This window comes from Faecalibacterium sp. Marseille-P9312 (genome assembly GCF_902497445.1).
Lineage (GTDB): Bacteria > Bacillota > Clostridia > Oscillospirales > Ruminococcaceae > Faecalibacterium > Faecalibacterium longum.
In genome coordinates this window covers 114,277-171,947 of the sequence record NZ_CABVEW010000002.1, presented here as the reverse complement: position 1 = coordinate 171,947, position 57,671 = coordinate 114,277, and the positions used below count along the sequence as shown (strand labels likewise).

The window sequence follows — 57,671 nt, the reverse complement described above, 5'->3', positions numbered from 1 at the left end:
TACTCAGGGTGATGATCACGTATCGGCTGACGATCTGCAAGGTCTTTTCCCGCGTGCTGATCTCCATTTGACTGTTTCCTTTCGCCGTCCGCGCGGCACTCTCTTCTCACACGAAGGGCCGTTTCTCTGCCCATTCCCTGTGTTATTGTAACACTGCCCACCGCGCCGTTCAAGAGGAAAAAGTTTTTCGCACAAAAACCGCCCGCTTCGTTTTCCACAAAGCGGGCGGCAGATGTTGAATTTATGGAAGTGCTTACAGCTTCTTGCCGGTCAGCATCTCGTAGGCTTCCTCATACTTGGCGATGGTCTTGTCGATGACGTCCTGCGGCAGGTCGTAATCACTGTCGGGGTTGGCCAGCAGCCAGTTGCGGACGAACTGCTTATCAAAAGAGGGCTGACCGTGGCCGGCCTCGTAGCCCTCCAGCGGCCAGAAGCGGGAGGAATCGGGGGTCAGCATCTCGTCACCGAGGATGACGTTGCCCTCCTCATCCAGACCAAACTCAAACTTGGTGTCGGCGATGATGATGCCGCGGGAGAGGGCATACTCAGCGCACTTCTTATACAGAGCAATGGTGTAGTCGCGCAGCTTGGTGGCGTACTCCTCGCCCTTGCCGGGGAACAGCTTTTCCAGCACGTCGATGCTCTGCTCGTAGGAGATGTTCTCGTCGTGGTCGCCGATCTCAGCCTTGGTGGAGGGGGTGTAGATGGGCTCGGGCAGCTTCTCGGACTCCTTCAGGCCCTCGGGCAGCTGGATGCCGCAGACCTTGCCGGTCTTCTGATAGCTGGCCCAGCCGCTTCCGGTGATGTAGCCGCGGACGATGCACTCGACGGGCAGCATGGTCAGCTTGCGGCACATCATGCTGCGGCCCTCGTACTGGGGCTGCTGGAAGAACTCGGGCATCTCCTTCACGTCCACGCTCAGCATATGGTTGGGCAGCAGGTCGCGGGTGTAGTCGAACCAGAACTTGCTCATCTGGGTCAGCACCTTGCCCTTGTTGGTGACTTTATTCTTTAAGATAACATCGAATGCAGAGATGCGGTCGGTGGCGACCATGATGAGGCTGTCGCCGTTGTCGTAGATCTCGCGGACCTTGCCTTCCTTGATGGGCTTGAACTCAGTCATAGCAAAACTCTCCATTTCCCTTATTCCGTAGGTATCTTTCAGCGTAGGAACAACCTCTCAGTCTCGCTATCGCTCGACAGCTCCCCTAGCGAGGGGAGCCTCTGGCGAAGAGATAAAGCTTTACGGAATGCCAAAGCCTCCCCTCGTTAGGAGCAACAACGACGACCGCCGCCAGTGGCGGAAACAGGGAGTCGCTGTTGGGGCCGCGGCCAGCAAGACGCAAGCAAAGTGCTGCGGATGCTGGGTGCCGCAACCCGGGCAGTGGCACGCCGTAGGCGTGACGGAGAGGTTTCACCGTTTACACTATAATCTTATCACAGGAATTGTCCGTTGGGAAGAAACAGATGGGAGAGAAATGGGCCGATTTTTGGTTTTTTCTCGTGAAAAGTGCTAAAATCCAGCTTAAATTTTCGTCGTTTTGACGGTAAAAGTCGTACTTTCGCCCCATTTTCGCCTGCCTTGCTGACCGAAACGCCGTCATTGACGAAATTTGTGAAAACGTGTATCATGGGTAACAGCATCGCATTTTTCAACTTTTGTCTTTTAAGGAGGTCCATGCCATGCGCCCTCTCATCATCGCCCATCGCGGCGCGTCCCATCTGGCCCCCGAAAACACGCTGACCGCGTTCCGTCTAGCAAAGACGCTGGGTGCGGACGGCTTCGAGTGTGACGTTCAAATCACCAGGGACCGTCATCTCGTGGTGGCCCACGACTACCTCACCGACCTCAAGACCGGCGTCCACGGCAACATCCCGGATATGGACTTCGACGACCTGCGCCAGCTGGATTTCGGAAAATGGAAAAGCCCGGAGTTCACGGGCGAAAAGATCCCCACCCTCGAAGAGGTTCTGGAAGCCGCGCAGGACTTCAGGATGATACATATTGAGTTAAAGCCCTACTTGGACCGGGACGAAGAGATCGTGGACCGGGTCATCGACGCCGTCCTTGACGCCGGGCTGGAAGAAAAGGCCGTGCTCACCTCCTTCGAGTACGGCACCCTCCGCCGGGTGAAGGAGCGGATGCCCCAGATGGCCACCTGCGCCATGACCCTCAGCCCCGAATCCCAGCTCATCCAGCCGGCCACCTTCTGGGAGAAACTGGGCCTCAAGAAGACCGACCCTCTCGTGGAGAAGCTTTCCAGCCCCCAGGCCCTCAGCGAAGCGGCCGCTCTGCTGGAAGACCCCAGCAGTCTGGACGAAGAGAACAGCGTCCTCATCTACTACTTAAAAGACCGTCTCGATTTTCTCTACTCCATCTTCCCCGGCATGAACCTGGCCGAAATTCTGCAGCAGTATTATTATCAGACGGATTTTGTGAACTATGTGGCCCAGTTCGGCTTCCCGGTGGATTACGTCGGGCCGGAGTACCACGCCTTTTTCCGGGACAAAGACCTTATCCCCAACGCCCACGCCCACGGCTTCAAGGTCGCGCCCTGGCCGGTGGGCGCGGACAGCCGGGACGACCTGCGCCAGCTGTTCCGGCTGGACCCGGAGCTTGTGGTCACGAATAAGCCCGAGGTGGCCGTTTCCATCCTCACCGGGCTGGGCCAGTGGGACGAATCATCCAAAGAGGGTTGACAGCCCTCTTTTTTTGGAGCATAATAGTCCTGTATCGAACAGTTTTATGTGAAACAGTTCGGCGTTCGAACATTCACAGCAAAAGCCAAACCAGAAGGATGATACTATGAACCAAGCCTTTGAACCCGCCTGCACCCCCATCGCGCCGCCGTGGGAGGCGCCGCAGGTCATCCCGGCCCAGCTGCGCCGGGTGAACAACCTTATTTTCCGCAAGATAGGCCAGATTGCCCGCACCAATGGCGTGGAGGCCGTGACCCCCATGCACGGCTGGATCATGGAGTATCTTTACCGGCACTCCGAGACCCCAGTGTTCCAGCGGGACATCGAGCGGGAGTTCTCCATCACTCGTTCCACTGTCACCAACATCCTGCAGCTCATGGAACGCAAAGGCTACATCACCCGCCAAAGCGTGGAGCAGGACGCCCGCCTCAAGCAGCTGGTCCTCACCGAAAAAGGCCGCCAGTTCCACGAGGACACCATGCGGGCCTTCCACCAGACCGATGAATATGTGGCCGGTCTGCTCACCGAAGAAGAAAACACCGAGCTGCTGCGGCTGCTGAATAAACTGTATCTGGGACTAAAGTGAAACAAATATGAACTTTTTCCGAAACTTTGGAAAAAGCATTGACTTTAATATTGTTTTGTATAAAATTGTTCCGTACCAAACAATTTATCAAAGGAGGCTCAAAGTATGATAAAGAAGCTTGCTTCCCATCTGGGCGAATACAAACGCGCCGCTATCCTGACGCCGATGTTTTCCGCACTGGAAGCAGTCATGGACATCCTGCTGCCCACCATCATGGCGTTCATCATCGACCTTGGCATTGAAAAGGGCGATATGAACGCCATCGTCAAATACGGCCTGCTCACCTTCGCAGTAGCGGCCATCGCCCTGCTGCTGGGCATTCTGGCCGGCAAGTACGCCGCCGAGGCGTCCACCGGCTTTGCCGGCAACCTGCGCGATGCGATGTATGAGAATATCCAGCATTACTCCTTCTCCAACATCGACAAATTCTCCACCGCCGGCCTCGTCACCCGTATGACCACCGACGTGACCAACCTGCAGAACGCTTTCCAGATGATGGAGCGTATGTGTGTGCGCGCCCCGGTCCATCTGGTGTTCGCACTCATCATGGCGTTCAGCATCGGCGGCCCTCTGACCCTCATCTTCGTGGTGGCCATCGCCTTCCTGCTGGCCGTGCTGGCAAGCATCATGGTCCCCACCTTCAAAATTTTTGACCGTGTTTTCAAGAATTACGACAACCTGAACTCCTCTGTACAGGAGAACGTCTCCGCTATCCGCGTGGTCAAGAGCTTCGTCCGCGAGGGCTTCGAGAACGAGAAGTACACCAAAGCCTGCGAGGGTCTGTATCAGCAGTTCGTCAACGCAGAGAGCCGTCTGAGCTTCAACAACCCCGCCATGCTGACGGCTATTTACGGCTGCAACATTGCCCTGAGCTGGTTCGGCGCAAAGTACATCCTGCACGGCGCGCTGACCACCGGCCAGCTGAATGCTCTGTTCGGCTACATCATGAACATCCTGATGGCTCTGATGATGCTGAGCATGGCTTTCGTCATGATCTCCATGTCCGCCGCTTCCGCAAAGCGTATCGTGGAAGTCCTGGACGAGAAGACCGACCTGCCCCCCGCCAAGGCTCCCGTGCAGGAGGTCAAGGACGGCAGCATCCGCTTCGACCACGTCACCTTCAAGTACAAGCACGGCTCCGGCCAGCCTGTCCTGAACGACATCACCTTTGACATCAAGCCCGGCGAGACACTGGGCATCATCGGCGGCACCGGCAGCGCAAAGTCCAGTCTGGTGCAGCTCATCCCCCGCCTGTACGACGCCGAGACCGGCACCCTCAGCGTGGGCGGCGTGGATGTCCGGGATTACGATCTCGACGTCCTCCGCCACGAGGTCTCCATGGTGCTCCAGAAGAACGTCCTGTTCTCCGGCACCATCCTCGACAACCTCCGCTGGGGCAATGAGAACGCCAGCGAGGAAGAGTGCATCCGTGTGGCGAAGCTGGCCTGCGCCGATGAGTTCATCGAGCGCTTCCCGGACAAGTACAACACCTGGATCGAGCAGGGCGGCTCCAACGTGTCCGGCGGCCAGAAACAGCGTCTGACCATCGCCCGCGCCCTGCTGCGCAAGCCGAAGGTCCTCATCCTCGACGACTCCACCAGTGCCGTGGATACCGCCACCGACGCAAAGATCCGGAAGGCGTTCCGTGAGGAGATCCCCGGCACCACCAAGATCATCATCGCACAGCGCATTTCCTCGGTGCAGGATGCCGACCGCATCCTCGTGCTGGACAACGGCCAGATCAACGGCCTCGGCACCCACGAGGAACTGCTGAAGAACAACGCGATCTATCAGGAAGTCTACAGCAGCCAGACTCAGGGCGGCGGCGACTTCGACAAGCAGGGAGGTGAGCAGTAAATGGCAGAACAGAAAGCAAAAGTCGTCCATGGCCCCGGCCCCCGCGGCATGGGAGGCCCGCGTCCGAAGGTCAAGAACCCGGGCAAGCTGCTCAAGCGCATCATGGCAGAGGTGTTCCAGCACTATCTGCCTCACTGCATCCTCGTGCTCATCTGCATCGTGGTCAGTGCGCTGGCCAATGTGCAGGCAAGCCTGTTCCTGCAGACCCTTATCGACGACTATATCATCCCCATGACCCAGCAGCAGGACCCCAGCTTTGCACCGCTGGCCGGGGCGCTGGTGCGCGTCGGCTGCATCTATGTGGTGGGCATCCTCGCCGCCTGGCTCAACGCCCGCATCATGGTCAACGTCACCCAGGGTACCCTGCGCAACCTGCGCATCCAGCTCTTTACCCACATGGAGAGCCTGCCCATCCGCTACTTTGACACCCATCCGCACGGCGACATCATGTCCGTCTACACCAACGACGTGGATACCCTCCGCCAGATGCTCAGCCAGAGCATCCCGCAGCTGGTGTCCAGCGCCATCACCATCGTTTCCGTCTTTGCCAGCATGTGCATGCTGAGCTGGCAGCTCACCATCGTCACCATGCTGATGGTGGCCCTGATGCTCTTCTGCTCCAAGAAGATCACCCAGCAGAGCGGCAAGTACTTCATCGCACAGCAGCGCGACCTCGGCAAGGTGAACGGCTACATCGAAGAGATGATGGAGGGCCAGAAGGTCGTTAAAGTCTTCACCCACGAGCAGAAGGCCCTCGAGGGCTTCCGCGAGCTGAATGACAAGCTCAAGGACAGCGCCAAGCAGGCCAACAGCTTCGCCAACATCATGATGCCCGTCAACGCTCAGCTGGGCAACATCAGCTACGCCATCTGCGCTCTAGTGGGCGCAGCCATGGCCGTCACCGGCATGGGCGGCGTCACGCTGGGTACTGTCATGGCGTTCCTGTCCCTGAACAAGAGCTTCAATATGCCCATCAGCCAGGTGTCCATGCAGGCCAACAGCATCATCATGGCACTGGCTGGTGCAGAGCGCATCTTCAAGATGATGGATGAGCCCAGCGAGACCGATGAGGGCTATGTCACCCTCATCAACGCCAAGTACGACAAGGACGACAACCTCGTGGAGGCCAACGAGCGCACCGGCATCTGGGCCTGGAAGCACCCCCACCACGACGGCACCACCACCTACCACAAGCTGGAAGGCGACATCACCTTTACGGACGTCGATTTCGGCTATGTGCCGGGCAAGACCGTCCTGCACGACATCAACCTCTATGGCCGTCCGGGCCAGAAGATCGCCTTCGTCGGCTCCACCGGTGCCGGCAAGACCACCATCACCAACCTTATCAACCGCTTCTACGACATCCAGGACGGCAAGATCCGGTACGACGGCATCAACATCCACAAGATCAAGAAAGCCGACCTCCGCCGCTCTCTGGGCATCGTGCTGCAGGATACCCACCTATTCACCGGCACGGTCATGGAGAACATCCGCTATGGCCGTCTGGAGGCCACCGACGAGGAGTGCATCGCCGCAGCCCGTCTGGCCAACGCCGACGGCTTCATCAAGCGCCTGCCCGAGGGCTACAACACCATGCTGACCGGCGATGGCGCGAACCTGTCGCAGGGCCAGCGCCAGCTGCTGGCCATCGCCCGCGCAGCCGTCGCCGACCCGCCGGTGCTCATCCTCGATGAGGCTACTTCCTCCATCGACACCCGCACCGAGGCTCTGGTGCAGCGCGGCATGGACGGCCTGATGTACGGCCGCACCAGCTTCGTCATCGCCCACCGCCTCTCCACTGTCCGCAACGCAGACTGCATCGTGGTCCTGGAGCAGGGCCGCATCATCGAGCGCGGCAGCCACGACGAGCTTATCGCCAAGAAGGGCAAGTATTACCAGCTCTATACCGGCAATCTGGCCGAGAACTAAGCGTACTACCATAAAAGCCGCCGTGCAGCTTTTCACAGCTGTACAGCGGCTTTTTCTTGTGCTTTGTCGAATTTTATGATATTCTTTAGGTGTCGGCCTTCCGACTCCATTCAAATTGGGGAAGGGGGTGAATGCACATATGAATACTCTGTCCACTTTTATTCTGTCCGTCGCAGCAAATGTAGTTGCTCACTGCATCTGCAAGTGGCTTGACGAGCAGTTCAAGGCCGGTAAGCACTAACCCCTAGTAAGCAAAACGCCCCGCGGTATTCGCAGTACCGTGGGGCGTTTTGCTGCTCATTGGTGAAAGCCATATGAACTTGCTATCCACTTTTACAGTTTTATTATATGTCCTCTCTGCAAAAAAGTCAAGCGCTTCGCAATTTTATCGATCCAAATCGTGCTTCTTACAGAACTTCCTGCTCACCCAGTACATCCCGGCCCAGATGGCGATGGCGAGGATGAGATACACCGGATTTTTCAGCGAGCTGAGCAGCGACTGGCCGAAGAGAGCCATCATGGCCACCATAACGGACTTGCCCGCCAGAAGGGTGAGCAGATAGCGCTTCTCGTCAAAATCCGAGATGCCGAAGGCCAGATGCAGGAACGACGTGGGCGTAAAGGGCAGGACGGCCAGCATGAAGAGGCTGGCCGTGTCCACATGGCTGACCCACTGCTGGGCCTTTTTCAGCTGTTCGGAGCGAGAGGCCAGCTTCCAGAAAAAGCGCTTGACCACCCGCCGCCAGAATAAAAACACCACCGTGCCGCCTGCGGCCACACCGAGCCAGCTGTAGACGAAGCCAAGAAATCCGCCGTGGGCCGCGACGTTGAGGGCCACGATGGCGATGAGGGGCAGCGGCGGAAAAATGGATTCCACCATCGCCAGCAGGATAGGGACCAACGGCCCCAGCCCTTCAAAGCCCTCTAACAATGCCTCCCAGAATTCCAGCGTACCCAGCTGGTGGAGCCAGTCGATGAGCATCGTTTCCATCGTGCTCGTACCATCCCTTTCGTTTCTGCCTGAAGTTCCCTCTTAGTATATCCAGCATCTATGACCGGGATATGAACAAAATCTGAGCATTTTTGCCTTTTTCTTCCTGTCTCTCCTTACAATACGAAACAGCGTTGTTCTTTCCTGCACGATATTTTATTCTTCTGCCTCAGAAGATGTGCCGGGCGGCCTCTGCTTCGGCGGCCTGCCGTTCGGCCTTGAGGCGCTGACGCTCCAGATACTGGGCTTTCTGCTTTTTCCAGCGGACCAGACTTGCATCGTCCGGCATCTGGACGCAGCGGGCGAAGGCCCAGTGCAGGCCGTCCCGGCGCGACATCCGGTATTTCTGGAACACGCCCCGGCCTGCCTCGCCGCCCCGGCCCTTACAGACGGGACACTGGGACAGCGTGTACCAGCCGCTGCTCCCTTTTTTCAGCCAGACGTCATCCGGCTGCAGGGCCGTGCCGCAGACCGGGCAGGCCATCGTGCCGATGACGGGGTCCAGCTTCCACATAGACTGGTCCAGATAGCCCCGGAAGACCTTGAAATCCCGGTAGTCGCCCGGCGTGGGACAAAGGCTCTGGCGCAGGGTGTCCTCCTCGCTGGGGTAAGCGGCCAGTCCGGCCCGCAGGTCGAGCATACGGCAGAGGTCGGCGGTGTAGAGGGTGTCGGACAGAGCGTCGTGGAAGGGGCGTTCCAACGGGATGCCCATCCGGGTGACGACATTTTCCAGCTTCATCCCCTCGCCTTCCTTGCGGGGGTACTCCCGCAGAAAGAGCTGCTGCAGGTCGTACCAGACCGTCGGGCGGCTCTCGTCGAGATTGCAGAGGAAAAGGTTCTGCTTGAGCACCGGCACGTCATCCATGCCCCACTCGGCGAACTCGGCGTCCGGGCCGCACCACTTCATAAAGCGGCGGAGGCCCTGGATGATGGGTTCGCCCTTGTCGAGGTCCTCCTGCGTCAGACCGGTGACTTTGGCGATGTGGTGCTGCAGGCAGCGGAAGATGCGGGGACGCAGGTGGATGGAGAAGGTATCCAGCACGTTGGCGTCCTCGTCGATCTTGACAGCACCGATCTCAATGATCTCCCCCCGGAGCGTCTGCTGGACGCCGTGATAATTAAAGATAAACGGCTGATAGCCGATGTTCCACTCCAAATCGAATAAAACTAAGTTGCGCGGCATTTGCGTCTGGTATCCTTTCAAAAAATGAACTTCTCAATGGCCTCCGCCACGCCGTCGTGGTTGTTGTCGGCGACGGTCACATAGTCCGCCGCCTCCTTGACGGGGGGCTCTGCATTCTGCATGGCCACGCCCACGCCGGCAAAGCGTATCATAGAGCAGTCATTGAGGCCGTCGCCGCAGGCCATGAGGTTGTCGCGGGTCAGACCCCTGCTTTCCAGCAGACTGCCAAGGCTCACGTCCTTGGCGACCCCCAGCGGCACAGCCTCGATGAAGAAGGGGCTGGACGGGTAGAGGTCGATCTCGCCCGCAAACCGTTTCCGGCCTGCCTCCAGCACCTCGCCGCGGCGGGCGGGGTCGAGGGTAATGAGCATCTTGCAGACGGGATAATCCACATAGGCGGCGAGGTCCTCCACCTTCTGCATAGGCAGCTTGCAGGTAAAGCACTCCTTCAGCGCCCACTCGTCCTCGGGGCTTTCGGTGACTACGCCCTGCTTATTATAGGTAATGATGACCACGCCCTGCTCCCTGGCGAAGGCACAGAGCCGCGGCACATACTTTGCATCCAGCTGCTTGCGGTAGAGCGTCTCGCCGGTGGCACAGTCGATGATGGCACCGCCGTTATACGAGAGGATGCAGCCGCCCTTTTTATCCAGTCCCAGCTCCTTTGCCAGCGGCATGATGCCTGCCGTGGGACGGCCCGAGGCCAGCACGATGGTCACACCTTTGGCAGCAGCGGCATCCAGCGCTGCTCGGGTGGCGGGGGTGACGACCTTCTGGTCATTGGTCAGGGTGCCGTCGAGGTCGAGCGCCAGCACACGAATATCTTTCTTTTCCATATCCAGCCTCACTTATTTTTACAGGCCGGAACGTCCCGGCCCTGTCGATTTTATCGCATACTTTTTTATTGTACAATGAATGCACCTCTCAGCGCAAGACTCTTTGTTATATTTCTTCGGCACTTTGGGGTTTGTTCGAAAACACAAACTGTAGTTTGTGGCAAAAAACACGTAAAGATAGACATTTCTAACTACTTATCGTAAAATGTTAGCAGATATTAACATCGTCAAAATCCCTTGAAATCTCCAAAAACCGCGTTATAATAACGGCAGAAACACTGATCCCATGCCCTTTGGGGTACATGAGGGAATAAAAAGGAAGGTATACTACTATGGTCGATATTAAGAAGATCGCTCTGTTCGCTGCCGGCACCCTGTTCGGTTCCGCTGGTTTCAAGCTGCTGTCCAGCAGCGATGCCAAGAAGGTCTACACCCAGACCACCGCTGCTGTCCTGCGCATGAAGGACTCCACCATGGAGACCGTCAGCAAGGTCCAGGAGCAGGCCGGTGACATCCTCGAGGATGCAAAGGCCATCAACGAGGCCCGCGCTGCCAAGGCTGAGGCTGAGGTCATCGAGGACGCTGCTGAGGCAGAGACCACCGAGACCAACGAGTAATTTTGCAGTCTCTGAGCCGCCTGCGGGCGGCTCTTTTTATGGTTATTTTTTGCAATACGCAGAGGATATTCTGATATGAAATGTACTATTCTTCATGAGAGCCGCGGCCGTCTGCGGGTGCACGTCTGCAATGTGCGGATGACCCTTCACCGGGCCGATGTGCTGGAAGCCTATCTGAACCACCACGACGCCGTGAGCAAGGCCAAGGTCTACGAGCGGACGGGCGATGTGGTGGTGTATTACACCGGCTCCCGCAAGGATGCCGTCGCCGCCCTGAGCACCTACCGTTTCGATGACCCCGAACTGGACGCACTGGTCACCAGCGCCGACAGCCGCCGCATCAATCAGGAATATCAGGAAAAGATGTATAACCTCTTGGCAGGCCGGGTGCTGCGCGAGCTGTTCCTGCCCGCCCCGCTCAACGCCGCCTACACCGTGTTCCGCTCCATCAAGTTCCTCTGGAAGGGTGTGTGCTGCCTGTGGCGCCGCAAACTGGAAGTTGAGGTGCTGGATGCTTTGAGCATCGGCGTCTCCATCCTGCGGGGCGATTTCGCCACCGCAGGCTCCGTCATGTTCCTGCTCAACGTCGGCTCCCTGCTGGAGGAGTGGACCCGCAAGAAGAGCCTCGACGACCTGGCCCGCAGCATGGCCCTGAATGTCGATAAGGTCTGGGTCCGCGCACAGGGTACCGAAGTGCTCATGCCGCTGACCAAGGTCCACCCGGGCGACGAGATCGTCGTCCGCTCCGGCAACATGATCCCGCTGGACGGCACCGTCATCGAGGGCGAAGCCATGGTCAACCAGGCCGCACTCACCGGCGAGTCCATGCCGGTGCGCAAGACCATCGGTGCCACCGTCTACGCCGGCACTGTGGTGGAAGAGGGCGAGTGCGTCCTGACCACCAGAGCCGAGGGCGGCGCGAACCGCTACGACAAGATCGTGGCCATGATCGAGGAGTCCGAGAAGCTGAAGTCCAGCACCGAGAACCGTGCGCTGGCTCTGGCCGACCGTCTGGTTCCCTGGTGCCTCGGTGCTACCGTCGTCACCTACGCCCTGACCCGGAACGCCACCCGCGCCATCTCCTGCCTGATGGTCGATTTCTCCTGCGCCCTCAAGCTCTCGATGCCGCTGGCCGTTCTTTCTGCCATGCGCGAGTGCGGCGCAAGCCATATCACCGTCAAGGGCGGCAAGTACCTCGAGACCCTGTCCAAGGCTGACACCATCGTCTTCGACAAGACCGGCACCCTGACCCGCGCTACCCCCAAGGTGGTCAAGGTCGTCCCCTTCTCCGGCTGCAGCGAGAGCGAAGTTTTGCAGCTGGCCGCCTGCCTCGAGGAGCACTTTCCCCACTCGATGGCCAACGCCGTCGTCCGGGAGGCCAGAGAGCGCGGCATCTCCCACGAGGAGATGCACTCCGAGGTGGAGTATATCGTGGCCCACGGCATCGCCAGCCGCGTCAGCGGTGAGCGGGTCGTCATCGGCAGCCACCACTTCGTCTTTGAGGACGAGCACTGCACCATCCCCGAGGACGAGCGCGAGAAGTTCGATAACCTCGAGCCGGAGTATTCTCACCTCTATCTGGCCGCTTCGGGCCGTCTGGCCGGCGTCATCTGCATCGCCGACCCGCTGCGTCCGGAAGCTTCCCGCGTGCTGCGCGCTCTGCGCGGCCTCGGCATCACCAACACCGTCATGATGACCGGTGACAGCGAGCGCACCGCCGCCGCCATCGCAAGGCAGGTAGGCGTGGACCAGTTCTTCGCCGAAGTCCTGCCCGAGGACAAGGCTGCTTTCGTCCAGAAGGCCAAGAGCGAGGGCCACACCGTCGTGATGATCGGCGACGGCATCAACGACTCCCCCGCCCTCTCTGCCGCTGACGTCGGCATCGCCATCAACTCCGGCGCTGCCATCGCCCGCGAGATCGCAGACGTGACCATCAAGGCCGACAGCCTCGAGGAGCTGGTCGTCCTCAAGACCATCGCCAACTCCCTGCAGCGCCGTGTCAGCGCCAACTACCGCTTCGTGCTGACCTTCAACTCTGCCCTCATCGCGCTGGGGGCAATGGGCATCCTGCAGCCTGCGTCCTCTGCCATGCTGCACAACCTCTCCACCATCGGCATCAGCCTCAAGAGCATGACCAACCTCATCCCCGAGGAAAAGGCTCAGAAGGCTCTGGCGGAAAAGAACTAAATCCCATCAGATACAAAAATACCGGCTGTGCATTCAACACAGCCGGTATTTTTATGTTCAGATATTACTCAAGGCCGATCTGCTGGGCGTACTCTTCCAGCAGCTCCCGCTCGAGGAAGGGGGTCTTGACGCCCTCGCGGTCACGGTAAGTCTCATGGCCCTTGCCGATGACGGCGATGAGGTCGCCCTCCTGTGCGTGGTCAACAGCATAATGCAGGGCGTCGAGGCGGTCGGGGATCTCCACGAACTTTGCATCGGGGTTGCCCTTGTTCATGCCCACGCGGATGTCGGCGATGATGTCTTCCACCTTCTCAAAGCGGTTGTTGTCCTCCGTGAGGATGGAGAAATCGGCCATCCTGGCACAAATTTCGCCCATGCCGTAGCGGCGCAGCTTGGAGCGGTTGCCGCCGCAGCCGAACACCACCACGAGGCGGTGGGGGTCGTAGGCCCGCAGGGTGGTGAGCAGGCTCTCGGTGGAGACTTCGTTGTGGGCGTAGTCCAGCAGGATGGTGAACTTCTTGCTGATGGGGACCAGCTCCACGCGGCCCTTGACCACACAGCGGTTCAAACCTTCGTGGATGGCCTCATCGGGCAGGCCCAGCACCTTGCCCACAGTGAGAGCGGCCAGCGCATTGTAGACGCTGAACTCGCCGGGCATATTCACCTTGACGTCCATATCATCCTTGCCGGAGACATGGAACTGGACGCCGAGGAAGTCATGGGTGCGGAGCAGCTGATAAGTACCGGCGCGGTAGTCGGCCTTCTCGCTGCAGCCGTAGGTCACCAGCTTGCAGGTGTGGCCTTCCAGCAGGGCCTCGGTGTTCTCGTCGTCGATGTTCACGACGCCGGTGGTGCAGCGCTTGAAAAGCTGACCCTTCCAGCTGCGGTATTCTTCAAAGGTCTTGTGCTCGCCGGGGCCGATGTGGTCGGGCGAGAGGTTGGTGAAGACGCCGATGTCGTAATGGATGCCCGCCACGCGGTCCATCATGAGGCCCTGACTGGACACCTCCATCAGCGCCGTATCGCAGCCGGCGTCCAGAAACTCCCGGAACGTCTTCTGCAGCTCATAGCTCTCAGGGGTGGTGTTGGCCGTCTCCTGATGGTGGCCGAGGAAGTAGATGCCGTTGGTGCCGATCATGCCCACTTTGCGGCCTGCGGCTTCCAGCACGCTCTTTATCATGTGGGTGGTGGTGGTCTTGCCCTTGGTGCCGGTGACGCCGATCATGGTCATCCGGCGGGAGGGGTTGCCGAACAGGTTGCCGCTCATGAGCGCCAGCGCATAGCGGCTGCTCTCCACCTTCAGCACGACAGCACCGGGGACGGTGGAAAGGTCGATGTCATGCTGGACCACCAGCGCCGTCACGCCGTCGGCCACGCACTGGGCGGCGTAGTCGTGGCTGTCCCGCTGGGTACCCACGATGCAGACGAAAAGCCGGCCCGGGGCCGCCTTGCGGCTGTCGTAGATGATGTCCTCGATGTCAAGTTCAAGGCTGCCCTGCACCAGCGTATAGGACACGCCCTCCAACAGTTGTTCCAGTTTCATGGTTCAAATGCTCCTTATTGCTGTTCTGCCGCTGCGGCAGTGGGGTCTTCGGCGGGCGCGGCTTCCGCGCCCTCAGTATCGGGTTCGGTGCCGGAGGCTTCCTCCGGCTGGCTCTCGGCTTCTGTCTCCGCCGGGGCGGCAGGCTCTTCCGGGGCCGTCCAGCCCGAGGGCAGGGTCGGCTCGCCCTGTGCAAAGCGGAATTTGCGGCTGGAAGAGGCACTCAGGTGGCTCAGATCCAGCATACCGGTGTCGGTGGGCGAGCAGCCCTTGCCGTCCTCGTTGAGCAGGACATACTTTGCCAGCCGGAGTTTGTAGTCCAGCTCATTCAGGGTACCCAGAAGCACGCTGATGCGGCCCTGATACAAAAACGCCATCTGCTCCGGGTCCTCGAACTCGATGCGGGTGACATCCGCCCCCAGCTCACTGCTGTCCAGTGCGGTCAGCAGAGTGTTCAGGGACTCGAGCCGCTTATCCGTGGGCGGTCCGGCCTCGCTGGATGCGGCGCTGTCAGACGCCGCGCTGCCCGAAGACGGGCCGGACGGTCCTGTCTCAAATTCCAGCTGTGTACCCGGCGTCGTGGATACCGGCTCGCCGCCGCAGAGGATGATAAGGTCCGGCTGGGCCGAATCCTGATCCAGTATCTTCAGCCCTGCAGAAAGGCTCAGCCAGCCGCCGGACGTCTGCATGGCGTAGACGGCAGTGGCCGCGTTGGTCCGCACCACTACGGTGTTAGGGTAATCCCGCTCCACCTGGATATTTTCCAGCAGCGGGAACTGCTTTTCCAGCGCAGCGGCCTTTTCGGCGGGGTCAAAGCTGAAGATGTTCTCTTCCGCGTGGACGCCCAGCGCCTGCAGGATCTCAGCGCTGGAATAGCCGCCCACCTCCTGCACCACCTCTCCATCGACCGCCACCTCTAAGGTGTTTATCTTGAAGAGCATGGTCACGGTGAGGTAGACGCCCACCCCGATGACGCAGAGCAGCAGCGCCAGCGCCGTCAGGCGGCGGATGGCCCTGCGGCGGCGGACAGCGGCCCGGGTCAGACGGCGCTTTTTTCTGCCCTCCCGCCGGGCCGGGCTGCGGAGGTTCGCCTCCGTGGGGCGGTAGCGCCCGCCGCTCTGGGGCCTCCGGGCGCTCTGGACGTTCTGGGGCCGCTGGCCATTGCGGGGGCGGCTCCCATTTGTGGGGTAGGCGGTCGTGTTCTGACGGGGCCGCTGGCTTCTCTGCTGGCCCTGACGGCGGCTCTGGTTCTGGTTATTGGGCCGTCGCGCCGTCTGCTGGGGAAACCGGATGCTGTTGTCCGCATATCCCGAGCTGTGGTTTTCGAACGTCACATTGCCGCCCGAGAAGTCCAGCGTCTGCTCCTGATAGCCCTGCGTCCGGCGGCGGTCCTGATTCGAGGGACGCCGGTCCTGCGTCCAGTCGTAGGCTTTGCGGGGCTTTCCCTGCCGTCGGGCGCTGTTCTGCTGGATCGAACTGCTGGGGCGTCGGCTCTTGTTCCGATCCTGCTGCATGGTGCGGCGTCGCCTCCTTTCCGTCTGATTATTTTATCACAAGAGTGCTGCCGAATCAATCACGGCGTCTTGACCAGTTTCATCAGGGCGTCGGCGATGCGGTCGAGGCTGTCGTCCACCGAAAGGGTGCGGGCGTTCCTGCCCATGGCAGCCAGCCTGCCCGGCTCGGCCAGCAGGCCGGAGACGGTCGAGACCAGCTTCTCGCCGGTCAGATCCTTTTCCTCGATGACCACAGCGGCACCGGCCTTCTGCAGCTCCATGGCGTTGTAATACTGGTGGTTCTCCGCCACATTGGGGCTGGGGATGAGGATGGCGGCGCGGCCCTCGGCTTCCAGTTCGGCCAGCGTCAGCGCACCGGCACGGCTGATGACGAGGTCGGCAGCGGCCAGCAGCTCGGGCATATTGTTGATATATTCCTTCACCACGAGGCTCTCGCCGGGGGCAAAGCCTTTTTCCTTTTCGAGATTTTGAAACAGCTCCACGCCGTACTGTCCGGTGGCGTGGATGTGGAGCACAGGCTTGTGCTCCTTCTGCTCCCATGCGCAGAGGTCGGCCACCACCTCATTGACGCGGCGGGCACCGAGGCTTCCGCCGAAGGAGAGGATGACGGTGCGGTCACCGGCACCCAGCTGGGCGCGGATGGCGTCCCGCTCCCCTGCCTTCTCGAACACTTCAGGCCGCACCGGGTTGCCCACGACCTGCGTCTTTTCGGGCGCACCCAGCTTTTCCACAGCGGCAGGCACGGCGGCGAACACGATGTCCACGTCCGGGGCCAGCAGCTTGTTGGTCACGCCGGGGAAAGCGTTCTGCTCGTGGATGGCGGTCTTGATGCCCTTCTTGGCGGCGCAGCGCACCACCGGGCCGGAGACATAGCCGCCGCAGCCGATGACGAGGTCGGGCTGCACTTCCTTCATCATGGCCCGGGCTTTCGGGCCGGAGAGGGCCAGATTCCAGAGGGTGATGATGTTCCGCTTGATGTTGTTCAGGGAGAGCCTGCGCTGGAAACCGGTGATCTCGATGTGGTGGAAGGGGTAGCCCGCCTGGGTCACGAGGCGGTATTCCATCCCCTCCTTCCGGCCTGCAAAGTGTATCTCGGCGGACGGGTCGGCCTTTTTGATGGCTCCCGCGATGGCCAGAGCCGGGTTGATATGTCCGGCAGTGCCGCCGGCTGCGATCAGTATACGCATGGTGATCTCCTCCTTATCTGGATGTGCTCAATATCCCACGTTGGGGTCGAGCCGGATGGTGTTGTCGGACTTTTCTTTTTCCCGCTGTTCCCGCTGGGCGCGGAGATTCTCCCGCTCGAGGCGGGCGCGCTCGCCGCCCCGGCCGATGTTTATCATCACGCCCATCTCGGCCAGCAGCAGGATGAGGCTGGTGCCGCCGGAGGAGAAGAAGGGCAGCGAGATGCCGGTGTTGGGCAGGGTGTTGGTGACGACCGCGATGTTGCAGAACACCTGCCACGCAATTTGGGCCATGATGCCGATGCCCACCAGTGTGCAGTAGCGGTTCTCGGCGTGGAAGGCCAGCCACAGCCCCTGCACGAGGAAGAGCACGAAGAGCAGGATGACGATGACGGCACCCACGAAGCCCAGCTCCTCGCACACGACGCTGAAGATGAAGTCGTTGGTGCTCTCGGGGAGCCAGAGCTGTTTTTCGATGCTGTTGCCGAGGCCGAGGCCGGTGACACCGCCGGAGCCGATGGCGTAGAGGCTCTGCAGGGTCTGGTCGGTCATCTTGCTCAGGTCGTGGGTCCAGCCGTCCAGACGGCTCTGTAAGTACGGGATGGAGTCGATGTGCTCCAGCACGGTGCGGAGCAGCAGCACAGCGGACGCGCCGCCCGCCCAGGTGATGATGCCGCCGCTGCCGCCCAACAGCAGGATGGTGCCGCAGATGGCCGTCGTCAGGACGATGCCGGACATATGGGGCTCAAGCATGAGCAGAAACACCACAGGGATGAGGGGCAGCAGCGGGACGATGAGCTCCCGCACGATGCGCTGATAGAGCCACTGGCCTGCCGGGACGCGCCGCCCGGAGGCGGGGTCCAGCTTTTCCAGATGGGGCGCTTTCGCGGCCAGATGGGCCGTGAGCAGGATCATCTCGAACTTTGCGATCTCCGATACCTGAATGGTAAAGCCGATGCTCAGCCAGCGGCGGCAGCCGTTGAGGGGCGCACTGAACAGCACTGCGATGAGCATCACGATGCAGACGACATAGCCCGGCCCGACCATCCTGCGCAGAAAGCGGTGGTCGATGCGGGAGAAGAGCAGCATGACCGCGAGGCCCAGACCCAGGCAGAACACCTGCGACTTGATGTAGTAGAAGCTGTCGCCCATCCGCAGGTAGCCCGTGGTGTAGCTGGCACTGAACAGCATGATGAGTCCGAACACGATGATGACTGCCAGCGTCGCCAGCCAGTTGATGAGCACCTGCGGCCAGGGGCCGGGGCTCGACAAGATGGCAAAGGACTCAGACTTTTTTCTCCGGATGGTCGCCATCCGCATTCCCTCCTTATCGGGTCCCGGCTCAGCTGGCCCGCGCTGCCTGCAAGGTCAGCGCAAGGCCCAGCATCGCCAGGACTCCAAAAATATAAAAGATATTCACCGGGTCAAAGCCCCGCTTTTCCAGCCAGCGGTGGAGCGGCGCGGTGCCGAACAGCTGCCGCCGCCCGCCGGAGGCTTTCCAGACGATGATCTGCAGAGCCACCATGCCGCCCTCCAGCCAGTAGGGCAGGGCCAGCGGGAGCGTCAGCCCGGGCCAGCCGACGCTCAGCGGCACACAGCCCAGCGCACCGGCTAGAAACTGGCACCCCACCGCACCGGGGCGGAGCTTTGCGGGGTAGAAATTCCAGAGCAGGAAGGCCATCAATGCCCCGGCCAGCGCCGCCGGGAGGACCCCCAGCGGGAACCAGCCCAGGAGGGTCATGGCCGTCATGAGGCCCAGCATGGCGATGAAGGCGCAGCCGCAGACCGTGCCGTCCATGCCGTCGGCGGTGCGGGCGCTCTCGGCCAGCGCCACTAAAATCGCCAGCCAGACCACCGGGGCCAGCGGCCCGAGGGTGCAGTAGCCGACGCCCGGCAGGGCCAGCCCGTCGGGCAGGCAGTGGTTCAGTCCCAGCAGGGCCAGCACCAGCGTGCCGGAGGCTGCTTCCAGCGCCAGCCGCACCGGGCGGCGCAGCCCCAGCGGCGACCGATGCCGCAGCCGGACCAGATCGTCCGCCAGGCCCACGGCCCCGAAGCAGAGCGCCCCGAACAGGGCGATGAGCAGCCGGGTGGTCAGCAGGCTCTCGGTCCCCAGCAGCTCCGGCTGGGCGACACAGGCCGCTGTCCAGCCGACGCCCACCGCCGCCAGCGTCCCCACCATCAGGCAGAGCCCGCCCATCGTGGGCGGCTCATTTTCCTCCTGCTGGACGCGGAACGCCCGCAGCAGCGGCGTCATCAAATTCCCGAGCGCCGCCGTGAGGACGAACCCCAGCGTTGAGGCGACGATCAAGGCAAAACGAATCATAATAACGATACTCCAAGTGTTTTACTTTGTGCAGACGGGATAAAACAGGGCCAGCGCCTTTTCCAGCGCCATGCCCCGGCTGGCCTTCACCAGCAGAGCGTCGCCCGGGGCCATCCGGGCCAGCAGAGCGTCTGCGGCTCGGCTGTAATCCTCGGCGTGGACGACGTCGGCGAGGCCCGCGTCCTTTGCAGCCTTTGCCGTCCGTGCGGCCTCGGGGCCGTAGGTGACAAGGGCGGTCAGCCCGGCCTCTGCGGCCTGACGGCCCAGCTCTTCATGGGCGGGCGCGCTCATCCCGCCCAGTTCCAGCATATCGCCCAGCAGAGCGAAGCGGCGCTTGCAGGGGTACTCTTTGAACATCGCCAGCGCGGCCTTCATGCTGTCGGGGTTGGCGTTGTAGCAGTCCTCGATGACGTCCATGCTGCCTGCGTGGACCACCTTCTGGCGCATACCGGTCTGCTCGAAATCGGCCAGACCCGCGATGACGCCCTCGGGCGCGAGGCCCAGACGGGTGGCGGCGGCGTAAGCGGCCAGCGCGTTCGCCACGTTGTGGCGGCCCATCGCAGGAATCGTCACCTCATAGCGGCCTGCATTTTTATCGCAGAGGGTGAAGGCCATGCCGTCGCCCTCCTGCCGGACATCGAGGGCGCAGACGTCGACGTTCTCGTCGCCGAGGCTGAACCACACGGGCCGGACATGGGTGGGCAGAGCGGCTTTGCGCAGGAAGGGGTCGTCGCCGTTGAGCACGAGGGGCGAACCCTCGGCAAGGCCGGCGCAGATCTCCAGCTTCGCCTTGCAGATGTTCTCCTGACTGCCCAGATTGCCGATGTGGGACACGCCGATGCAGGTGATGATGCCCACATCGGGGCGGGCGCACTTTGCCAGACGCTCGATCTCCCCGGCGTGGCTCATGCCCATCTCGACGACAGCGTACTCCGTATCCCTGCCGATGCGGAAGATGGTGCGGGGCAGGCCCAGCTCATTGTTCTGGTTGCCCTCGGTCTTGATGGTATTGCCAAAGCCCGCGATGGCGGCGTAGGTCATCTGCTTGGTGGTGGTCTTTCCCACGCTGCCGGTGACGCCCACCACCTTCGGGTGGAACTGGCTGCGGTAGTTCGCGCCCATGACCATCATGGCGTGGTAGCTGTCGGGGCTGATAACCCGCCGTTCAGCCGGGACGCCCTCCATCGGGTGGTTGAGGACGACATAGGCCGCGCCCTCTTCCAGCGCCCTGGCCGCGAAATCGTGGCCGTCGAAGCGCTCACCGGGGAAAGCCACAAAGATGCAGCCGGGGCAGACCTCGCGGCTGTCGGTGGTCACGAGGCCGATGGGCTGGCTGTCGGCGAAGCCCTCGGGGGCAAGGCCCTTCAAAAGCAGGTCTGCTGCGATTTTTTCCATAATAAATCTCCTTATCCGCAAGTGATGGTGACGACGGTGCCTTTCTGGACGCTGGAGCCGGCGGCCTCGCTCTGGCTCTGCACGGTACCGGCGCTGTCGCCCGCCACCTGACAGTTCAGGCCGGCGGCGGTCAGCATCTGGCGGGCAAAGTCGGCACTCTTACCGCTGACGTCCGGCACTTCCGTGTGGCTGCCGGAATAGGTATCGGTGTAAAGATAGATGGTGGTGCCGCTGGCCACCGCTGCGCCCGCGTGGGGGTACTGGTAGGTGACGACGGCGGCGGTCTGGTCGCTCTCGCTCTCCACGAGCTGATGCTTGAGGCCCTTGGTATTCAGGGAGACCTGCGCATTGCTCCACTCCTTGCCCACGAGGTTCGGCACCTTGACGGTGTTCTGGCTGCGGTCGATGCCGTCGGTGGCAATGCCCAGATAGGGGGCTATCTCACTGATGATGTTGCCGACCACAGGCGCAGCCAGGATGGACGAATAGTCGGTGCTGGCGTTGTTGGGGTCGTCCAGCATGACGTAGACCAGAATTTCGGGGTCGTTGGCGGGCAGGACGGCGGCAAAGGAGGCGACCTTCTTGTAGTCGCCGTCGGCGCGGCGCTCCATGTTCAGCTGCTCGGACGTACCGGACTTGCCGCCGATGCGGTAGCCCGCGACGTAGGCGTTGGAGCCGCCGCCGGTGGTGGTGCCGTCGCCGACCTCGTATTCCATGATCTGGCGGATGGTCTCGCTGGCGCTCTTGCTGATGACCTGGCGGCGGACGTTCGCGCCGATCTCCTCGACGACATTGCCGTTCTGGTCGGTTATCTTATCCACCACATGAGGGGTGACGAGGTAGCCGCCGTTGACGGCTGCCGAGACGGCGGTGCAGACCTGCAGCGGGGTCACAGCCATTGCCTGACCGAAGGCGGAAGACGAAAGCTCGACCTCGCCCAGCTGGCTCTTGGTGTAATACTTCATCATGCCCGTCTCGTTGGGCAGGTCCACGCCGGTGCGCTCGGTGAAGCCGAACGCGTCGAAGTAGTCGTAGAAGACGCTGGGACCCAGCCGCTGACCCAGCTGGATGAAGTAGATGTTGCAGCTGTTCCGGAGGGCCTCGGCGAGGTTCTGGACGCCGTGGGACTTCTTACCGGCGCAGTGATACGTCTCTTTCGCCACGCCGTAGGCACCGGAGCAGTTGAAGGTGGTGTAATAGGTGGCCTTGCCCGAGTCCACACCCATGGCAGCCGTGATGACCTTGAAGACGCTTCCGGGGTAGTACAGCTCGGTGATGGTCTTGTTCTTCCACTGGATGTCGCGGTAGGTTCCGGTGTAGTCGGGGTCCTCTTCCGGTATCTTCTTGCCCTGCTCGTCCCGGAGATAGCTGCCATTGGCGTCTTTCTTGTAGATGGTGTAGATCTCCGGCTCGGCGTTCACCTGCTCATTCAGATAGGCCAGATTCTCGCTGAAATCCAGCGGAGCGTTGGGGTCGAAGTCAGGCTTCGAGGCCATGGCAAGGATGGCACCGGTCTTGACGTTCATGACGATGGCCGCGCCGCGGTTCTCGACCGTGTTGGCGTAGATGGCCTCGTTGAGGTAGCGCTCCACGACCTCCTGCACATTGACGTCCAGCGACAGCACCAGATTGGAGCCGTCCTTGGCGGCGTAAGTGGTGGCGTTGGCGTCGGCGATGGCGTTGCCGTAGGCATTGCGGAGGGTGATGGTGCGGCCATTGACGCCCGCGAGGGTGTCATTGTAGGATTTTTCGAGGCCGTAGAAGCCCTCGCCGTCGCCGTTGCAGAAGCCCAGCACCGATGCGGCGAACGCGCCGTAGGGGTAGTCGCGCTGGAAGCTCTTGGACGAAGAGACGGAGACACGGCCCTTCTTGATGACGGTGCCGTCTTCCAGAGTCTTGGCCTTGGCGTGGTCTTTATTATATTCGCTGATGTATTTCTCGATGGAGAGCTTGACGGCATTGTTCACCTTGGTGGCCAGCACCTGATAGGACGAGCCGTTCTTGGCCAGCGCGTCGTGGACGGTCTGGTACTGGGTCTGATATTCCGCCGAGGAGGTATCTACGCTGTCCAGACTCTCGCCGTCGCCGGAGAGCAGCCGCAGGGTGAGCTGGCGGCTCACATCGGCCAGCGTCGTCTCGTCCACGGTCTTGACAGCCTCACCCGTCTCCTCGACGGTCTGGCTGGTGAAGAGGGCCGTGCTGTAGCTGGGGTCGGCCCAGATGGTCCATACTACGCTGGTGGACGCCAGCGTGATGCCGGAGGCGTCGTAGATCTCGCCGCGGGTGGCCTGGATGGTGCTGTCCAGCAGCTGCTGCTGGGCCGCATACTGGCGGAAGGTCGCGCCCTGTTTTATCTGGATGTTATACAGGCTGTGGGTGACGATGCCCGCAGCCGCCACTACAAAAAATACCGCCGCGCCGAAGCTGAAATGCCGCAGCCGCGCACTGAGGCGCTCGTGCGGGTCGCTGCGGCGGAGGCGGTAGTAGATGCTCTTATGCTGGTCGTTGGAGGGCTTGTTTTGCATGGTATTCTCCTGCAGAAACCAGAAAAGCGTGCGCTGCCGCACGCTTTTCTGTCTGTTTGCTTATTTTACGCTGCGGACGGAGGCCAGAATGGTCATGGCACCGTCGTGCAGGAAATCCGTCCACTGGTGGACAGCCGACTCCCTGCGCACCAGCACACTGTCGCTGTCGAGGCGGATGTAGGTGAGCTGGCTCTGGTCCATCTTCATGAGGCCCAGCCGCCCGGCCACTTCTTCCACGCTGGTGATGTTGGTCTTGCTGTTGAGGACACTGTTATAGTAGGTGTACTGGCTCTGCTCGCTCACGAGTTCCGCTTTGGCCTTCTGGATCTGGTCGTTGACCTCCACCAGCTGGGCCTCGCTCCACAGCAGGCTTACCGCAAAGCCTGCCAGCAGCGCCATCGAGATCAGTTGAAGTGCGTGCTGCATGGCCGCCTGGAACGGGCTGAGACGGCGTTTGCCGCCCTTTTCCACCCGCAGTGCGACCTTGCGCTGAGTCTGAGGCGCTTTTCTGCGACGCACCTCAGACGACATATCATAAGCTGGCTGACCCATAGTTGATCTCCTCCTCTTACATTGAGCGGCATCTTATCCGGCTCAGAGTTTCTCCAAAACGCGCAGATGGGCAGAACGGCTGCGCCGGTTCTCCTCCAGTTCCTGCTTGTCGGCCTCGATGGGCTTCCGGGTAATGAGCTTTGCCTTCGCCTTGCCGCCGCAGACGCAGACCGGGAACTCCGGCGGGCAGGTGCAGGCGGTGGACCAGCGGCGGAACTTATTTTTCACCAGCCGGTCCTCCAGCGAATGGAAGGTGATCACACACAGCCTTCCGCCCGGGGCAAGGTGGTCGAAGATGGTATCCAGACCTTCCTCCAGAGCGTCCAGCTCGTGGTTGACCGCGATACGCAGCGCCTGAAAGGTGCGCCGCGAAGGATTCTTGTTCTTGCGCCGCTCCGCAGGCGGCATGGCGCCGGCCACGATGTCGGCCAGCTGCAAAGTCGTCTCGATGGGGGCTGTCTCGCGGGCCTCCACGATGTGGCCGGCGATCTGCCACGCATAGGGCTCTTCGCCGTAGTCCCGCAGGATGCGGGAGAGCTCTTCCCGGCTGGCGGTGTTCACGAGGTCTGCCGCCGTCTCCCCCTGCTGGCTCATCCGCATGTCCAGCGGGGCGTCTGCCCGGTACGAAAAGCCCCGGGCCGCGTCGTCCAGCTGGTGGCTGGAAACGCCGAGGTCCAGCAGCGCACCGTTTATCTTCTCGATGCCGAGGCTCTCGAGGGCTTGTCCGGCATAGCGGAAGTTTATCTGCCCCCCCGTGGCGGGGAGCCCGGCCAGCCGCGCCCTGGCGGTCTGCCCCGCGTCGGGGTCCTGGTCGAGGGAGACGAGCCGCCCGCCTTTTGCGCCGTCCAGCCGGAGGGCGATCGGGCGGGAGTGTCCCGCGCCGCCCGCCGTGCCGTCGAGATAGGTGCCTGCCGGGTCGATGTTCAGTCCGTCGAGGCACTCGTTCAGAAGCACGGGGATATGCTCAAACGAGGCCGGGTCGAACTGTGCCAAATCTTCTGTCTGAGTCATCGCGCCCAGCCTCCTTTCGTTTCGTGTTCCGAGCCGTCCGATACGCCGGACATCTCCCGGGGAGTTTGTCCCGTTTTCTGCTCTGTCAAGATACCTGACGACTCTATTTTATTTTAGCAAATCGAAACGCCGAATGCAAGTTTTTTCCTGCGCTTTTTTCCTACAAAATGTTACAAAAAAAGCCCCTGCGAATCGTCATTTTTACTCGCAGGGGACTGGATTCAGGTCAGGAGCGGCTCATCACACGCCGCGGCGGGGGTTCTGGCGCAGGTTCGCGCGGACATTTTTCACCTGGGCGGCGTTCTCAGACATCGTCTCCTCGGTGGTTTTCAGCATATTATCGCAGTAATCCGTGACCGTCTGGCGGACGGTGCGGGCCTCGGTCTGGGCAGCGGAGACGATCTCGGACGCACGCTGCTGGGCGGCGCGGACGATCTCGGCCTCGCTCACGAGGATGCGGGCGCGCTCTTCTGCCTTCTTGACGATGGCCTGTGCCTGCGCGTTGGCCGACTCGATGAGCTGGGCGCGGTCGCCGACGATGGACTGGGCCTGACGCAGCTCCACGGGGAGGTTTGCGCGGATGTCATCGAGATAGTCCCGAATTTGTTCCACATCCACGATGCGTTTGCCGCCCGAAAGGGGCATTCCGGTGCTCTCTTCCAGCAGGTCTTCGATGGTATCCAAAAGCTCGTTGACGTTCATCACGCTTCTCCTTCTTCCTCTGCGGCGTCTGCCATGGGTCTCACATATTTCCAGAGCAGGACTTTGCCGTACTTATACTGCTTCTTCAGCTGTAAACCGCCCACTTCGGCGGGGAGGACGAGTTTCGTCTCGCTCTCGCAGATGACGATGCCGCCGGGGGCGACGCACTTGTCCACGATGGGGAGGATATTTTCCAGCGTGCCGTTGTGGAAAGGCGGGTCCAGCAGCACCAGATCGAACTGTTCCCGGCAGGCCGAGAGGAAGCGGGCTGCTTCGCCGATATTGACGCGGCTGCGGTCAAAGACGCCGCAGTTCTTGCAGTTCTTCATGACGATGTTCACGGCCTCACGGTTCTCGTCCAGAAACACGCACCGGGCAGCGCCCCGGCTCAGCGCCTCAATGCCCAGCTGGCCGCTGCCTGCGTACAGGTCCAGCACACGGGCTCCGGGCAGGTCGAACTGGACGATGCTGAACATCGCCTCCTTCACCTGATCGAGGGTGGGGCGGGTAATATCCGTGCCGGGCAGCGCTTCCAGCCGTCTGCCGCGGGCTTCTCCTGCAATGACTCGCATGGTTTTGGCCTCCTTCGGGTCTTTCCTGTTATCGTAACTTCATATTATCGTCATACCGCCGGTCTTTGTCAAGGGCAGCGTCATGATTCGTTGCGTTACGGTCATGAATGTGCTAAAATCATACCAGAACGCCGCTTTTTCGGGCGTACAAAAGGAGAGTATTTATCATGAAAGTCCTGCTCATCAACGGCAGCCCCCACGAGAAGGGCTGCACCTATACCGCACTGAGCCTCATCGCCGGGGAGCTGAATGCCGCCGGCATCGAGACGGAGATCCTGAACGTCGGCACAAAGCCCGTGGGCGGCTGCATCGGCTGCGGCGGCTGTGCTGCCGGCAAGGGCTGCGTCTTCGGCGGCGTGGTCAACGAGGCCATCGAGAAAGCCAAGACTGCCGACGCCTTTGTCTTCGGCACGCCGGTGCATTACGCTTCCGCCTCCGGCAACATGACCAGCTTCATGGACCGTCTCGCCTACGCGGGCGGCAGGTATCTGGCCTACAAGCCCGCCGCCATCTGCTGCTCGGCCCGCCGCGCCGGCACCACATCCACCCTTGACCAGCTGGTGAAGTACCCTGAGTTCTTCCATATGCCTCTGGTGAGCGGCTCCTACTGGCCCATGGTCCACGGCTCGAACCCCGAGCAGGTGCTGCAGGACGCCGAGGGCTGCGCCGTCATGCAGGAGCTGGGCCGCAACATGGCCTGGCTGCTCCGGTGCATCGAGGCCGGCAAAGCCGCGGGCATCCAGCACCCGGAGAATCCCCGCAGACCCATGACCAACTTTATCCGCTGAGCTTTTTCAAAGAAGGGCCGCGTTCCCGGCGGGAACGCGGCCCCTTCTTTTTGAAATTTTATTCAGAAACCGATAAAATCCGGCCCGGATTCTTTTTTCGTTCATAACTTTGTGGTAGCATAGGAACTAAAGTATTTTGCCACGGAGAACATTTGCCATGGAACACTACGATTGGAACGACGGCTGGCTCTTCACCCCGGTCTTTGACCCCGCCATCGTGCGGCCGGAATGCCCGGAGCTGACCCTTGAGCCGGTGCGCCTGCCCCACACGGTCAAGACCCTGCCCTACAATTACTGCAACGAGAACGACTACCAGAAGCTTTCGGGCTACCGGCGGGAGTTTTTTGCGCCCAAAGAATGGGAGGGCCGCACCGTCCTGCTCACCTTCGGAGCCGTGGCCCATGACGCCACGGTGTTCTGCAACGGGCGGCGGGTGTTCCACCACAGCTGCGGCTACACCGCATTTACCGTCGATCTGACCAGTGCTCTCCATCTGGGCCAGAAGAACGTGGTGGCTGTCCGCTGCGACAGCCGCGAAGATTTGAACATCCCGCCCTTCGGCGGGCAGATGGACTTTCTGACCTACGGCGGCATCTGCCGCGCCGTCTGCCTCGACGTGAAAGAGCCCGCCTACCTGCGGGACATCTTCATCGAGACGAAGGCCGAGGGCGATTTCCGCACCTACACGGCCACCGTGGGCGAGACGGTGGGCTGCACGTTACAGGCCGAGATCCGCAGCCCCTCGGGCAGCCGGGCGTTCTACACCGGCGAGCTGTCGCTGCCCATCACCGGCGCACTGAACAGCGTCCATCCGTGGAGCATCGAGCACCCCACCCTCTACACCCTGACCGTCCGGCTCATCCGTCCCGGCACCGGCGGCCTGCCCGACCGGGTGCTGGACGAGAAAAGCTGCCGGTTCGGCTTCCGCACTCTGCAGTTCGTGGCAGGCGGGCTCTACCTCAACGGCCAGCGGGTGGAGCTGCGGGGCCTCAACCGCCGCCAGAGCTACGCCTATCAGGGCTATGCCATGCCCGACAGCATCCAGCGTCTGGACGCTCAGCTCCTGAAAAAGCAGCTGGGCTGCAACGCCGTGCGCCTCACCACGCCCCCCAGCCCCGCCTTCCTCGATGCCTGCGACGAGCTGGGCCTTTTGGTCTTTGTGGAGATGCCCGGCTGGCAGCACGTCGGCGACGACATCTGGAAAGCACAGGCTCTGCAGAACTGCCGCGAGATGGTCTGCCAGTGCCGCAGCCACCCCAGCATCTTTTTGTGGGGTGTGCGGGTCAGCGGCAGCGCCGACGACGAGAGCTTTTATAAGCGCACCAACGAGACGGTCCGCCGCCTCGACCCCACCCGCCCCACGGCTGGCACCCGCAGCACCCGCCGCAGCCAGCTTCTGGAAGATGTATACGCCTACACCGACTACTCCTACCACGGGCGCGGCGTCGGGTGCGAGGCCCGCACCGCCGTCACCCCCGACACCCGGAAAGGCTATCTCATCAGCGAGTTCGAGGGCGCCCAGTTCCCGGCCAAGTCCTTCGACGACGAGCCCCACCGCCTGGCGCAGGCCCTGCGCTACGCCGCCGTCCTCAACGACACCATCGCTCAACAGGGCGTGGCGGGCAGCTTCGGCTGGTGCATGACCGACTACAACACCCACCGCGAATTCGGCAGCGGCGACCGCATCAGCTATCAGGGTGTGATGGATATGTTCCGCAGCCCGAAGCTTTCTGCCGCCGTCTACGCCAGCCAGAAGACGCCCCGCTCCCCCTCCGACATCGTGCTCGAAGTCTCATCCAGCATGGCGCTGGGCGACCATCCGGGCGGCTTTGCGGGGGCGTGCTGGGCGTTCACCAACGCCGAAAGCCTGCGGCTCTACCGGGACAACGACTTCGTAGCCGAGTTTACCCCCGACCGCCGGGGCCGCTTTGCGGCTCTGCCCCACCCGCCCATCGAGATACACGATTTCGTGGGCCTGCTGCTGGAGAAATACGAGGGCATCGACCGCACTGCCGCGCCGCAGGTGGCCGCCATCCTCAACGAGATGCGCCGGGACGCCATGGAGCTTTCGCCCCTGTCCCGGGCGCGGATGTACTCGCTGCGCCTGAGCTGGAACGAGCTGGTGCAACTTTACTACAAATATATCGGCGTGCTGGGCAGCCCCGCTGCCGTTTACCGCTTCGAGGCCGTGTGGCATGGCCGGGCCGTCCGCACCGTCGTGAAGGAGCCGGTGCAGAGCGTCCGGCTGGAATGCACCGTCCACAATCCCATCCTGACCGACGGTCCCACCTGGGACTGTGCCGCCGTGAGCCTGCGGGCCATCGACCAGAACGGCAACCTCCTGCCCTATTGTGGTGAGGCCGTTCAGCTGAGCGTAGAGGGGCCGCTGCGCATCCTCGGCCCCAGCGTCGTCCCTCTGCGGGGCGGCATGGCAGGCACCTATCTCGCCACCACCGGCGAGGCCGGCCCGGCCAAGCTCCACTGCCGGATGGAGGGTGCCCTGGACACCGAAGTTTTCCTCACCATCCGCTGCCGGGAGGAGTGAGCGGCCCTTAAATGCCGTCTCTTTACGATAGGTTTGCACTCTGTTCAAAATTTTCTCATGGTTGCATGGTATCCTGAAAGCAGAAAAACACAGAAGGGCGGCGCACCCGCCCCTCTTTTATGAGGAAGGACGTTTATGAAAGAAAAGATACGCCAGTTCATGATAGGCCGCTACGGCACCGATGGTCTGAACCAGTTTTTGAACATCGCCTCTCTCGTGCTGATCCTGGTCTATATCCTCACCCGTCTGCCGCTGCTGCTGTACGTCGGCGTGGTGCTGCTGGGCTTGTGCTACTACCGGATGTTCAGCCGCAACATCTCCAAGCGCACCGAAGAAAACTATAAATACTACGCCGTGAAGGACCGCATCCGCAATAAGTTCAGCGGCCTGAAGGACCAGTGGGACAACCGCAGACTCTACCACTATTACCGCTGCCCCCAGTGCCGCCAGAAGCTGCGCGTTCCCCGGGGCCGGGGCCGCATCCAGATCTCCTGCCCCCGCTGCGGCACCCAGTTCATCAAGAAGAGCTAACGTATGTTTGGATATGTCATCCCGAATCAGGCCGCGCTGGACGACGAGGCCAAGGCCCGCTACCGCACGGCCTACTGCGGCCTCTGCCGCCGCATCGGTGCGCTCCACGGCCTGCGGGGCCGTCTGACGCTGAGTTACGATCTGACGTTTCTGGATCTGCTGCTTTCCAGCCTCTACGAGGGTGAGAGCGAGTGCGTCACCGGCAGCGGCCACTGCCCCATCCACCCCATCCGGAAGATAAATTGGCGGCACAGCGGCCCCACCGACTACTGCGCCGATCTGAGCGTGGCGCTCCACTACTACAACGCCGCCGATAAATGGAACGACGACCACAGCCTGCTGGGCCTCGGCTTCGAAAAGCTGCTGGACTCCCCTGCTCAGACCGCCGCACAGCGCTGGCCCCGACAGTGCAGCGCCATCCGCACCTGCCTCGACCGGCTGGCTCAGCTGGAAGCCGAGGGAAGCGAAGACCTCGACGCTGTGTCGGGCTGCTTCGGCGAATTGATGGCCGAGCTGTTCGACTACAAGCAGGACCACTGGTCGCCGGAGCTGCGGAGCATCGGCTTCCATCTGGGCAAATTCATCTACCTGCTGGACGCCTACGATGACCTGGCACGGGACGAGAAAAAGGGCGCATACAATCCGCTGCGCACCCTCAGCCGTCAGCCCGGCTACGAGGAAGAGATGCGGGAAATTTTTGAGCTGCTGTTGGCCCGGTGCGCCAGAAGCTTCGAGCGTCTGCCCTGCGTGGAGGACGCGGACCTTCTGCGGAACATCCTGTATTCCGGCGTGTGGCTCAAATACAACTGCAAACAGGCCAAAGAGACCCCAAAAAAGTAACCAATTCCGCCCAAAAGGCGGATTTTGTCTTGATTTTGCAGGCACTGTCCTGTAGACTGTAATATTGTATGGAACAAAAAGGCCGCGCATGGCCTGAGAGACGTGAGGAAGTAGACCCATGAGAGATCCCTATGAGGTGCTGGGCATCCAGCGCGGCGCAACCGACGACGAGATAAAGAAAGCCTACCGTGCCAAGTGCAAGCGCTGGCACCCTGACCTGAACCCCAACGACCCCACCGCCGAAGAGCACTTCAAAGAGGTGCAGGCAGCTTACGACGCCATCACCAAGGGCGACACCGGCCCCCAGATGGGCGGACAGCCCGGCGGCGGTTACGGCTACGGCCAGCAAGGTTATTATCAGGGCGGCTACCAGCAGGGATACGACCAGGGCTACAGCCAGAACGGCTGGCAGCAGGGCGATTTCGGCTTCGGGTTCGACCCGTTTGGTTTCGGATTCGGTTTTGGCGGCTATCAGCAGCAGAGCGGGGCCAGCTACTCCGGCTCTGACAGCCCCGAGATGCAGGCGGCGCGCAACTTTGTAGCCAATGGCCGCTACGCTGAGGCCCGCCGGGTGCTGGACGGCATGAACAGCCGCTCGGCACGGTGGTACTACCTCTCCTCGCTGGCCAATCAGGGCCTCGGCAACAGCATCGACGCGCTGCAGGACGCCCGCCGCGCCGTTCAGCTGGACCCCAATAACACCGAGTACCAGATGCACCTGCGCCGGATGCAGAATCCCGGCCAGACCTACCGCACCCAGACCACCTACGCCCAGCCCGGCGGGCTGATGCGCTGGTGCTGGAGCATGATTTTGCTCAATCTGCTCTGCAACTGCTGCTGTGGCAGCGGCTGGGGCTGGCGGTTCCGGATGTAAATAAGACAGAAAAAAACCTCCCGTGCTGACGCACAGGAGGGTTTTCTTTTGATGTTAATTGATAACGATAGTCCGTGTGATCTTCTCGCAGGAATAGTTGCCGGAGACTGTTGCCGTCTGGGTGTAGATACCCGGCTGCGTCGGGAACTCCGTGGACTTGCTGCTGAACAGGCCCTTCTTTTTATAAGTACAGGTGACCTTAGCATTATCGACCACCACGCCGTCCGACTCCAGCAGAGCGCCGACATTGTGTGCCTCAGCCTCGGCCAGCGTCATCCCGGCGGGCAGGTCTTCGGCCCAGTAGAGGCGGACGCCCTCGGTCTTGGGCTTTATCTTGAACATGGCCACACCGGCGGTGTTCAGATCGCCGGATTCCAGCGCCACGGCACCCGCGATATAGCTGCCCGAATCCACGGGCTGCTCATCCAGATAGATGCGGCTGAACGCACCCTCGGGAAGGTAGCGGCGGATGAGCTCGAGAGAGAGCTTCAGGCCCATGGACATATCTTTCAGGGTGGGGATATAGAATTTCAGGGTATCCATCACCTTGACGACCTCATCGGCCACGCCCAGCAGCACACTGACGTCGTTGCCGTCGATGAGCTGTTTGACATAGGCGTAGACATTGAACTCTTCTACCTGGTCAGGGGTCTTGGACATCTTGCGGGGCAGGGGTATCATCTTGAGCAGGGTGCGGAGCTTATCGGAGAGCACGAGGGTGACGTAGCCCTTGGCTTCGCCCTTGATGCCCAGCACCACGCCGATATACTGCGCGTCCGCCGGGCGGGTGACTACCGACAGCTCGAACGGGGAGCCATAGACCAGCTTGCCGGTAGCCTGCAGACGGATGGAGACGACTTCATTCGTCTCTTCCAGCCGGGTCTGAGAGGCGCGGGGCAATTCGGTCTCTGCCGAGGCGGCCAGCACCGGGGTCATCATGCTCAGCATGAGGGCTGCTGTGAGAAGCAGCGAAAGCAATCTTTTGGCCTTCATATGGACAAACCTCCTGTATTCATCATCTTCAGCCGGGCGGGCCGCACAGGCTGACACTCCGGCTGATATAATTTTACCGCAAATCCCTGCTGTGGTCAATGACGGGATTCAAGCGTATCCGCTCGCAAAAAGACCGCCGCCCCGGCAGGGCAGCGGCCTCAGAAAATTTTATCGCAGCATCACAGGATACGCACCCGGATGACGGCAGGGATGGCCGAGAGCTTCGCGGCCAGTGCATCATTCACGGCACCGGTGGCGTCCAGCATGGTGTAGGCCATGTTCTTCTTGCTCTTGTTCACCATGTTCTCGATGTTCAGGCCCGCCTCCGTGGTCAGGGCGGTGATCTGGCTGATCATGCCCGGCTCGTTCTTGTGGATGATGCAGATGCGCTTGCCGCCGGCGCGGGGCTGATGCACCTCGGGCATATTCACCGAGTGGGTGATGTTGCCGTTCTTGAGGTAGTCGCTGATCTCCTGTGCGGCCATGACCGCGCAGTTGTCCTCGGCCTCCGGGGTGGAAGCGCCCAGATGAGGCGTGCAGATGACACCCGGACGGCCCAGCAGAGCTTCCGTGGGGAAGTCGGTCATATAGCTGGACACTTTGCCGGTGTCAAGGGCTTCCAGCAGGGCGTCGGTGTTCACCAGCTCACCGCGGGCGTAGTTCAGCAGCTTGACACCGTCCTTGCAGAGGGCCAGCGTCTGGGCATTGATGGTGTCCTTGGTGGTGGGCAGATACGGCACATGGACGGTGATGTAGTCGCAGAGGGGCAGCATATCATTCAGGTTGACGCAGTGACGGACCTGACTGCTCAGGTTCCACGCAGCATCAATGGAGATATAGGGGTCATAGCCGTAGACCTCCATCCCCAGCTCGATGGCGCAGTTGGCGACGCGGGAACCGATAGCGCCCAGGCCGATGACGCCGAGGGTCTTGCCCTTGATCTCGTTGCCCACGAACTGCTTTTTGCCCTTCTCCACGCTCTTTGCCATGGCGGGGTCACCGGCAAGACCCTGAGTCCACTGGGCGGCAGCAGCCACATTGCGGCTGCCCGCGATGAGCATACCGATGACCAGTTCCGCCACAGCGTTGGCGTTGGCACCGGGCGTGTTGAACACCACGATACCCTGCTCACTGCACCGGTCAAGAGGAATATTGTTGACACCGGCACCGGCGCGGGCAATGGCCAGCAGGTTGTCATTGAAGGTAGTGTTCAGCAGGTCGGCGCTGCGGACAAGGATGCCGTCGGGGGCGTCGGCGTCCACCGAGACGTCGAACAGGTTTTTGTTCAGCTTTGCCAGACCCACCGGGCTGATGGCGTTGAGTGTTTTTATCGTATACATAGGTGTGATCTCCTTTTGGAACGGGCTTGCCCTCTCCGTCTTTGCTTCGCAAATCCACCTCTCCCAAAGGGAGAGGCAAAAGCCTGACGGTCAGGTTCAGGCTCTCCCTTTGGGAGAGCTGTCACCGAAGGTGACTGAGAGGGCAAGGACGGTATAAATTACGCATTCTCTTTGCGGAACTTCTCCATGAAGTCTACCAGCTTGTCGATGCCCTCGGCCGGCATTGCGTTGTAGATGGAGGCGCGCATACCGCCCACGAGGCGGTGGCCCTTCAGGTTGACGAAACCGGCGTCTGCGGCCTCGGCGCAGAACTTCTTGTCGAGGTCGGGGTCAGGGCTGGTGAAGGTGACGTTCATGGTGCTGCGGTAGCGGTGCTCCACAGGATTATTGAAGAAGTCCTGACCATCGAGGTAGTCGTACAGGACCTTGGCCTTGGCCTCGTTGATCTTCTGCATATTGGCAAGGCCGCCGATGTCGTTTTCCAGATACTTGAGCACCAGACCGGTCATGTAGATGCACCAGCAGGGCGGCGTATTGTACATGCTGTCCTTGGCCAGCAGGGTGGTGTAGTTCATCATGGTAGGTACATTGTCGGCGGCGTGACCCAGCAGGTCGTCCCGGACGATGGCGATGGCCATGCCGGCGGGGGCGACGTTCTTCTGGACGCCGAAATAGATGCAGCCGTACTTGGTGACGTCCACGGGCTTGGAGAGGATCATGGAGCTCATATCCGCCACCAGCGGCACACCCTCCACCTGAGGCACCTCGACATACTGGGTGCCGAAGATGGTGTTGTTCTGGCAGATGTGGATGTAGCTTGCATCCTTGTCGTAGTCGATGGCGTTCACGTCCGGGATGTAGGTGAAGTTCTTATCCTTGCTGGACGCGACGATCCTGGCCTCACCGAACTTTGCGGCTTCCTTTGCGGCCAGGTTGGAGAAGTTGCCGGTGACGATGTAGTCGGCCTTGCCGGTGGTCATGAAGTTCAGCGGCACCATGGCGAACTGCTGGGTCGCGCCGCCCTGGAAGAAGCCGACCTTATAATGATCGGGAATGTTCATCACCCGGCGCAGGGTGGCTTCGGTGTCGGTGATGATGGCGTCGAACCACTTGCTGCGGTGGCTCATCTCCATCACGCTCTGGCCGCTGCCGCCGTATTCGAGCAGCTCTGCCTGAGCCTGCCTGAGCACCTTTTCGGGCAACATGCTGGGACCTGCGCTGAAATTATAAACTCGTGCCATGACGGATTCTCTCCTTTTCCTCTATCTGACGGCCCGTTCGGGCGTTGTGCTCTGGATTTGTCCGTAGTATAATGGTTTTTGGGGGTGCAAAACAAGAGCATCTTTGCACAAAGTTGAGCCGTCAAAGCCCGGGCGGGCGTACTAAGCGCACAAATGTCCCCGTGCAGAGGACATTTTCAGAGACATTTGTAAAATAGCTCGTGGAGAACCGCATGGCTGCTGGGTTTTCTGCTCTTGTCCTTTCTCCTGATTTTTGGTACAATCGCAGTATCTAAGACAAATGTAAAATCAAGTTTTTTACTCAAAAAGGAGAGATGGCCCCCATGTATGGCATTCCGGACAGGCTGAAAGCCCTTTCGGCGGCGGAGGAACAGGTGCTTCTGGCCCTGTGGGACTGCAAACCGCCCGTGTCGCGGCGGGACATCGGTGCGCGTCTGGCCGAAAAAGGCTGGGCCGCCGCCACCGTGCTGAACTTTTTATACCGGCTAGAAGAGAAGGGCTGGGTCACCTGCACCAAGGAGCAGAACCACAACCTCTACGCCCCCACCGTCACCCGCCGGGCCTACGGCGTCTACACCATGCGCCAGCGGCTGGACACCGTCTTTGGCGGCGACCTCGCGCAGGCTGTGCGGGCGCTGGTGAGCGAGAGCGGCTGCTCCCAGAGCGAGCTGGAACAGGCCATCGCCGTGCTGAACGAAAAGCACGCAGAAGCGGAAGAATATGACCTGTATGACCCGTACGGCTGAGCATCCGCCTTTATAACACAAAAAGCTCCCTATTACGGGAGCTTTCGCGTTGCATTCTGTTAAATATTATGATAAGATAGCAGATGAAAAGGCGCTGCACATACGGCAGGCGGTTGGCTCCACTTCCGAAAGGAGGTGAGAGATATGCCCATTACTTTGACGTTCCATATTTTTGGACTGGTCTTTACCATCAGAGTGAAAAGCGAAAACCGCCACCCCGGCAGGTGACGGTTTTCTTGATAAACCTTAGTCACTAAAAGGGCCAACCGCTTGTCGCAGTGCCTTTTCTATTTGTAGTATAGTGATTTTTTACTGCTTTGTCAAGCATTCGGAGGATATAGGTATGGATTGCAAACTTCGCGCCAAAAACTGCGGCGGCTGCCCGATGCTGGCCACCGAATACGCCGCACAGCTCAAAAAGAAAGAGGCCGACGTCCGCGCCCTGCTGGGCAAATACGGCCCTGTCGCCCCCATCCGGGGGATGGAAACGCCCTACCACTACCGCAACAAGGTCATTTCCACCTTTGCCCCCGCCGCCGGTGGAAAACTCACCTCCGGCATCTACGCGGCCCGCACCCACAAGGTGCTGCCGGTGGAGAGCTGTCTTTTGCAGGATGAAGTGCTGGATAAGGTGATGCTGGCCGTCCGCGCCGCCGCCAACGCCTGCCGCTACCAGCCCTTCCACGAGGACAAAGGCACCGGCCTGCTCCGCCACTGCCTGCTCCGCCGGGGCGTCGCCACCGGTCAGGTGATGGTGGTGCTGGTCACGGCCCAGCCCGTGCTGCCCGGCGCGAAGAACTTCGTAAAAGCCCTGCTGGCCGAGGCCGAAAAGCGGGGCGTCCCCGTCACCACCGTCGTACAGAACTACAATCCCCGCCGCACCAGCGTCGTTTTGGGCGAGGACGAAAAAGTCCTCTACGGCAAGGGCTTCATCCTCGACACCCTCTGCGGCAAGACCTACGCCCTCAGCCCCCGCAGCTTTTATCAGGTGAACCCCGTCCAGACCGCCGTGCTCTACGGGCTGGCCGTCGATGCCGCCCACCTCACCGGCAAAGAAGTCGTCCTCGACGCCTACTGCGGCATCGGCACCATCGGCCTGACGGCCTCTGACAAGGCCCGGCAGGTGGTGGGCGTGGAAGTGAACCGGGACGCCGTCCGGGACGCCATCGGCAACGCAAAGCACAACGGCGTGAAGACCGCCCGCTTCTTTGCCGCTGACGCCACCGCATGGATCCGGGAAGCCGCCGACGCGGGCCAGAAGGCCGACGTCGTCTTCATGGACCCGCCCCGGGAGGGTTCGACGCCCGCCTTCCTCGAGAGCGTGGCCCGCATGGCCCCCAAGCGCATCGTCTACGTCAGCTGCAACCCCGAGACGATGGCCCGCGACCTCGCTCTCCTGACCCAGCAAGGCTACCGCGCCGAGGGCTTCACGCCAGTGGATATGTTCCCCCACAGCACACATTGCGAGGTGGTCGGGTCGCTGGTTCGTGTAAAATATAGCAGTTTGCGTTTTTAATGCACAAGCAACATCCGCAAACTGCATATCGCAAATATGCTATTTTGATAGGCACTATTTTTGAAAATTGCGATAAAAGCAGCACCATCCGGGAAGCCGTCAAGCTGCTGTCCAGCAAGGGCATCGTGGAGGCCCAGCAGGCGGACAAAGAAGCTGCCCCCGCCCATGACCCAAACCCAAAAAGCAGCAAGGCCCCGGAGCGATATGCTCCGGGGCCTGCTGTCATTTTTTATGGAAAAAAATCATGCTTTTCCGGGGTGCTGCGGGTTCACAGCATCTGCAGTGACTACGATGAAGCGCACCGTTGTCTGCTTTCCGTGAATGGTCAGAGTACCAAGTGCAGTGCCTATGTAGCGGATGTTTCCGGGTTCTTTGCCTGTCAGCTTATCTGCATTCGCAGCTTTTTGGCTCAGGATATTATTCATCACATTATGAGCCTGTCCGGTTGTTCCGATCTCATCGGCAATAACTGCTCCGCACCAAACAAAGCGGCTTGTTTCATTTTTGCCGCCCTCATTGAGCCCAAGAATCTTCATGACTGGCCCAGAAAATTTATTGCCCCCATCCCCCTTTGTGTTCCACTCCGCCTCGGACAACGCAGCGATAGCTTTTGCCATCGCTTGTTCATCCGTCCGGGGCTTAAAGGTGTAATCCTTGGTCAGTCCGGCTGCAACTGAACTCTTGACGATGTCATTCAGAGCATCCGCAATGTTCTTGTCATTCACAGCGTTGCCGCCGCAGGCGGTGAGAAGGGTCAGGGCCATTGCACCGGTCAGCACAACGGCCAGCAGTTTTTTCAGCATTTTCATTTGTCTGGTTCCTCCATATAATAAGCCTTTGTTCGCCATGCCCTGCTATGGCTAAGGGCTGGTTTGATTTTATTTTACCCCCCCCCCTATATATTTGTCAAGGGGACGTTCAATTTTTGTAAACTGCCACAAATCAACGGCCCAAAATTTAAGAATGCTGCACAAACAAGGCCCCCGGCCGGGAGCATTCTTGGCTCCGGGCCGGGGGCAGGAGGTACGATTTTGTCGGTTCAAAGCCCGAACAGGGCCAGCAGGCGGTGCCACAGTCGGACGAAGAAGCTGCCCCCACCCATGACCCAAACCTGAAAAACAGCAAGGCCCCGGAGCGATATGCTCCAGGGCCTGCTGTCATTTTTTATGGAAAAAAATCATGCTTTCCGGGGCGCTGCGGCGCTTATTATTTCTTCTCAACCGGTGCAGTGACTACGATGATGCGCACCGTTGTCTGCTTTCCGTAAATGGTCAGAGTATCAAGTGCAGTGCCTATGTAGCGGATGTCTGCGGGTTCGCCCTCCAGCTTATCTGCATTCACAGCGTCTTTGCTCAGGATATTATTCATCACATTATAAGCCTGTCCGGTTACTCCGATCTCATCGGCAAAAACTGCTCCATACCAGACAAAGCAGCTTTCTTCATTTGCCTCATTGAGCCCAAGAATCTCTATGACTTTCTCAGACAATTTACCCCCCGTTATGTTCCAATCCTTCTCGGACAACGCAGCGAGTTTTTGGGCCAGCTCCCGCTCTGCAGCCCGGGGCGTAAAGGTAACGTTCGTACCCTTAGCCTTAGCCATGTCGTTCATGGCATCCGCAATGTCCTTCTCGGTCACAGCGTTGCTGCCGCAGGCGGTGAGAAGGGTCAGGGCCATTGCACCGGTCAGCACAACGGCCAGCAGTTTTTTCAGCATCTTCATTTGTTTGGTTCCTCCATAAAGTAAACGGTGTTTTCCCTGCCTTGACAGGCAGCAGGGTTTATTTTGTTTCATTCTACCCCCCCCCCCCCTATATATTTGTCAAGGGGACGTTTAATTTTTGTAAATTGCCACAAATAATCGACCGCTGTTTTGAGTATGCTGCACAAACAAAGCCCCCGGCCGGGAGCGTTCTGGGCTCCGAGGCCGGGGGCGGGAGGTACGATTTTGTCGGTTCAGAGCCCGAACAGGGCCAGCAGGCGGTGCCACAGGCGGAGGAAGAAGTTCCCCTCCGAGGCGTTATCTGCCGTCGTCTCCACCGGAGCCGTTTCGGCGGGCGTCTCGGCGGTCTTGTAGAGGAACTTCACCCGGCTGGACGCACCCTCGGGTACACCGGCAAAGCTGGTGTAGTCGGCGAGGCGGCTGGTCATCTCTTCCACCACGGTCTGCAGGGCGTGGAGCTGGTCGGCGTCCAGCGCACCGGTGAGCTGAGAGATGCCCTCGTCGTTGAACTGCACGAGGCCGCCGTTGAGCTGGTCGGTGCCGTTCCGGAGCTGGAGCACACCGTCATACAGGGCGGATGCGCCGCCGGCCAGCTGAGCGCTTCCGGCCTTGGCGGCGTGTGCGCCGTCAGCGGCCGCAGCCACGCCGTCGGCGTACTGGCCGACGCTGGACACGAAGAACTGTATCTGGCCCAGATTTTCTTTCAGGGCGCGGACGCTGGCCATATCCTCGCTGTTGGCGGTCTGATAGACCAGCTCGTCGTGGATCTTCTGCTGGGCGTCGCTGTCGGTGAGCTTTTTCAGCCAGCCCATGATGAAATCGGGCGAGAAGCTCTGCATCAGGCGCAGGGCGGCCTCAAGGTCGTGGTCGGTCCTGGTGGCCGCGAGGTAGAGCGCGATGTCCAGCTGGCTGGCCTTGAACTGCGGAGCCTGCTCCCAGATGGTGCGCACCATCTTTCTGCGGCCTGCCGCCAGCGTCTTGTCTCCCAGCGAGAGGATGTCGTCAATAACGGCTTCATAGGTATCCCACGTCATGGGGGTGTCGATGAGGCCGTTCTCCATGAGGGTCTGGCTGGCGGAGTCCAGCACGCCGTCGGCCACCTGCTGTGCGCCGGAAGTCAGGGCGGCGTTGTTGGACGTCAGGGTGTCCAGCCCTTCCGTCAGCTGTCCGAGGCCGCTGTCCAGCTGGTTGGCCCCATCCAGCAGAGCCAGCGAACCGGCGGCAAGCTGTGCCGCACCCGCTTTCAGCTGCGATGCACCGTCCAGCAGCTGGTTCATGGCATCATTCAGCGCCGCGATGCCGTTGGTCAAATCGTTGAGGCTGTCGAGGTCGAAGACTTCATCCCCCTGCCCCAGTGCCTCGGCGCTCGCCGCGCAGGCCAGCAGGATCTGAGGTGCCGTCAGCGACTCCACGTCGGCCTCCACGGTCACGCTGTCCTGTAAGTACTCAGCCACGCCGTTCACCTGCTCGGGAAGCAGGCCCTCGAGGGAATCCTTCACGCCCGGCAGGGTGACGAAGGCCGCCACGCTGCTCTTGGCCGCACTTTCCAGCAGGCCGTTCACGGCGTTGACGTTGCTGGCGTCATCGCCCAGCACGACGCCCACCGCCGTGACCAGCGGGGTGACGATGGTGCGCTCTTTGCCGTTCACGGTCACTTTGCCGGTCTCATGGTTGGTCAGGTCGATGGTGAGCACGAGGTGGCCGCTCCGGCCCAGAAGCTCGCTGAGCGGGGCGGTCCTGCCGTCCAGCGTGTAGGTCACTTTGGCAGAGATGGGCAGCTGACGGTCCGTGTCGCCCTTATAGTAAACATCGGTGTCGTCGGTGTTCCAGACGAGGGTATCACCGTTCCGGGTGTACTCGGCAAAGCTCTCGGTGTTCACGATATTTTTCAGGGTGGACTTGTCCTCCACACCGGCGAGGCCGTCGGCATTGTAAAGATGTTCGCTGACGGTGGTCTTGGTGACAGAGCCGTCCGCTGCCATGACGGCATACACCGTCTCATCTTTTGAGAAGGGGGCCTTGGTCGCCGCAAAGGCGGGCTGACAGAGGCTGACCGTCAGGGTCAGGGCAAGCGCCGCAGAGCCAGCGCGGCGCAGAAAATTCTGAGTTTTTCTCATAGCATTCACTCCTTTGCAGCGTTGGGGGCGTTGAGCCAGTGGTAGGTGGTGCGGCAGATGAGGCCGTCCAGCAGCATCAGGCCGGCGGGCAGCACCAGCAGGATGACCACCATACTGATGAGCGCACCCCGGGAGATGAGCATACAGATGCTTTCCAGCAGCTCCACCTTGCTGATGGCCGCGACGCCGAAGGTGGCCGCGAAGAAGGTCAGGCCGCTTGTCAGGATGCTCTGGCTGCAGTGCTCGAGGGCCTGCTGTGCCGCCGCCTTGGGCGAGCGGAGGGCCAGCCGCTCTTCGCGGTAGCGGGTGGTCATGAGGATGGAGTAGTCCACCGTCGCGCCCAGCTGGATGGTGCCGATGACGATGCTGGCGATGAAGGGCAGCGAGTCGTCGATAAAGTACGGGATGCCCATGTTGATGGCGATGGCTGCTTCGATGCTGGCCACCAGCAGAATCGGCACCGACAGGCTGCGGAAGGACAGCGCGATGATGACCAGCACCGCCGCGATGGACCAGATGTTGACATTTTTGAAGTCTTCGTCGGCGATCTCCACGAGGTCTTTCATCATGGCACCCTCGCCGGTGACGAGGCCCTCGGGGTCTGCCTCTTTGACGAGGCGGACCAGCTCGTCCACCTGCGCGTTCAGCGCGTCGCTGCCCGATTTATAACGGCCATGGGGGAGGATGAGTTTGTAACCGCCGTTCTGGACGATGTTCATCAGCTCGTCGGGCAGAAGTTCCGTCTCAAAGCCCGGGCCGGTGATGGAATCGAGGCTCACCACCTGAGTGATGCCGTCCACCTCCTTTATCTCATCGCAGAGGGCGGACACCTGGGAGGCGGTCAGCTCCTCCCGCACGAGGATGAAGTGGTTGGTCATCATGCCGAAGTCTTCGCCCAGCTTGTTCGTACCCACGATGCCGGGCATATCCTGCGGAAGAGCGGCAAAAATGTTGTAGTAAATATCGGTCTTGCTCTGGGCCAGCCCGAAGGGGATCATCAGCAGGATGAACACCACCACGACGGGCATCGGGTGTTTGGAGACAAAATGGCTCAGGTGGGTGAGCTTGGGCATAAAGGTGCGGTGGCGGTATTTTTCCACCCACTTATCGAAGAAGAGAATGAGCGAGGGCAGGATGACGATGGTGCAAATGACGCCCAGCGCCACGCCCTTTGCCATGACGATGCCGAGGTCTGCGCCCAGCGTCAGCTGCATGGCGCAGAGGGCCAGAAAGCCCGCAATGGTCGTCAGGCTGGACGCCGTGATGGAGCTCATGGTCTTACAGATGGCGTTCTCCATGGCCTCTTCGTTGGAGGCACAGAGCTCCTTTTCCTCGTCGTAGCGGTGGAGCAGGAAGATGGAGAAATCCATCGTCACGCCCAGCTGCAAGACCGCCGCCAGCGACACGGTGATAAAGCAGACCTGACCGAGAAAAATATTCGTGCCAAAGTTATAGACCAGCGGGAAGAGCAGCCCCAGCATGAACAAAAACGGCGTGAGCCAGCTTTCCAGCGAGAGAAACAGCACCAGCAGACAGCCGCCCACGGCGCAGAGCACATACCAGGGCATCTCGCCCATGACCAGCTCTTTGGTGTCGCTCAGGATGACGCTGATGCCGCCGAAGAAGCAATTCTTCCGGAGGATCTTCTTGATCTGGGCCACGGCCTGCATCGTCTCCTCGCTGACGCTGGAGCCGCCCAACTGGACGATGAGGATGGTGGAGTCGTTCTTGCCGAACATAAACTGCTGGACATCCGCCGGCAGCATCTCCGTCGGCACTGCCGGGTCCAGCACGTCGCTGAGCCAGAAGGTGTTCAGCACGTCCGGCACCTCGTCGATCTCGGCCTTCATGGCCAACAGCTCGTTGGTGGGCATCCCCTCCACGGTGATCATGTTGGTGGAGGCCAGATGGTAATCCGTTTCCAGCAGCAGCTGGCCCACGCGGGAGTCCAGCTCCTGGGGCAGGTAAGAAAGGATGTCGTAGTTGATGGGCGTGGCGATGGCTCCCACTGCCGCCGGGATGAGCAGCAGGACCGCCGCGATGAGGATGAGCCTGCGCATCTTCACGATGGCCCTCGCTAATTTTTTCATTCATTTCCTCCCATTTTATCGTTCCGAAGAAAAACAACTTTTCTCGTTTTTCCGACACACCTTATTATAGTACACTCACCCGGGGTGTCAAGAGACAGCTCTGCCGACGTTCTACCTCTCCCTTTGCAAAACAAAAAGCGGGGCGCACAGGTGGTCAAGTCTGTGTGTCCCGCATTTTGTACTTTTTTGCACAGAGCGCCGTACCAGAGCGCCCCGCGCTGCGCGCAGGGAAAGCGGAGCAAACCATAAGCCGCTTTCTCTATAATTAGGAGAATGGAATGGAGGAACCGAATCGCCTCAAAGAGAGTTGCAGGCATCCCTTTGCAGTGAATCGGAGGAGCTTTGGTTAGATTTAACTAACCTCGCCGTGACAACAGGATACCATAGTTTGTCATGACTGTCAAGCCTGTTTTTTAAATTTTCAAAAAATTTTTCTCCGGCGGCCTCCATGAGCATTTTTCATAACAAAAACCGCCATCTCTTGTAGAAAATCCACAGGTTCCCTCTTGCTTTTTCTGAGAATCACTGTTATTATATTGTCAGACCGTTGCAGTCGGACTCGATTGCCTGTCTGCAGCGGCTCATAAACAGCGCAGGGGTTGCCATCCAAATACCTCTGCGCCCTGTACCACCCTGTCTTTCAGAAACCGCAATCGGCGGCTTTTTTAAGACGGAACAGTTAGACTGCTCTAACTAATTATTGCAACGCAGATCGGTTAGAGCGTCAGGAACGGAGCAAGGAGGTTCCAATGATCGATTTTGAACAGTGGGAAGGCTTTGAAGGCCGCATCTGGAAAGAGGAAGTCAACGTCCGCGACTTTATCCAGAAGAACTACACCCCTTATGACGGCGACGAGTCTTTCCTGGCTGGCCCCACCGAGGCCACCGATAAGCTCTGGGGCGCACTGCAGAAGCTGCAGAAGGCCGAGCGTGCCAAGGGCGGCGTGCTGGATATGGAGACCGAGGTCGTCAGCGGTCTGACCGCATACGGCCCCGGCTACATCGACGAGAGCCTGAAAGAGTTTGAGCAGATCGTCGGCCTGCAGACCGACAAGCCCCTGAAGCGTGCATTCATGCCCTACGGCGGCATCAAGATGGCGGAGCAGGCCTGCACTACCTACGGCTACCAGCCCTCTGAAGAGCTGCACAAGATCTTCACCGACTACACCCGCACCCACAATCAGGCTGTGTTCGATGCCTATACCCCCGAGATGAAGACCGCCCGCCACACCCACATCATCACCGGCCTGCCCGACACCTATGGCCGTGGCCGTATCGTCGGCGACTACCGCCGTGTGGCACTGTACGGCATCGACGCCCTCATCAAGTTCAAGCAGGAAGACTTCGCCAACTGCGGCGACGGCACCATGACCGATGACGTCATCCGCCTGCGCGAGGAGATCGCACGCCAGATCAGCGCCCTGAAGGGCATGAAGAAGATGGCCGAGGCTTACGGCTGCGACATCTCTCAGCCCGCCAAGACCGCCAAGGAAGCCTGCCAGTGGCTGTACTTCGGCTATCTGGCCGCCATCAAGACCCAGAACGGCGCCGCTATGAGCGTGGGCCGCATCTCCACCTTCCTCGATATTTATATCCAGCGCGATCTGGACAAGGGCATCCTGACCGAGAGCGAGGCTCAGGAGCTCATCGACCACATGGTCATGAAGTTCCGCATGGTCAAGTTCGCCCGCATCCCCAGCTACAACCAGCTGTTCTCCGGCGACCCCGTCTGGGCAACGCTGGAAGTGGGCGGCATCGGCATGGACGGCCGCAGCATGGTCACCAAGAACTGCTACCGCTTCCTGCACACCCTCGAGAACATGGGCCCTGCACCGGAGCCGAACCTGACCGTTCTGTACTCCTCCGCTCTGCCTGAGAACTTCAAGAAGTACGCCGCCAAGGTGTCCATCAACACCAGCTCCGTCCAGTACGAGAACGACGACGTCATGAAGCCCGTCTGGGGCGACGATTACTCCATCTGCTGCTGCGTGTCTGCTACCCAGACCGGCAAGGAGATGCAGTTCTTCGGCGCACGTGCCAACCTGGCAAAGTGCCTGCTCTACGCCATCAACGGCGGTGTGGATGAGAAGAGCCACGAGCAGTGCGGCCCCAACTACGCCCCCATCACCGGCGAGTACCTGAACTACGACGAAGTGCTGCCCAAGTACGTCCAGATGCTGGACTGGCTGGCCGGCCTGTACGTCAACGTGCTGAACCTCATCCAGTATATGCATGACAAGTACTACTACGAAGAGGCTGAGATGGCCCTCATCGACACCGATGTCCGCCGCACCTTCGCCACCGGTATCGCCGGCTTCTCCCACGTCATCGACTCCCTGAGCGCCATCAAGTACGCCAAGGTCAAGGTCGTGCGCGACGAGATGGGTCTTGCCACCGGCTTCGAGGTCGAGGGCGACTTCCCGAAGTACGGCAACGACGACGACCGCGCCGACGAGATCGGTGTCTGGCTGCTGCGCACCTTCCTTGAGATGATCAAGAAGCGCCACACCTACCGCAACTCCGAGGCTACCACCTCCATCCTGACCATCACCTCCAACGTGGTCTACGGCAAGTACACCGGCGCTCTGCCCGATGGCCGTGCCGCCTTCACCCCGTTCGCACCCGGTGCCAACCCCAGCTACGGCGCAGAGCAGAACGGCCTGCTGGCCTCTCTGAACTCCGTGGCCAAGCTGCCCTACCACTGGGCTCTGGACGGCATCTCCAACACCCAGACCATCAACCCCGATGCTCTGGGCCACAGCGAGGGCGAGCGCATTGAGAATCTGGTGCAGGTCATGGACGGCTACTTCGACCAGGGCGCACACCACCTGAACGTCAATGTCTTCGGCAAGGAGAAGCTCATCGACGCTATGGAGCACCCCGAGAAGGAGGAGTACGCAAACTTCACCATCCGTGTCTCCGGCTACGCCGTCAAGTTCATCGACCTGACCCGCGAGCAGCAGATGGACGTCATCTCCCGTACCTGCCATGCAGCTCTGTAACCCCATCGGATACGTCCACTCGCTGGAGACTTTCGGCTCTGTGGACGGCCCCGGCGTCCGCTTCGTCGTCTTTTTGCAGGGGTGCGCCCTGCGGTGCAAATACTGCCACAACCCGGAGACATGGGCTGAGGGCGGCGAGGAATGGACGGTGGACAAGCTCTTCCAGCGGGTGTGGCGCTACCGCAACTACTGGGGCAAAAAGGGCGGCATCACGGTCAGCGGCGGTGAGCCGCTGCGTCAGATGGAGTTCCTGACGGCGTTCTTCGAGCTGGCGCACTCCAAGGGCGTGCATACGGCTCTGGACACCGCCGGTCAGCCCTTCCGCCCCGACGATGCGGCTTATCTGGCCGATTTTGACCGGCTGATGAAGTCCACCAGTCTCGTCATCCTCGATTTGAAGGAGATCGACCCGGAGAAGCACCGCAGGCTCACCGGCAGGGACAACGCGAACATCCTTGCGATGGCGCGCCACATCTCCGACCTCGGCGTACCGCTCTGGATACGCCATGTCCTCGTCCCCGGCCTGACGGACGACGAAGACGGCCTGCGGAAGACCGCAGAGTTCATCTCGTCCCTCAAGACGGTGCAGCGGGTAGAGGTACTGCCCTACCACACGCTGGGCCTCTTCAAGTGGCAGAAGCTCGGCATCCCTTATCCCCTGCCCGATGCTGTCCCGCCCACGGCGGAACAGGTCAAGCGGGCCGAGGAGCTGCTGGAAGTCAGCAAATATACAGGCTGACAAAATCAGCTCATATAAAACAAAGAGGCGTGACCTTGCGGTCACGCCTCTTTTACTTTTTGTAATTTAACCGCCCAGATATGCACTGCGGACACGCTCGTTGGTCAGCAGCTCAGCACCGGTGCCATCCATGACCACGCGGCCCGTCTCGAGGACGTAGGCGCGGTCTGCCACGGAAAGGGCCATCTGTGCGTTCTGCTCGACCAGCAGGATGGTCATGCCCTCTTTGTGGATGTTCTGGATGATGTCGAAGATCTCCTGCACCAGCAGGGGCGACAGACCCATGGAGGGCTCGTCCAGCATCAGCATGGAGGCGTTGCTCATCAGAGCACGGCCCATGGCCAGCATCTGCTGCTCGCCGCCGGACATGGTGCCGGCCAGCTGCTTGCGGCGCTCCTTCAGGCGGGGGAAGAGCTCAAAGACCTTCTCCTTGTTGGGAGCGATGGTGGAAGCAGGCTGGGTATAAGCGCCCATGTCCAGATTCTCCTCCACGGTCATGTGCAGGAAGACATGACGGCCTTCCGGCACCTGTGCCAGACCGGCCTCGACGATTTTATGAGCGCGGACGCCCTTGATGCTCTTGCCCTTGTAGAGGACGTCGCCGGTCTTCGGGTGGAGCAGGCCGGAGATGGTCTTCAGGGTGGTGGACTTACCGGCACCGTTGGCACCGATGAGGGTGACGATCTCGCCCTCGTTCACCTCGAAGGAGACATCCTTGACTGCGTGGATGTTGCCATAAAAGACGTTGATATTATCAACTTTCAGCAAAGTCTGTGCCATCGTTCAGCCCTCCTTCTTGCCCAGGTAGGCTTCGATGACCTGGGGATTGTTGCGGATCTCGTCCGGCGTACCCTTGGCGATGATGCGGCCAAAGTTCAGCACGGCGATGCCCTCGCAGATGCCCATGACAAGGCTCATATCGTGCTCGATGAGCAGGACGGCAATGTTGAACTCGTCGCGGATGCGGCGGATGGTCTCCGTCAGCTCTGCGGTCTCGGAGGGGTTCATGCCGGCGGCCGGCTCGTCCAGAAGCAGCAGCTTCGGGCTGGTAGCCAGCGCGCGCATGATCTCCAGACGGCGCTGCGCGCCGTAGGGCAGACTGCCGGCCTGTGCATCGGCGAGGTCGGCCATGTGGAAGATGTCCAGCAGCTCGAAGGCACGTTCGGTGCAGCGCTTCTCTTCCTTCCAGTAGTTGGGCAGGCGGATGAGAGAGGAGCCCAGATTGTACTTCATGGACTCGTGGAGGCCCACCTTGATGTTGTCGATGACGGACAGGTCCTTGAACAGGCGGATATTCTGGAACGTACGAGCCACGCCCATCCGGTTGACCTGATAGGTCTTTTTGCCGGCGGTGGGCATCCCATCGATGAGGATGGAGCCGCGGGTGGGCTGGTAGACGTTGGTCAGCAGGTTGAAGACGGTGGTCTTACCGGCGCCGTTGGGGCCGATGAGGCCGGTGATCTCGTTGCGGCCGATCATCAGGTTGAAGCCGTCCACGGCGGTCAGGCCGCCGAAGTCGATGCCCAGTTCACGGACGTCGAGGATGGGCTTTTTATCCTTGTCGCGGTCGGTCAGGAAGCCGCCGGAAGGGACGCTGTTTAACTTCGTCTGGAACTCACTCATGGTCTGCGCCCTCCTTGTCAGCATTCTTCTTGTGGAACAGCTCGCCGTTCATGACCTTTTCCACGATGCGGCTCATGGAGAAATCGTAGCTGCCCAGCAGTCCGCCCGGACGGAAGATCATCATCAGGACGAGCACCAGCGAGTAGATGACCATGCGGTAGCTGTCGAAGCTACGGGTGGCCTCGGGCAGGATGGTCAGGACGGTAGCGGAGAGGATGGAGCCCAGCATGGAGCCCATGCCGCCCAGAACCACCATGACCAGGATCTCGATGGACTTCATGAAGCCGAAGGTGGAGGGGTTCAGAACGCCGATGTAGCAGGCGTACAGACCACCGGCCAGACCGGCAAAGGCAGCGGAGAAAGCGAAGGCCATGACCTTATAATACGTAGTCTGGATGCCGCAGCTCTCGGCAGCGATCTCGTTGTCACGGATGGCGAGGACGGCGCGGCCATGGCGGCTCTTCATCATGGCATGGATGAGGAAGCAGGTGATGACCACACAGAGGAAGACATTGGCGAAGTTGGAGTACTTGGGGATGTTCTTGAGGCCCTTGGAGCCGTAGAACAGGCTGTAGCCCAGCACATCGTCGATGTTGTTCAGGGTGATGCGGATGATCTCGCCGAAGCCCAGGGTCAGGATGGCCAGATAGTCACCGGTCAGACGGAGGGCCGGGACGCCGATGAGGACGCCAAACAGGCCGGCCATCACAGCGCCCAGTGCAAGGCCGATGGCAAAGGAAACGCCATCGGGCAGAGGGCTGTACTTGGTGAAGAGGGCGCAGGTGTAAGCACCCACGGCCATGAAACCGGCGTGGCCCAGCGGCAGCTGGCCCAGATAGCCGGTGGCCACGTTCAGGGACACGGCCAGGATGATGTTGATGCCCACGGTCATGAGCACCTTGTTCTGGTAAGTGGAGAGCATGTTGCCGGTCATGTAGGAAAGGGCCAGGAACAGCAGCACCACCAGCACGGCGTTCATGAGGTAGCGCACGGGCATTTTGAGCGTTTTGCGATTCTTGTTCATCTTCATGCCCTCCTTACACCTTTTCCTGCACCTTGCGGCCAAGGAAGCCCGTGGGCTTGAACAGCAGCACGATGATGAGGATGGCGAACGTGACGGCGTCCTTCCAGGCAGACAGGCCGATGGCGGAGACGAAGCACTCGCACAGGCCGATGACGATGCCGCCGACCATTGCGCCCGGGATGGAGCCGATGCCGCCCAGAACGGCGGCGACGAAGGCTTTCAGGCCCAGCATGGAGCCCATGGTGGGGGTTGCCTGCGGGTAGGAGCAGCAGTACAGCACCGAGCCGATGCCGGCCAGTGCAGAGCCGACCGCGAAGGTAAAGGAGATGGTGCTGTTGACATTGATGCCCATCAGGCGGGCAGCGTCCATATCCTCAGAGACGGCGCGCATGGCCTTGCCAAGCTTGGTCTTCTGGACGAGGAAGGTCAGCACCAGCATGGACAGCACGGTGACCACCAGCGTGATGACAGAGGTCAGGCCCAGAGGCACCTTGCCCAGATAGAAGGTCTTGTTGTCGTAGTAAGACGGGATGACCTTTGCGCCCGAGCCCATGACCAGCTCAGCCGTGTACTCGAGGAAGAACGACACGCCGATGGCCGTGATGAGCAGAGAGATACGGGGTGCGCTGCGCAGCGGGGTGTAGGCGATCTTTTCGATGACCACGCCCAGCAGCGTACAGGTGAGGATGGTGGCACAGACCGCCGTGACCGGGCCGAGGCCCAGCTGGTTCATGACGAACCAGGACATGTACGCGCCCACCATGATGACGTCGCCGTGGGCAAAGTTCAGCAGCAGGATGATGCCGTACACCATGCTGTAGCCCAGTGCGATCAGTGCATAGATGCTGCCAAGGGACAGGCCATTGATCAGCTGGCTGAAAAACACTGTCATGGATGGATACTTCCTTTCTTTCCGGCGCTGTTGCACGCCTTATGTGGGGATACACTTTTTTACCAAAAAGGCGGAGAGCACCGGGGCAATACTGTTCCGGCGTTCTCCGCAGTCGGGTCAATTTACGATCATTCGGATCTCAGCGGCGCTTCCATCACCGGTCGATGGAAGAAAGCTGGGATCAGAACATTTCCTTCAGCACCGGCTTGCCGTCCACATAGGTCAGGATAGCAGTCTGCTTGACGGGGTCGTGATGCTCGTCGAAGGTGAAGGTGCCGGTGATGCCGTCGATGGTGCCGGAGGCAATGGCATCGATGACAGCCTGCTTGTAATCGTCGGTGCCAGCCTCGAGACCGGCATCCTCAGCAGCCTGCAGGCCGTAGACGATGGTCTTTGCTGCATCGTAGCCCAGAGGAGAGAAGCCGTTGGGGTACTCCTCACCGTACTCTGCCTTGTAGGCATCCTCAAACTCGGAGTTGGAGCCCTTTGCGTAGTTCGCGCAGAAGTAAGTGTCCTTCAGCTGATCGTTGGTGGCGTAGCCTTCCAGACCATCCCAGCCGTCGCCGCCCAGGAACGGAACGGTCAGGCCGACGCTCTCAGCCTGAGACAGGATCTGGCCCACTTCCTCGTAGTAGTTGGGGCAGAAGACGGTCTCGGGGTCCTTGCCGAGGATGGTGGTCAGCTGAGTCTTGAAGTCCACGTCGCCCTCAGAGTAGCTCTCCTGATCGACGATGGTGCCGCCCAGAGACTCGAACTCGTTGACGAAGTTCTCTGCCAGGCCCTCGTTGTAGTCAGCACCCTTCTTGAAGATGACGGCTGCCTTGGTGTAGCCCAGCTTCTGGTATGCGTAGTCAGCCATCTTGATGCCCTGGAACGGGTCGGTGAAGGTGGCGCGGAAGACGTTTGCGTTCACGGTGTCGGTCTCGGCATCGTAGGTGACAGCCTCAGCGGTAGCGGAAGCGGTGACCATGGGCATATTGTAGTCTGCGCTCTCAGCAACGACTGCCAGAGTCGGGGTGGTGGTAACGTCGCCGATCAGAGCGGTCATGCCCTCGTCCACCATCTTGGTGAAGCAGTTGACAGCCTGCGTCGCGTCGCCCTGCTCGTCCTCGGTGAGGATCTCGATCTGCTTGCCGTTGATGCCGCCGTTGGCGTTGACCTGCTTCAGGTACAGGGTAGCACCGTTGACAACAGCCTGACCGTAAACGGAGACGTTGCCGCTCAGGGGGCCCATAACGCCGACCTTGATGGTGTCGCCGGAGGCAGCTGCTGCGGTAGAACCGGAAGCGGCAGCAGTGGAAGCTGCGGTGCTGGAAGAGCCGCCGCAGGCAGTCAGAACACCGGCAGCAGCCACGACACCGGCAGCAGCCAGAAAGTTACGACGAGAGATCATGTTTTTCATAAGTCTATATCCTCCTGATATTTGGAAGCGTTCGTGTTATTTGCAGCCCTTTCGCACGGCCCATGAGCCAGTGTCCCGAAAAGCTGTTAAGGAAGCAGCGCTCCCTTCCCTCAAAGCAGCTCTGCTTCCCTGAGTCTTATTATAAGCACTTCGGTGCAAGTCTGCAATTCACAAATCGTCCATAGTTTGGGAGGGGTTTCGGGTAAAACTCGCTATTTTTCACAAAATCAAACGCCACTTTTTGGTTACTTTTTCAAATTGTTCACCTAAGAAAAACAGAACATGAAAGCAATTCACACGTAACAAAAAGATGACACAACTTTCCTCTCCTGAAGTTTGCTTCCGCTAACATCCATGCATCCTCTTGCATCTCGGGCCGAATCATGGTAGGATAATATCGGTTAGTTAGCGTATACTATCCAAATGAGAAGAGCGCATCCATTCCTATTATATATGGAGGTACCAATCATGAACTATCTTGAGATCGTAGACGTTCAGGGCCGTGAGATCTTGGACTCCCGCGGCAACCCCACTGTTGAGGCTGAGATCACCCTCGCCGACGGCACCGTGGCCCGGGGCTGCGCACCGTCCGGCGCATCCACCGGCGAGTTCGAAGCTCTGGAGCTGCGCGACGGCGACAAGGGCCGCTATCTGGGCAAGGGCGTCACCAAAGCTGTGGAGAACATCAACACCGTCATCGCTGATGCTGTCATCGGCATGGATGCTTCCGACATCTACGCCATCGACAAGGCTATGATCGACGCCGACGGCACCAAGGACAAGTCCAAGCTGGGCGCAAACGCCATTCTGGCCGTTTCCATCGCTGCCTGCCGCGCTGCTGCCACTTCGCTGGACATGCCCCTCTACCGCTTCCTCGGCGGCGTGAACGGCAACCGCCTGCCCGTCCCCATGATGAACATTCTGAACGGCGGCGCACACGCCGCCAACACCGTGGACACCCAGGAGTTCATGATCATGCCCGTGGGCGCACCTTCCTTTAAGGAGGGCCTGCGCTGGTGCGCTGAGGTCTTCCACGCTCTGGCTTCCATCCTGAAGGCAAAGGGGCTGGCCACCTCCGTGGGCGACGAGGGCGGCTTCGCTCCCAACCTGTCCAGCGACGAGGAGACCATCGAGACCATTCTGGCCGCCATCGAGAAGGCCGGTTATCTTCCCGGCAAGGACTTCATGCTGGCCATGGACGCTGCTTCCTCCGAGTGGAAGAGCCCCAAGGGCAAAGGCTTCTACAAGCTGCCCAAGGCCGGCACCGAGTTCACCTCCAGTGAGCTCATCGCACACTGGAAGAAGCTGGTGGAGAAGTACCCCATCATCTCCATCGAGGACGGTCTGGATGAAGAGGACTGGGAAGGCTGGCAGGAGATGACCCGCGAGCTGGGCGGCAAGGTCCAGCTGGTGGGCGACGACCTGTTCGTCACCAACACCGAGCGTCTGGCCAAGGGCATCCAGCTGGGTGCCGGCAACGCCATCCTCATCAAGCTGAACCAGATCGGCTCCGTATCTGAGACTCTGGAAGCCATCAAGATGGCTCACAAGGCCGGCTATACCGCCATCAGCTCTCACCGCTCCGGCGAGACTGAGGACACCACCATCGCCGACCTGGCTGTGGCTCTGAACACCTGCCAGATCAAGACCGGCGCCCCCAGCCGCACTGAGCGTGTGGCAAAGTACAACCAGCTGCTGCGCATCGAGGAGCAGCTGGGCGGCAGCGCCGTCTACCCCGGCATGGCCGCTTTCAACGTGAAGCGTTAACTCAGACTCTGCGACAGGAGCGCCAGTCCCGGCTTTGCCGGAGCTGGCGCTCTTTTTTGTCATTTCCATGTCAATTTGTCTAAAGTATACAAGAAAAAACATCAAAACTCGGCAAATCGACTATTGCCAATTCGCAACTGATATATTAGAATATAAGTGAGAGAGCGAGGCACTCCTGCCGCGCATAAACGCAAAGCAATATGAACGGAGGACATCCACTATGCCTATGAAAATGGGTTGGCGCTGGTATGGCGAGGGCAACGACCCCGTCACCCTCAGCGACATCAAGCAGATCCCCGGCGTGACCAGCATCGTCTGGGCGCTGCACAACAAGATGCCCGGCGAGATCTGGGAGATCGACGAGATCCAGAAGGTCGCAGACCAGATCCACGCTTACGGCTTCGACATGGACGTTGTCGAGTCTGTCAACGTCCACGACGACATCAAGATCGGCCTGCCCACCCGCGATCAGTACATCGAGAACTACAAGCAGTGCATCCGCAACCTGTCCAAGTTCGGTGTCAAGGTCATCTGCTACAACTTTATGCCCATCTTCGACTGGACCCGCACTGACCTGTTCCACCCCGTCGGCGACGGCTCCACCGCACTGTTCTACGAGAAGGACAAGATCAAGGGCGACTACAAGTCCATGGCCGAGTACATCATGTCCTTCACCGAGAAGTACAACATGACCTTCCCCGGCTGGGAGCCGGAGCGGATGGCAAAGCTGGACGAGCTGTTCAAGGCCTACGCCCCTGTCACTAAGGAAAAGCTCTGGGAGAACCTGAAGTACTTCCTCGAAGCCCTGATGCCCACCTGCCGCGAGTGCGACATCAAAATGGCCATCCACATGGACGATCCCCCTTGGGACATCTTCGGCCTGCCCCGCCTGCTGGTGGATGCTGAGAGCATCGACCGCTTCCTGAGCATGGTGGACGACGAGTACAACTGCCTGACCCTCTGCTCCGGCAGCCTGAACGCCAACCCCAACAACAATGTGGCTGAGATCGTCCGCAAGCACTGCGACCGCATCGCATTCGCACACATCCGCAACATCCATCACTTCCCCAACGGCGACTTCTCCGAGGCTGCCCACCGCGACTGCTGCGGCGAGACCGGCATCATCGAGATCCTGCGCGCCTACCATGACTGCGGCTTCGAGGGCTACATCCGCCCCGACCATGGCCGTCAGCTGTGGGAGGAAGGCCCCGGCAGCTGCCGCCCCGGCTACGGCAAGTATGACCGTGCGCTGGGCATCCAGTATATGCTGGGCGTCTGGGACCTGCTGGACCGTCTGGACGAAGAGAAGAAGAAGGGCTGATATATCATGAAGCTGACTGATATTAAGAACGGCAATCTGTCCGCCGAGTGGGCAGAAAAGGGCTACGAGCTGCCCAAGTTCGACGTCGAGGCCGTCAAGGCCAAGACCCACGCAGAACCCACCTGGGTCCACTTCGGTGCCGGCAACATCTTCCGCGCATTCCCGGCTGCTATCCTGAACGACGCCCTGAACAGCGGCAAGTATGACCGCGGCGTCATCGTGGCCGAGAGCTTCGACTACGAGATCATCGACAAGGCTTATCGGCCCTACGACAACCTGAGCCTGCTGGTCTGCCTGAAGTCCACCGGCGACATCGAGAAGAAGGTCATCGCCTCCGTCACCGAGAGCCTGAAGGCTGATTACTCCTTCGGCGCTGACTGGGCACGTCTGGTCGAGATCTTCCAGGCACCCAGCCTGCAGATGATCTCCTTCACCATCACCGAGAAGGGCTACGGCGTCGCTCCTGCTGACCTCGAGCGCGGCCTGACCCCCGTTCTGGCCATGGGCAAGGTCACTGCTCTGCTCTACGAGCGCTTCAAGGCCGGCAAGCTGCCCCTGACCGTCCAGAGCATGGACAACTGCTCTCACAACGGCGATAAGGTCAAGGCCGCAGTCTTTGCCTACGCTTCCAAGTGGGTCGAGCAGGGTCTGGTCCCCGCCGAGTTCCTGGCCTACGTCAAGGACGAGACCAAGATCACCTTCCCCTGGAGCATGATCGACAAGATTACTCCCCGCCCGGATGCCAAGGTCCAGAAGATGCTGGCTGACGACGGTTTTGAGGACAACTACACCATCGTCACCGAGAAGCACACCTTCACCGCTCCCTTCGTCAACGCTGAGGAGACCCAGTACCTCTGCATCGAGGATCACTACACCAATGGCCGTCCTCCGCTGGAGCTGGGCGGCGTCCTCTACTGCGACCGTGAGACCGTCGATAAGATCGAGAAGATGAAGGTCTGCACCTGCCTCAACCCCCTGCACACCGCCATGTCCATCTACGGCTGTATGCTGGGCTACACCCTCATCTCCGCTGAGATGGCCGATGAGGACCTGCGCAGCTTCATCCAGAAGATCGGCTACATCGAGGCGATGCCCGTCGTCGTTGACCCCGGCGTTCTGAACCCCTACGAGTTCATCGGCGCTGTCATCAACCGCCGTCTGCCCAACCCCTTCATGCCCGACGCTCCCCAGCGTATCGCCACCGATACCTCCCAGAAGCTGGCGATCCGCTTCGGCGAGACCATCAAGGCTTACGAAGAGCGCGGTCTGGACAAGTCCAACCTCGTGCTGATCCCGCTGGTGCTGGCAGGCTATGCCCGCTACCTGAAGGGCATCGACGACAACGGCCAGCCCTTCGAGATCTCCACTGACCCGCTGCTGGCTGAGCTGCAGGCCATCGTGGCTCCCCTGAAGGTGGAAGCCGGCGAGCAGGACTTCTCCTGCCTGAAGGCTCTGTACAGCCGCACCGACGTCTTCGGCGTGGACCTGTACGCCGTCGGTCTGGGCGAGAAGATCGAGTCCATGGCCAAGGAGCTGTTCGCAGGCCCCGGCGCTGTCCGCGCTACCCTGCACAAGTACGTCAAGGCCCGCTGATCGAACCGTCCCCTGACTTCATAAGCCATTTCCGCACCCATGCTGCGTTTTGCTTTGCCGCAGCATGGGTTTTTATTATGTCTTTTTTCCGGCACAGGAAAAGCCGCCGGGCCTTGCGGCCCGACGGCTTTTCTTATGATAGGAGGATCAAAAATGATCGTAGACTATCTTATTCAGTTCAGGATGGTCTGCTCGGTCTCGACGTCGAACAGGTGGACCTTGTGGGGATCGAAGGCAACGCGGACGGTGTCTCCGTTGCGGGCCTTGGAGGTGGGAGCGACGCGGGCGGTCATCTTGTTGCCCTTGTACTCCAGGTACAGGTAGATCTCAGCGCCCATCATCTCAGAGACATCGACCTGAGTATCCAGCTGGCAGTCGGTGTGCTTTGCCATGAACTCGGGCTCATCGTCGATGTCCTCGGGACGGATGCCCATCTTGACCTTCTTGCCGACGTAGGAATCCAGCTTGCCGTCAGCGGTCTTCTCCTTGGGCAGGGGGATGAGATCGCCGCCCAGGTCGACGCTGTACTGGTCGCCCTTCTTGACGATGGTGCCGTCCAGGAAGTTCATCTGGGGGCTGCCGATGAAGCCTGCGACGAACATGTTGCAGGGCATATCGTACAGGTTCTGCGGGGTATCGACCTGCTGGATGATGCCGTCCTTCATGACAACGATCCGGTCGCCCATGGTCATAGCCTCGGTCTGGTCGTGGGTAACGTAGATGAAGGTGGTAGCCAGCTTCTTGTGCAGCTTGATGATCTC

The 57,671-nt window shown here is 60.4% G+C and carries 47 protein-coding genes and 1 pseudogene (2 of these 48 only partly in view); 18 read left to right on the top strand and 30 right to left on the bottom strand.

From position 1 onward, the window contains the following. The 3 genes from F3G95_RS02235 to F3G95_RS02225 all read right to left on the bottom strand — a co-directional run. Window positions 1-67, bottom strand: partial view of a YitT family protein gene (locus F3G95_RS02235; protein WP_149793647.1) — the start only. 803 nt of this gene lie to the left of the window's left edge; only the first 67 of its 870 coding nucleotides appear in the window; it begins with the start codon at window positions 65-67; the stop codon falls past the left edge of the window. 186 nt (window positions 68-253) lie between these two features. Then, window positions 254-1,123, bottom strand: a complete 870-nt coding sequence (locus tag F3G95_RS02230) for a phosphoribosylaminoimidazolesuccinocarboxamide synthase (RefSeq protein ID WP_149793646.1) — start codon at window positions 1,121-1,123, stop codon at window positions 254-256. Between the two features lie 314 nt (window positions 1,124-1,437). Next, window positions 1,438-1,707 (bottom strand): hypothetical protein, encoded by a 270-nt coding sequence (locus tag F3G95_RS02225; protein WP_149793645.1) that lies wholly within the window; start codon window positions 1,705-1,707, stop codon window positions 1,438-1,440. Here F3G95_RS02225 and F3G95_RS02220 point away from each other — a divergent pair. The 4 genes from F3G95_RS02220 to F3G95_RS02205 all read left to right on the top strand — a co-directional run bounded on the left by F3G95_RS02220 (window position 1,684) and on the right by F3G95_RS02205 (window position 7,072). Further along, entirely contained in the window at window positions 1,684-2,700 is a 1,017-nt protein-coding gene (locus tag F3G95_RS02220; protein ID WP_149793644.1) for a glycerophosphodiester phosphodiesterase family protein, read from the top strand. The two genes, F3G95_RS02225 and F3G95_RS02220, sit on opposite strands and share 24 nt — an antisense overlap. A 106-nt stretch (window positions 2,701-2,806) precedes the next feature. Continuing rightward, window positions 2,807-3,286: a MarR family transcriptional regulator gene (locus F3G95_RS02215; protein ID WP_149793643.1), complete on the top strand. Its 480-nt coding sequence runs from the start codon at window positions 2,807-2,809 to the stop codon at window positions 3,284-3,286. Between the two features lie 105 nt (window positions 3,287-3,391). Further along, window positions 3,392-5,143, top strand: a complete 1,752-nt coding sequence (locus tag F3G95_RS02210; RefSeq protein WP_149793642.1) for an ABC transporter ATP-binding protein — start codon at window positions 3,392-3,394, stop codon at window positions 5,141-5,143. Continuing rightward, window positions 5,144-7,072: an ABC transporter ATP-binding protein gene (locus F3G95_RS02205; RefSeq protein ID WP_149793641.1), complete on the top strand. Its 1,929-nt coding sequence runs from the start codon at window positions 5,144-5,146 to the stop codon at window positions 7,070-7,072. It abuts the gene before it with no gap. A 385-nt stretch (window positions 7,073-7,457) separates the two neighbouring features. On the opposite strand, the gene F3G95_RS02200 is transcribed toward F3G95_RS02205, so the two are convergent. The 3 genes from F3G95_RS02200 to F3G95_RS02190 form a co-directional block, all read right to left on the bottom strand. Then, a complete protein-coding gene (locus tag F3G95_RS02200; protein WP_149793640.1) occupies window positions 7,458-8,063 on the bottom strand; it encodes a VTT domain-containing protein in 606 nt (201 codons plus the stop codon). Between the two features lie 169 nt (window positions 8,064-8,232). Then, a complete protein-coding gene (locus F3G95_RS02195) occupies window positions 8,233-9,246 on the bottom strand; it encodes a 3'-5' exonuclease (protein ID WP_149793639.1) in 1,014 nt (337 codons plus the stop codon). Between the two features lie 17 nt (window positions 9,247-9,263). Then, window positions 9,264-10,082 (bottom strand): Cof-type HAD-IIB family hydrolase, encoded by an 819-nt coding sequence (locus F3G95_RS02190; RefSeq protein ID WP_149793638.1) that lies wholly within the window; start codon window positions 10,080-10,082, stop codon window positions 9,264-9,266. 332 nt (window positions 10,083-10,414) lie between these two features. On the opposite strand from F3G95_RS02190, the gene F3G95_RS02185 reads away from it, so the two are divergent. Together F3G95_RS02185 and F3G95_RS02180 are read left to right on the top strand one after the other, a co-directional pair. Continuing rightward, entirely contained in the window at window positions 10,415-10,699 is a 285-nt protein-coding gene (locus F3G95_RS02185) for a DUF6110 family protein (RefSeq protein WP_149793637.1), read from the top strand. Between the two features lie 75 nt (window positions 10,700-10,774). Continuing rightward, a complete protein-coding gene (locus F3G95_RS02180) occupies window positions 10,775-12,886 on the top strand; it encodes a heavy metal translocating P-type ATPase (RefSeq protein ID WP_188117497.1) in 2,112 nt (703 codons plus the stop codon). Between the two features lie 64 nt (window positions 12,887-12,950). On the opposite strand, the gene F3G95_RS02175 is transcribed toward F3G95_RS02180, so the two are convergent. From F3G95_RS02175 to rsmD, 11 genes and pseudogenes are all read right to left on the bottom strand, one after another. Further along, window positions 12,951-14,429 (bottom strand): UDP-N-acetylmuramoyl-L-alanyl-D-glutamate--2,6-diaminopimelate ligase, encoded by a 1,479-nt coding sequence (locus tag F3G95_RS02175; protein ID WP_149793636.1) that lies wholly within the window; start codon window positions 14,427-14,429, stop codon window positions 12,951-12,953. 14 nt (window positions 14,430-14,443) lie between these two features. Beyond that, entirely contained in the window at window positions 14,444-15,940 is a 1,497-nt protein-coding gene (locus F3G95_RS02170; protein WP_149793635.1) for an FtsQ-type POTRA domain-containing protein, read from the bottom strand. Between the two features lie 59 nt (window positions 15,941-15,999). Next, window positions 16,000-17,127 carry an undecaprenyldiphospho-muramoylpentapeptide beta-N-acetylglucosaminyltransferase gene (murG, locus tag F3G95_RS02165; protein ID WP_149793634.1) on the bottom strand — a complete coding sequence of 376 codons (1,128 nt, stop codon included), beginning with the start codon at window positions 17,125-17,127 and terminating at the stop codon, window positions 16,000-16,002. Between the two features lie 27 nt (window positions 17,128-17,154). Continuing rightward, on the bottom strand, window positions 17,155-18,438 hold the full coding sequence (locus F3G95_RS02160; protein WP_149793633.1) for a putative peptidoglycan glycosyltransferase FtsW: 1,284 nt from the start codon (window positions 18,436-18,438) through the stop codon (window positions 17,155-17,157). 28 nt (window positions 18,439-18,466) lie between these two features. Continuing rightward, window positions 18,467-19,447 carry a glycosyl transferase family 4 gene (locus F3G95_RS02155; RefSeq protein ID WP_243130247.1) on the bottom strand — a complete coding sequence of 327 codons (981 nt, stop codon included), beginning with the start codon at window positions 19,445-19,447 and terminating at the stop codon, window positions 18,467-18,469. A 21-nt stretch (window positions 19,448-19,468) separates the two neighbouring features. Continuing rightward, window positions 19,469-20,842 carry a UDP-N-acetylmuramoyl-tripeptide--D-alanyl-D-alanine ligase gene (gene murF, locus F3G95_RS02150; RefSeq protein WP_149793632.1) on the bottom strand — a complete coding sequence of 458 codons (1,374 nt, stop codon included), beginning with the start codon at window positions 20,840-20,842 and terminating at the stop codon, window positions 19,469-19,471. 11 nt (window positions 20,843-20,853) lie between these two features. Then, on the bottom strand, window positions 20,854-23,367 hold the full coding sequence (locus tag F3G95_RS02145; protein WP_149793631.1) for a penicillin-binding protein 2: 2,514 nt from the start codon (window positions 23,365-23,367) through the stop codon (window positions 20,854-20,856). A gap of 60 nt (window positions 23,368-23,427) precedes the next feature. Then, complete coding sequence (locus F3G95_RS02140; RefSeq protein WP_149793630.1) at window positions 23,428-23,919, bottom strand: cell division protein FtsL; 492 nt, start codon at window positions 23,917-23,919, stop codon at window positions 23,428-23,430. Between the two features lie 42 nt (window positions 23,920-23,961). Further along, window positions 23,962-24,930, bottom strand: coding sequence for a 16S rRNA (cytosine(1402)-N(4))-methyltransferase RsmH (gene rsmH / locus F3G95_RS02135; RefSeq protein WP_149793629.1), 969 nt, complete (start codon window positions 24,928-24,930; stop codon window positions 23,962-23,964). 240 nt (window positions 24,931-25,170) lie between these two features. Next, window positions 25,171-25,632: an ATP synthase F0 subunit B gene (locus F3G95_RS02130; protein ID WP_149793628.1), complete on the bottom strand. Its 462-nt coding sequence runs from the start codon at window positions 25,630-25,632 to the stop codon at window positions 25,171-25,173. Beyond that, a pseudogene (gene rsmD / locus F3G95_RS02125) lies at window positions 25,632-26,216 on the bottom strand (16S rRNA (guanine(966)-N(2))-methyltransferase RsmD); the annotation flags it as partial. The pseudogene rsmD and the gene F3G95_RS02130, both read right to left, overlap by 1 nt. Window positions 26,217-26,371: 155 nt before the next feature. Here rsmD and F3G95_RS02120 point away from each other — a divergent pair. From F3G95_RS02120 to F3G95_RS02100, 5 genes are all read left to right on the top strand, one after another. Then, on the top strand, window positions 26,372-26,992 hold the full coding sequence (locus tag F3G95_RS02120; RefSeq protein WP_149793627.1) for a flavodoxin family protein: 621 nt from the start codon (window positions 26,372-26,374) through the stop codon (window positions 26,990-26,992). Window positions 26,993-27,149: 157 nt separating this feature from the next. Next, window positions 27,150-29,537 (top strand): glycoside hydrolase family 2 TIM barrel-domain containing protein, encoded by a 2,388-nt coding sequence (locus F3G95_RS02115; protein WP_149793626.1) that lies wholly within the window; start codon window positions 27,150-27,152, stop codon window positions 29,535-29,537. Between the two features lie 135 nt (window positions 29,538-29,672). Next, on the top strand, window positions 29,673-30,068 hold the full coding sequence (locus F3G95_RS02110) for a hypothetical protein (protein WP_149793625.1): 396 nt from the start codon (window positions 29,673-29,675) through the stop codon (window positions 30,066-30,068). Window positions 30,069-30,071: 3 nt separating this feature from the next. Then, window positions 30,072-30,908, top strand: a complete 837-nt coding sequence (locus F3G95_RS02105) for a DUF5685 family protein (protein ID WP_149793624.1) — start codon at window positions 30,072-30,074, stop codon at window positions 30,906-30,908. Window positions 30,909-31,026: 118 nt separating this feature from the next. Next, window positions 31,027-31,782, top strand: a complete 756-nt coding sequence (locus F3G95_RS02100) for a J domain-containing protein (protein ID WP_149793623.1) — start codon at window positions 31,027-31,029, stop codon at window positions 31,780-31,782. Window positions 31,783-31,836: 54 nt separating this feature from the next. Here the strand turns inward: F3G95_RS02100 and F3G95_RS02095 are convergent, their stop codons facing one another. From F3G95_RS02095 to serC, 3 genes are all read right to left on the bottom strand, one after another. Continuing rightward, window positions 31,837-32,775 (bottom strand): hypothetical protein, encoded by a 939-nt coding sequence (locus F3G95_RS02095; protein WP_149793622.1) that lies wholly within the window; start codon window positions 32,773-32,775, stop codon window positions 31,837-31,839. Between the two features lie 179 nt (window positions 32,776-32,954). Then, entirely contained in the window at window positions 32,955-34,115 is a 1,161-nt protein-coding gene (locus F3G95_RS02090) for a phosphoglycerate dehydrogenase (protein ID WP_149793621.1), read from the bottom strand. 158 nt (window positions 34,116-34,273) lie between these two features. After that, window positions 34,274-35,356 carry a 3-phosphoserine/phosphohydroxythreonine transaminase gene (serC, locus tag F3G95_RS02085; RefSeq protein WP_149793620.1) on the bottom strand — a complete coding sequence of 361 codons (1,083 nt, stop codon included), beginning with the start codon at window positions 35,354-35,356 and terminating at the stop codon, window positions 34,274-34,276. Window positions 35,357-35,679: 323 nt separating this feature from the next. Between serC and F3G95_RS02080 the strand changes: the two genes are divergently transcribed. Further along, window positions 35,680-36,102, top strand: a complete 423-nt coding sequence (locus F3G95_RS02080; protein WP_149793619.1) for a BlaI/MecI/CopY family transcriptional regulator — start codon at window positions 35,680-35,682, stop codon at window positions 36,100-36,102. 343 nt (window positions 36,103-36,445) lie between these two features. Further along, window positions 36,446-37,618, top strand: a complete 1,173-nt coding sequence (gene rlmD / locus F3G95_RS02075; RefSeq protein WP_149793618.1) for a 23S rRNA (uracil(1939)-C(5))-methyltransferase RlmD — start codon at window positions 36,446-36,448, stop codon at window positions 37,616-37,618. A 242-nt stretch (window positions 37,619-37,860) separates the two neighbouring features. Here rlmD and F3G95_RS02070 read toward each other — a convergent pair whose 3' ends face one another. From F3G95_RS02070 to F3G95_RS02055, 4 genes are all read right to left on the bottom strand, one after another. Further along, window positions 37,861-38,427, bottom strand: coding sequence for a hypothetical protein (locus F3G95_RS02070; protein ID WP_149793617.1), 567 nt, complete (start codon window positions 38,425-38,427; stop codon window positions 37,861-37,863). Window positions 38,428-38,824: 397 nt separating this feature from the next. Further along, the gene (locus F3G95_RS02065; RefSeq protein ID WP_149793616.1) at window positions 38,825-39,340 is read right to left on the bottom strand and encodes a hypothetical protein; all 516 of its coding nucleotides are present in this window, start codon (window positions 39,338-39,340) and stop codon (window positions 38,825-38,827) included. A gap of 233 nt (window positions 39,341-39,573) precedes the next feature. After that, window positions 39,574-41,457 carry a hypothetical protein gene (locus F3G95_RS02060; RefSeq protein WP_149793615.1) on the bottom strand — a complete coding sequence of 628 codons (1,884 nt, stop codon included), beginning with the start codon at window positions 41,455-41,457 and terminating at the stop codon, window positions 39,574-39,576. Window positions 41,458-41,462: 5 nt separating this feature from the next. Further along, window positions 41,463-43,547 (bottom strand): MMPL family transporter, encoded by a 2,085-nt coding sequence (locus tag F3G95_RS02055; protein ID WP_149793614.1) that lies wholly within the window; start codon window positions 43,545-43,547, stop codon window positions 41,463-41,465. A gap of 749 nt (window positions 43,548-44,296) precedes the next feature. On the opposite strand from F3G95_RS02055, the gene pflB reads away from it, so the two are divergent. Together pflB and pflA are read left to right on the top strand one after the other, a co-directional pair. After that, window positions 44,297-46,549 (top strand): formate C-acetyltransferase, encoded by a 2,253-nt coding sequence (gene pflB / locus F3G95_RS02050; RefSeq protein ID WP_149793613.1) that lies wholly within the window; start codon window positions 44,297-44,299, stop codon window positions 46,547-46,549. After that, window positions 46,536-47,288 carry a pyruvate formate-lyase-activating protein gene (gene pflA, locus F3G95_RS02045; protein ID WP_149793612.1) on the top strand — a complete coding sequence of 251 codons (753 nt, stop codon included), beginning with the start codon at window positions 46,536-46,538 and terminating at the stop codon, window positions 47,286-47,288. The genes pflB and pflA overlap by 14 nt, the downstream gene beginning before the upstream one ends. A gap of 66 nt (window positions 47,289-47,354) precedes the next feature. On the opposite strand, the gene F3G95_RS02040 is transcribed toward pflA, so the two are convergent. From F3G95_RS02040 to F3G95_RS02020, 5 genes are all read right to left on the bottom strand, one after another. Further along, window positions 47,355-48,056 carry an ABC transporter ATP-binding protein gene (locus tag F3G95_RS02040; protein ID WP_320443547.1) on the bottom strand — a complete coding sequence of 234 codons (702 nt, stop codon included), beginning with the start codon at window positions 48,054-48,056 and terminating at the stop codon, window positions 47,355-47,357. A 15-nt stretch (window positions 48,057-48,071) separates the two neighbouring features. Further along, window positions 48,072-48,911, bottom strand: a complete 840-nt coding sequence (locus F3G95_RS02035; RefSeq protein WP_149793611.1) for an ABC transporter ATP-binding protein — start codon at window positions 48,909-48,911, stop codon at window positions 48,072-48,074. Further along, complete coding sequence (locus F3G95_RS02030) at window positions 48,904-49,935, bottom strand: branched-chain amino acid ABC transporter permease (RefSeq protein ID WP_149793610.1); 1,032 nt, start codon at window positions 49,933-49,935, stop codon at window positions 48,904-48,906. The genes F3G95_RS02035 and F3G95_RS02030 overlap by 8 nt, the downstream gene beginning before the upstream one ends. Window positions 49,936-49,948: 13 nt before the next feature. Further along, window positions 49,949-50,827, bottom strand: a complete 879-nt coding sequence (locus F3G95_RS02025; RefSeq protein ID WP_149793609.1) for a branched-chain amino acid ABC transporter permease — start codon at window positions 50,825-50,827, stop codon at window positions 49,949-49,951. 181 nt (window positions 50,828-51,008) lie between these two features. Further along, window positions 51,009-52,229 (bottom strand): ABC transporter substrate-binding protein, encoded by a 1,221-nt coding sequence (locus tag F3G95_RS02020; protein WP_149793608.1) that lies wholly within the window; start codon window positions 52,227-52,229, stop codon window positions 51,009-51,011. Between the two features lie 468 nt (window positions 52,230-52,697). Between F3G95_RS02020 and eno the strand changes: the two genes are divergently transcribed. The 3 genes from eno (at window position 52,698) to F3G95_RS02005 (ending at window position 56,910) form a co-directional block, all read left to right on the top strand. Next, a complete protein-coding gene (gene eno, locus F3G95_RS02015) occupies window positions 52,698-53,996 on the top strand; it encodes a phosphopyruvate hydratase (RefSeq protein WP_149793607.1) in 1,299 nt (432 codons plus the stop codon). Window positions 53,997-54,216: 220 nt separating this feature from the next. Beyond that, window positions 54,217-55,317, top strand: a complete 1,101-nt coding sequence (gene uxuA / locus F3G95_RS02010) for a mannonate dehydratase (protein ID WP_149793606.1) — start codon at window positions 54,217-54,219, stop codon at window positions 55,315-55,317. A 6-nt stretch (window positions 55,318-55,323) separates the two neighbouring features. After that, complete coding sequence (locus F3G95_RS02005; RefSeq protein ID WP_149793605.1) at window positions 55,324-56,910, top strand: mannitol dehydrogenase family protein; 1,587 nt, start codon at window positions 55,324-55,326, stop codon at window positions 56,908-56,910. Between the two features lie 173 nt (window positions 56,911-57,083). Here the strand turns inward: F3G95_RS02005 and ugpC are convergent, their stop codons facing one another. After that, window positions 57,084-57,671, bottom strand: partial view of a sn-glycerol-3-phosphate ABC transporter ATP-binding protein UgpC gene (ugpC, locus tag F3G95_RS02000; protein WP_149793604.1) — the 3' portion only. Its footprint extends 528 nt past the window's final position; the window shows 588 of its 1,116 coding nt (coding positions 529-1,116); the start codon falls outside the window, past its right edge — the gene reads right to left on this strand; its stop codon occupies window positions 57,084-57,086.

Excerpts from the sequence above, each read along its gene's own strand:
- F3G95_RS02005 (WP_149793605.1), top strand. The coding sequence starts at position 55,324 with ATGAAGCTGACTGATATTAAGAACGGCAATCTGTCCGCCGAGTGGGCA.
- F3G95_RS02145 (WP_149793631.1), bottom strand. The coding sequence starts at position 23,367 with ATGCAAAACAAGCCCTCCAACGACCAGCATAAGAGCATCTACTACCGC.
- F3G95_RS02185 (WP_149793637.1), top strand. The coding sequence starts at position 10,415 with ATGGTCGATATTAAGAAGATCGCTCTGTTCGCTGCCGGCACCCTGTTC.
- F3G95_RS02095 (WP_149793622.1), bottom strand. The coding sequence starts at position 32,775 with ATGAAGGCCAAAAGATTGCTTTCGCTGCTTCTCACAGCAGCCCTCATG.
- F3G95_RS02030 (WP_149793610.1), bottom strand. The coding sequence starts at position 49,935 with ATGAACAAGAATCGCAAAACGCTCAAAATGCCCGTGCGCTACCTCATG.
- F3G95_RS02130 (WP_149793628.1), bottom strand. The coding sequence starts at position 25,632 with ATGAACGTCAACGAGCTTTTGGATACCATCGAAGACCTGCTGGAAGAG.
- F3G95_RS02160 (WP_149793633.1), bottom strand. The coding sequence starts at position 18,438 with ATGGCGACCATCCGGAGAAAAAAGTCTGAGTCCTTTGCCATCTTGTCG.
- F3G95_RS02065 (WP_149793616.1), bottom strand. The coding sequence starts at position 39,340 with ATGAAGATGCTGAAAAAACTGCTGGCCGTTGTGCTGACCGGTGCAATG.
- rlmD (WP_149793618.1), top strand. The coding sequence starts at position 36,446 with ATGGATTGCAAACTTCGCGCCAAAAACTGCGGCGGCTGCCCGATGCTG.
- F3G95_RS02155 (WP_243130247.1), bottom strand. The coding sequence starts at position 19,447 with ATGATTCGTTTTGCCTTGATCGTCGCCTCAACGCTGGGGTTCGTCCTC.
- F3G95_RS02225 (WP_149793645.1), bottom strand. The coding sequence starts at position 1,707 with ATGGGCGATGATGAGAGGGCGCATGGCATGGACCTCCTTAAAAGACAA.
- murG (WP_149793634.1), bottom strand. The coding sequence starts at position 17,127 with ATGCGTATACTGATCGCAGCCGGCGGCACTGCCGGACATATCAACCCG.
- pflA (WP_149793612.1), top strand. The coding sequence starts at position 46,536 with ATGCAGCTCTGTAACCCCATCGGATACGTCCACTCGCTGGAGACTTTC.
- F3G95_RS02210 (WP_149793642.1), top strand. The coding sequence starts at position 3,392 with ATGATAAAGAAGCTTGCTTCCCATCTGGGCGAATACAAACGCGCCGCT.
- serC (WP_149793620.1), bottom strand. The coding sequence starts at position 35,356 with ATGGCACGAGTTTATAATTTCAGCGCAGGTCCCAGCATGTTGCCCGAA.
- F3G95_RS02055 (WP_149793614.1), bottom strand. The coding sequence starts at position 43,547 with ATGAAAAAATTAGCGAGGGCCATCGTGAAGATGCGCAGGCTCATCCTC.
- F3G95_RS02090 (WP_149793621.1), bottom strand. The coding sequence starts at position 34,115 with ATGTATACGATAAAAACACTCAACGCCATCAGCCCGGTGGGTCTGGCA.
- F3G95_RS02120 (WP_149793627.1), top strand. The coding sequence starts at position 26,372 with ATGAAAGTCCTGCTCATCAACGGCAGCCCCCACGAGAAGGGCTGCACC.
- F3G95_RS02200 (WP_149793640.1), bottom strand. The coding sequence starts at position 8,063 with ATGGAAACGATGCTCATCGACTGGCTCCACCAGCTGGGTACGCTGGAA.
- F3G95_RS02020 (WP_149793608.1), bottom strand. The coding sequence starts at position 52,229 with ATGAAAAACATGATCTCTCGTCGTAACTTTCTGGCTGCTGCCGGTGTC.
- F3G95_RS02205 (WP_149793641.1), top strand. The coding sequence starts at position 5,144 with ATGGCAGAACAGAAAGCAAAAGTCGTCCATGGCCCCGGCCCCCGCGGC.
- F3G95_RS02115 (WP_149793626.1), top strand. The coding sequence starts at position 27,150 with ATGGAACACTACGATTGGAACGACGGCTGGCTCTTCACCCCGGTCTTT.
- F3G95_RS02070 (WP_149793617.1), bottom strand. The coding sequence starts at position 38,427 with ATGAAAATGCTGAAAAAACTGCTGGCCGTTGTGCTGACCGGTGCAATG.
- uxuA (WP_149793606.1), top strand. The coding sequence starts at position 54,217 with ATGCCTATGAAAATGGGTTGGCGCTGGTATGGCGAGGGCAACGACCCC.
- F3G95_RS02140 (WP_149793630.1), bottom strand. The coding sequence starts at position 23,919 with ATGGGTCAGCCAGCTTATGATATGTCGTCTGAGGTGCGTCGCAGAAAA.
- F3G95_RS02215 (WP_149793643.1), top strand. The coding sequence starts at position 2,807 with ATGAACCAAGCCTTTGAACCCGCCTGCACCCCCATCGCGCCGCCGTGG.
- murF (WP_149793632.1), bottom strand. The coding sequence starts at position 20,842 with ATGGAAAAAATCGCAGCAGACCTGCTTTTGAAGGGCCTTGCCCCCGAG.
- F3G95_RS02025 (WP_149793609.1), bottom strand. The coding sequence starts at position 50,827 with ATGACAGTGTTTTTCAGCCAGCTGATCAATGGCCTGTCCCTTGGCAGC.
- F3G95_RS02190 (WP_149793638.1), bottom strand. The coding sequence starts at position 10,082 with ATGGAAAAGAAAGATATTCGTGTGCTGGCGCTCGACCTCGACGGCACC.
- F3G95_RS02080 (WP_149793619.1), top strand. The coding sequence starts at position 35,680 with ATGTATGGCATTCCGGACAGGCTGAAAGCCCTTTCGGCGGCGGAGGAA.
- F3G95_RS02110 (WP_149793625.1), top strand. The coding sequence starts at position 29,673 with ATGAAAGAAAAGATACGCCAGTTCATGATAGGCCGCTACGGCACCGAT.
- F3G95_RS02100 (WP_149793623.1), top strand. The coding sequence starts at position 31,027 with ATGAGAGATCCCTATGAGGTGCTGGGCATCCAGCGCGGCGCAACCGAC.
- F3G95_RS02220 (WP_149793644.1), top strand. The coding sequence starts at position 1,684 with ATGCGCCCTCTCATCATCGCCCATCGCGGCGCGTCCCATCTGGCCCCC.
- eno (WP_149793607.1), top strand. The coding sequence starts at position 52,698 with ATGAACTATCTTGAGATCGTAGACGTTCAGGGCCGTGAGATCTTGGAC.
- F3G95_RS02035 (WP_149793611.1), bottom strand. The coding sequence starts at position 48,911 with ATGAGTGAGTTCCAGACGAAGTTAAACAGCGTCCCTTCCGGCGGCTTC.
- rsmH (WP_149793629.1), bottom strand. The coding sequence starts at position 24,930 with ATGACTCAGACAGAAGATTTGGCACAGTTCGACCCGGCCTCGTTTGAG.
- F3G95_RS02180 (WP_188117497.1), top strand. The coding sequence starts at position 10,775 with ATGAAATGTACTATTCTTCATGAGAGCCGCGGCCGTCTGCGGGTGCAC.
- F3G95_RS02175 (WP_149793636.1), bottom strand. The coding sequence starts at position 14,429 with ATGAAACTGGAACAACTGTTGGAGGGCGTGTCCTATACGCTGGTGCAG.
- F3G95_RS02230 (WP_149793646.1), bottom strand. The coding sequence starts at position 1,123 with ATGACTGAGTTCAAGCCCATCAAGGAAGGCAAGGTCCGCGAGATCTAC.
- F3G95_RS02195 (WP_149793639.1), bottom strand. The coding sequence starts at position 9,246 with ATGCCGCGCAACTTAGTTTTATTCGATTTGGAGTGGAACATCGGCTAT.
- F3G95_RS02105 (WP_149793624.1), top strand. The coding sequence starts at position 30,072 with ATGTTTGGATATGTCATCCCGAATCAGGCCGCGCTGGACGACGAGGCC.
- F3G95_RS02170 (WP_149793635.1), bottom strand. The coding sequence starts at position 15,940 with ATGCAGCAGGATCGGAACAAGAGCCGACGCCCCAGCAGTTCGATCCAG.
- F3G95_RS02060 (WP_149793615.1), bottom strand. The coding sequence starts at position 41,457 with ATGAGAAAAACTCAGAATTTTCTGCGCCGCGCTGGCTCTGCGGCGCTT.
- pflB (WP_149793613.1), top strand. The coding sequence starts at position 44,297 with ATGATCGATTTTGAACAGTGGGAAGGCTTTGAAGGCCGCATCTGGAAA.